This window comes from Streptomyces sp. NPDC060000 (assembly GCF_042737375.1).
Taxonomy (GTDB): domain Bacteria; phylum Actinomycetota; class Actinomycetes; order Streptomycetales; family Streptomycetaceae; genus Streptomyces.
The window spans coordinates 1-55,916 of record NZ_JBHWUU010000065.1; the positions used below are offsets into that span (position 1 = coordinate 1).

Sequence of the window (55,916 nt, forward strand, 5' to 3'; positions counted from 1 at the left end):
TCAGAAGGCCACAGAGCACCCGAAGGAGGAAGAACCCCCTGGCCACGCGGCCAGGGACTCAGCGCGGCTCAGAAGAACTCACGGGATGTCGCACAATCCCGAGCCCTGGTACAGCACCACCCTCAACCTCTGGCAGGTGGCGGGAGTCCTGGTCGCCAGCTGGACCCTCACCAAAACGTTGACCGAGGGATGGCGCCGCACCGTCGGCCGTCGGCGCTATGTCACCACCCGTCTCCGCAAGATCACCCCGGGCGTCCGGCATGACTATGTCGAGTCCCTGCTCGACAAGCCGAGGTGGCAGTCGACGCTGCACGCCACGCGACTCGCCCCGGATGAGCAGCCCGAAGGAGCCGATGACGGGGAGCGGGAAGTCGAGCTCACTGTCCGGACCTGGCTCCTGTCGAGACTCTGCTACCTGGTCACCTGGTGTGAGGACGACGTCGTGGTGATGTACGGGATCACCACGACCAGCTGGTGGTTCAGGCCCTGGATACGGGTCAACGCAACGCGGATCCGGCTGGGCAAGAGCACCTTCGCGACTCTCCCCGACGACAGCACCGTCATCCATCGGGCCTGGCTCGGCAACCGTCGCTACGGCTACTTCGAAGAGCACTACTTCGGCAACGTCGGTGGCTATCGCTCGTGGTACGTCGGCGTCAACGACTTCGGCTCCAACGCCTTCGCCGTCTCTGCCGACTGGTTCGACCTCTCGGACATCCGTCACACGGTTCTCCTGCCCGAGCCCCGCGCGGCGTACCGGGGGAGCGTGCCGATCAACACGGTCGTCGTCAGCAGCGTCGCCCTGTTCGAAGAAGTCCAGGAAGGCACCTTCTTCGGTCTTTCCCTGGGCGTCGACCAGGACTTGGTCCGGCTGGCCGATCCCGAGTATCACGTGCTCGACAGCCGCATCGGCCGAATTCATCGGCGGGTCAGGGCGTGGCGCTGGGCGCTGAAACACCGCCGCTGGGAGAGGAGACAGCAGGGGAGAGACCGTGGTGGGCGAGGGCTCTGAGGCGGCGGGGACAATAACCGCCCAATCAAGATCAAAAGGAGTTTGCCATGCCCGGTACACCAGATGAGCCCGACTTCTCCGGCCTGGAAGGCGGCGAGGAGCAAGCGGCGGAGGACGCCGTCCAGGAGGTGGTGAACTGGTACAACACGCAGATCCTCGCGGAGCGCCGCGCACCAGTGCCCGACGAGGAGCGGATCGAGGAGCTGAAGGCCGCCCGTCAGGCCGCGCTCGCCGACCAGGCGCAGCTGGTGACCGCCGACTCGGAGGAGGCCGACCGGATCGCCGCCGTCTATGCGGCGCGGCTGAGGGGGCTCAACGAGTCGTAGCCCGGGGCCCGTAGTGGGATGGGCAGGGACCAGACGGGCGGGTGCGGCCGGTCGATGCGGGAGCGCTCGGCGCAGCGCCTGGTGGAGGCGGAGGAACGCGGCGGCCTCCTGCTCGGTGTACGGGCGGAGCCGTTCCGCCGTCAGCGCCCACGAGGCCCGCCCGGCGCCGCCGGCCTCGTGGCGCACCAGGGCGTGGCCGTCCCGGCGGATCACAGTCACGGCCGCGATCTGCGGGTGTCGCTCAGCGACGGCGACGACGTCGGCGAGCGCGCGGAAGCAGGTGTCGTGCCCGGCGCGTGTGCTGAACCGGCCGGTACCGCCGCGCTGCAGCGCCCGGGCGTAGCGCAGCGCGGTGGCGAGCCGGCTGTCGGCTTCCCGTACGGCCAGGACCACGAGTTCGACCGGATAGCCGGTGGTCGCAAACGGCAGGGCGCTGTCGAGGAACTCCTCCGCGCTGCCGGGGGCGGCCTCGATCAGGACGTCGCCGCGCCGCAGGCGTACGTACTCCTCAGCCTGGGCGAACCACGCCTTGTAGTCGGATCGGATTGCTGCCCCGGCGCTGCGGGGATCGTCGCGCAGCAGCTGGTAGTAGTCGGGGTGCGAGGCCTTGAAGTCGTCGCCGACCAGGCGGGTCGTGCCGGGCCGCATGGCGCGGCGGACCATCCTGGCGGCCAGGAGTTTGCCCGCTCCGGGCTGGCCCAGGACGTACACGGCGCGCGGATCGTCGCGGGGCACAATGCGGTTCAGGTACGACGGGGCGATCAGCTCCTCGAAGATCCAGCGGTGTTCGTCGGGCGAGAGCCGGTGGTAGTCGACGCCGGGCGCGCGCCTGCGGGGCTGGGCGATTCGGCGGACCGGCTCGGACCAGGCGGCTGCGCGCTCGGTGTCCCGCTGCACGGCCAGGCGCCGGTCCTCGCTGACGAGTTCGGCGTGCGCGCGCCGGTCGGTGCGGGCCAGCTCGCGGCGAAAAGAGGCGGTCTCGGGCGCGGTCCACGGCCGTGACCGCTCCCGCCGCACCACTCGATCCGCAGCCGTCCGGCGCCGCCAACCACCTTCTGCGGTGAGCTCGTTGGCGTAGAGAACGGTGCCGTCGCGCCGTACGACGGTGACGCGGTCGGCGAGCTGCTCGGTCTCGATGACGGCCAGCGTGGACAGCATGTTCGTCGCGCAGCCGTCGTGGTTTTCCCAGGACACATACCGGCCGCCGCCGGCAGCGTCCTCGGTGAGGAAGCGGTCCGCGATGCCGAGCTGGCTCAGGGCTTCCGCGGTGGCCAGCGACACCACCTCGATCCGGTGCCCGGCGGCCCGGTAGGCGGCAGACGAGGTGTGGAAGTCGTCTGAGTCGGCGAGCGCCGACTCCACCACCGCGTCGAAGCCCATCTCGCGGACGTGGGCTTCGACGGCGGCCTGCCAGCGCGCGGTATCGGGGCGCACCACCGCTCCGGCCGCACGGACATCGGAGGCCAGGGCGTCGGCGTAGTGGCGGTGAAACGGCTTGTACAGGTCCCGGCCGACGCGTACGGAGCCGCCGCGGCGGTCCAACACAGCCTGCACGAGGTCGGCGATCTCGGCCTTCCCGGCGCCGGGCTGCCCGGCGACGACAACCACGACCGGCCCAGGCTGCCGGACGGCGCTTCGCGTCGCTGCCGGGAGGATCAGCCGGTGCAGCACCTCAGAACTCTCCTGCTCAGAGAGAACCGCCAGGCCGCTGGCTGTTCCTTGTTCCACCGTTCCTCCTGGTGACGGGTGCCGCGCCTGGCCTCTGTCGGGCACGAGATCACAGAACGAGCGTGATCATACACTCACGTGAGCTAAAAAGTTACGTTCAAGGTGACGTTCGATGTGATTTCCAATGTGAGGTTCGATAGGGTGGGTGCAGGAGGTCGCCGTATGCCCACGGAAGAAGAACTGATGGCGCGGGCCGCAGAGCTGCTGGCCCGCGGCCCATTGCTGCCGCCGCCGACCGAGCGGAAGCGGCTGCGTGAAGCGGCAGGTCTGACCCAGGAGGATGTGGCGATCGCGCTGCAGACGAAGCGGGAGACCGTCAATGGCTGGGAGACCGGCCGCACGATGCCCCGCCCACCGCGCCTCGCCGCGTACAAGCACCTGTTGGACGGATGGGCCGCGATGTACCCGGCTCCCACGGACAACGCCGACGCCCCGTCCGGTGTCACGGCCAAGGTCCCGGAGACGTTCACGAGCGTCCCCGCCCCGGCTCCGGAAGCGCGGACTCTGTCCACAGCCCCGGCCTCCGAGGCTGCGACCATGACTGTTTCTGAGAACACCCAGCCCCGCCCCACCGACAACGCCGCTGCTCCGGCTGCCGCGTCGCGTCCGGCCCGCACCGCCAGGCCGTCGTCGACGTCGCGCCGCCCGGCCGCGCGGAAGGCCGCCCCGGCGAACACCCCGGCCGGCGGAACGGACCCGCGCTTCGCCAACGGCCCGCTCGCGGTCGTCGACGTCGACGACGACGGCCAGGTCCTCGCGTACTGCACCGGCGGCCTGGTCCTGGACGTGCCCGCCAAGTCCATCCCGGCCCTGGTCGACTGGACCTTGAAGGAGGCCAAGTTCGGGCAGCCGAAGCTGTCCGGGCCGGGCAAGGACGCCGACCCGTTGCTCGTACTCACTGAGTCCGCGCTGGAGCGCTACGGCCTGCCCACCACTCTCACGGATGAGGAGCGGCTCGCCGGGCGAATCCCCGAGGGCCACAAGGTCATCAAGCAGTTGGCCCGAGCGGAGTGGAAACTGACGAAGCGCGGGTTCGGTCCGTGGGCGCGGATCTACCGTCCCGCCACCGGTTCGGAGCGGGCCTGCGTGCAGCTGTGCATCCCGTCCTGGAACGCGCTGGATACCCGGCACTGGGGCGCGGCCGGGCAGCTCCCGCCGGCGGAACTCGCCCGTGTGCTGGGCGTGTATGCGTCCCGGGTGATGACGCCGCGCGGATCGACCGCCGTGACCGGCCTGGAACTGATGACCGCCCTGCACCCGGCGACCCGGGCCTCCGAGCCGGACGCGACGGGGAAGCGGCACTCCGAGCACAACCCCGGCTCGCTGGGGAAGGACCCGGTGGACTGCGCGCCGTGCGAGGCCCCCGACGGACACCCGCTCCTCAAGGACCTGCCGCGCTTCCACGTGCGCGGCCCCGGCGAGAAGCTGTTCGAGGAGGCGTTCGACTGGGCGCGGCCGATGACGGATGCCGAGTGCACCCTGCGGCACCTGGTGGGCATCGACGTGAACATGGCCTTCGCGGCAGGCGCGAACGGCCTGGTCGTCGGCCTCGGTGCGCCGACGCACGTCAAGGCGCCGGTGTTAGACCCGAAGCTGCCCGGCTCGTGGCTGGTCGACCTGTCCCACGTTGACCTGTCGAGGGTGAAGCTCGGCAAGGACAAGTGGGCGGACCTGGACGGCAGTCTGCTGCCCAGCCCGTTCACGCCGAAGGGCGACCGCCCCGAGGGCCCGGCCTGGTACGCGACGCCCACCGTGGCGTACGCGGTGGAGCTCGGCTACGAGGTGCGCCCGCTGGAGGCGTACGTCCGGTACGAGAGCGGCCGTTACCTGGACGGCTGGTACAACCGGCTGCGCGACGCGTACCTCGCCACGATGGCCGACCTCGGAGTCGACGCCGACCTGTCGCCTGCCGACTTCCTCACCGCGATGGACGGCTACCGCGGCCGTGACCCGGAGCTGGCGATCGTCGTCTCCGCGGTCAAGGCGACGGTGAAGGGCGGCCTGGGCAAGCTGCGCGAGCGGCCCCGGGGTGAGGGCTGGCGGCCGGGCGAGCCGTGGCGGGCACTGTCCCGCCCGACCTGGCGGCCCGACATCCGCGCGGCAGTCATCTCCCGCACCCGGATCAACCTGCACCGCAAGATCGTCAAGCACGCGGCATTCACCGGCCAGTACCCGATCGCGATCCTCTCCGACTGCGTCGTCTACGCGGCAGGCGGCGAGAGCCCGCTGGACTTCCTGCCCTACCGGGACGGCAAGCCGCTGCCGGGCGGCTTCAAGCTCGGCATCAACCCCGGCCTGGTCAAGCACGAGGGCACCCAGAGCGTCCTGTGGGGCGAAGAGGTCCGCGAGCGGTTCAACGCCCCGGAACTCAACCTCGCCCGGTACATCAAGGACGGCACCGTCACCGACGTCGACAACGGAGAGTAGGAGAAGGCGACGATGAGCCTGTTCGGGGACGGCCTGGACGCCGCGGTGCAGAAGGCGTTCACCCGCCCGGCGCCCAAGAACGCGGGCCCGCAGATGCGGTACCTGGTCAAGCAGCTGGGCGGCACCAAGCCGGTCGCCCAGATGCTGCGCATCTCGCAGCGCACCGTCGAGCGGTACGTGAAAGACCAGATCAAGAAGCCCCGCCCGGACCTCGCCGCGCGCCTGGAGCGCGAGGTGAAGAAGCGGTGGCAGCCGCAGATCCGGGCCAAGGCCCGGCAGAAGGCGGCGACCACCGGCGGCATCGTCGTCGACACCCGCGCCCGCATGGGCTACACCGCGCCGATCGGGTCGACGGACCAGGACCGCATCCGGCACCTGACCGTCGCCCTGCCGCCCCGCTACGCCGCCCGTCTCTTCGATGCCCAGGAGGCCGGCGCCACCGACCAGGAGCTCCAGGAGATCGCTGCCGAAGCGCTCAAGGAGGTGTACTTCCAGGACGGCGGCCGCCGCGCCGGGAGCCTGGAGGAGGTCCGGTTCACGGACATCGAGCACCTGGAGTTCGACCTGTAGAGGCCGTTCCCCGAACCATCTGCGAGCCCGGATGTGACTGAGCGCTTCACTTGACGAGTGCGCGCGACACTCGGCGAGCTGAGCGTTCAGTCATTTCCCATCAGCCATGTGAGGTGGTCGCCGAAGCCTTCCTGGTCAGCGACCCGGGGACTGCGCCTGTACGAGCAGACGACGCACTGCCCGAAGCCGACCCGCCCCCACATGTCCAAGCCCTGGACACAGAAGGTCTCGTACCCACACACGGGGCACTCCTCGAAGTCGTAGCCATCAGGGTTGTGCCTGGGGTCGTACTCGTTGGGGTTCTCGGCCGACTCCGCACGGCGCTTGGCCTCTTCATCACCGATGAGTTCCAGTAGAGCGCGTGCCTGATCGGCCGACCGCGCATCCTCGCCCTGGGCCCGTTCGTCATCGCGGTCAGACTGGGCCTCAAGGAGCGTTCTCAGGGCCGGGTGGTGGTCGAGGGCAAGCAGGGCGTGGACGTGACGGTGCTGCAGGCGCCCCGTTCCGCTTCCATGGCGGGCCAGACCGCTGACGTTGAGCGCATCGGTCAGGAGGGCAACGTCGATCCGGGTGTCCCAGAAGCCTTCGGGCGCACGGTTTTCCTTCTCCCACCGGGAGCGGACGTCGGCGTCGCGATCGGGTATGACGCACAGGCCCGTCGCCGGGTCGGGCCGAATCTCCTTAGCGATCACCTCCAACAGGCGCCTCGCAAAGTGCACACGGCCCTCGCCGTTCGCTTCCTTTCCTGGCCACTCCGCTGCGACGATCGCGGCCAGGGCATTGGACAGCGCCTGGTCGTAGATTCCTTCGTGCCCGGGCTCGGTTTCCGCGGACAGGTCGACGCTGGTGAGCTCGGAAAACGGGTTCGCGTCACTCTCCTGTCGGAGCGCGTTGAGCATCATCACCGCGCACTGGCCGAAATACTCGGCCCGGCGATCGTTCGGAAGGTCGTTGCCCGACTGCATGCGCACATCATCCTCCGGACACTGGAACAAGGACCAGATGAGGTGCTCAACTCGCCGACTGGAGCGCTCAGTCACACCGGACCAGTGTGCCAAAACTAGATAGTTGTCACTGAGCCCGCCGATGGGACGACGGTGGGCTCAGCGGCTGAGGCGAAGTGAACACGCCTCGAGCAACGCCTTTTGGTCAGCACCCCGCTTTGCCCGGCCAGGGCCGTGCCACGGCCGGTACGGTCAATCAGCCCTGGCCCGCGAGACGCTCCGGGCCGGATCGCACGGACCCACACGAGCGCCACCCACCAGCTGACCGGGGAGCCGTCCCATGTACGAAGAAACAGTCATGGCCGTAAGCACAGGAGCCGCCAGCGGTGTCCTCTCCTACCTGCTCCAGGGCCAGGCCGACGCCTTGCGCACCCGGATCTCGGCCATCTTCCGTCGCGGCGGCAACCCAGAGGAGGAGGCCGCTGCCCTGCACGTACTGAATGAGCAGGCGGCAGCGCTGGCCCGGCGTGAGATCACTGAGCGCACCGTCACCGACACCTGGACCGACCTCTTTGCCGCCTTTCTCGACGCTCACTCCGACGCCCAAGCCGATATCGAGGAACTCAAGACGCCGGCACCGACGAAGACGGTCACCATCGGCTCCCAGCACAACCACGGTTCCGGAGCCTTCATCGGCAATGACCACTACGGCAACATCAACATCAACACCCGGGACGACCGGTGACCACCGACGCCCCAACACCTCAGGAACCGCGCACCGTCCAGAACAACTTCGGCGGCGCCTTTGTCGGCCGTGACCACCACGGCAACATCAACATCCATAACGAGATCGACCCGCAGACCAAGGCCACACTCACGAAGCTGGGGAAGTCCGCGCCCGCGCTTTCCCAGATGCTCGAAAAGGCTCTGCGAGACGGTGTTATCTCACCTGACACGGTCAGCCAGCTCTCCCTGGCCGCACGGAGTATCAACGAAGACGTCGCCGACCAGATCTCGCGCGCCTCCCACCGAATCAACGAGGACGTCGCCAGCCTTCTCACCCATGCAAGCCAGAGCATCAACGAGGACGTCGCCGGCCAGCTGACCCACGCCGCAGACCAACTGTCCAATGCCTCCGCCAAGCTCGACTTCGGCTCGCTCGACCTGCTCGTCAGGCGCCTGGAGGGGGTTCTCGGCCACGACGACGGCAGCGACCTCAACGGGCTCGCCACTCGGCTGGAGAACGGCCTCAACGATCTCAGCACGGCGACACACCAGGTCGGAAGCCTGAAGGGTGACAGCACCCAGACGGCGAGACTTGAGCAAGTGACCAGGTCGCTCACCGACATCGCGAAACGAGTCGAGGCAAGGGTGACCCCACCTCCCCCAGTGATCCTCCCCGACTGGGAGGGACGATTACGGTGGTTCGGCGTCGGCATTCTGCTCGGCATCTTGATATCGATCGTGTACGCGGCCTACTCGTAAGCACCCCGCTCCCGACACTCCGGGACGGTGTGTGGTGACTGACCGTCACTTTGTATGACCCAGCCGTGGGCGGCGCCGCAGCGAAATCCCGGCGCGTGATCCCAGCCCCGAAGGGCCGTCCGAACGCTAGAGCGAGTAGATACTGACCGACATGGCAGAAGGTTCCGATTCGCAGCAGGACGTCACCTACCGGGCGCCGGTCGGCTCCGTCGACCTCAAGGCGTTCGACGACGATGGCAACTCGTACGAGATCCATGCGTGCCACGACTGCCTGCCGTGGCACGCCGAGGTCGTGGTGGTTGAGGGGGAGGTCCTCGTCAGGGAGTGGCATGCCGTCGGATGTCCGCAGTTTCAGGACCTCATTCGAGGCTGAGACGGGAATCCGTCACTCAGGGCCGGTACACATCCCTGATGGGTGATGATGTTGCGGTGAGTCTGGACCTGAGTAACTACGAACTCCTCTGGCCCGCAGAGCTACTCGCGTCCGAAGGCGAGCGCATCCTTCGCGCCTCGGATCGCACCTCGGACTCGTCATGGGTAGACCGAGCTACCTGGCTCATCACCGAGGCCCTGGCCGGCACCACCGCGGTCGCGGACTTCGAGGAGCTGCCAGACCGTGATGCACCCACGGACGACCCCTGGTCGTCCACCACTCCAGGCTGGAGCAACCGGGCCGGGACGGGCAAACGGGAGTGGTTCACCGGACTGGTCAACCGGGCGGGCGAGCTCCGGCACGCGGCAGCCCCCCGACCCTACTGGCCGCAGCGCCGCGGCAGTGGGCTGTCGCATGACGGCAGCACTCCACGGGACACACGGCGTGACTTCGCACGGATCGTCGGTGAGTTCGAGGACAAGGGCTACCTAGTTGAGGTGTTCGGCGAGGAATGCGTCGACGATGCCAGCGAACTGCCCGACGCTTCCGAGGTGATCGACAGGCGCCTGGGCATCCCAGATCTGTGGCCTCTGACACCGGAGACGTGGGACGAAGACACCTTCTACGGGCTGATCGAGGTGTTCCACGACCTCGTGAGCCGCCCCCGCATGCGGCGCTACCACTCCTACAGCGGCTGCGGATGGCACCACTCGGAATTCCACAACGGTCCGGCACGCGTCCTGTACCGGTGGAAGATCAATCAACTCCTACGCTCGGCTGGCCTCGAGTACGAACTCGCCACGGAAGGCGAGGACCTCGGGCGCCTGGTCGCCGTCACTGACGATGCCCGCAGCCAGCTGGTGCACCGCGCCCTCAACGACAGCCCGCCCGACACCACCGCCGGCGTTCGCCACGCCATCGCGCTCTTCCGAGGACGTGACACATCGGCTGAGAGCAAGAGATCGGCGATCTTTAACCTCGCCCGCATCCTCGAGGAACGCCGTGCCCTGATCAAAGAGCACCTCCACAAGAAGGACGAAGGCGCCCTGTTCCAGATCGCCAACAGCTTCGATCTGCGACACAGCAATGCCGGTCAGCAACGCGAGTACGACGAAGCGTTCCTCGACTGGATCTTCTGGTGGTACCTGGCCACGGTAGAGCTCACCAACCGGTTGATCGCGTCGCGGACCCCCGCCTGAGCCCTGCGGATCAATCTTCAAAGCCGTGGTCGAAACCCTTGAGCATCGGGTCCAGTTCGGCCGCCGCGCCGCACAGCGCACACAACCGGGTCCCGGGATGCTCCGCGGCGTCCAGCGCCTGGTCCAGAGTCAGTAGCGGTGTCCCGGCGGGTGCTTCCTCGCAGTACGACGGCGTGGATGACGCCCCGGCCGGGACCGCGGCCGCCGTCCAGCTTCTGCAGGACCCAGCCCGAGGGCCGGCGCTCCCCGAGGATCTGCTGCTCCGCCGGGGGCGGGGGCAGCCGGGTCGTGGGGACGTCGTCGTACGAGACGCCGGGCACGGGCTTCACGTGGTCGGGGGCTTGCACCCACACCACATACCAGGCGGGCTCCACATGCCCAGAAGACTGGCGAAGAGGCGGTATTCCAACGCTGCGCTATTCCTGCCCGTGACTGCGGTACGGATGTTCCTGCTTCACGCGGTGGTCAACAAGGCTGCACCAGCGTGGGTACTTGAGCAGCTCTACGAGCTGGGGGATGACCGTGACCTGCCGGTGGAGGCACAAGGCGAGAGCGGTGGGATGCGGTACCGGCTGCGGGCCCGTCACCGGCTGCAGGAGCCGGTCGCCCCACGCCGACCAATGCCGTCACCTCCGCCAAGAAGGCGTCTTGGAGGACGAGGATCTTTGGCGGCTGCCCAGCTGGCCCGGTGACCAGCCTGGCCGCCCTCTGGATCCGAACGTCCTGGCGAGCGAACTCGGCCAGTTCAGGGTCGCGGCCGGCGCTGCGTCCCGCGCGGTCCGGCTCGCTGTCGCGGGTGCGGAGGGCCACGTTCCGGTGAATGCGACCCCGGAGGGGTATGCCGCCGACCCATTCATGAATCACACTCGGTAATCAATCGACTGCTCTGCGTTGCCATCGGGTGCGTCCTGTCTTTCGCCCCTGGCGGAGGCGGGGCACTGCCGGCGGGCCGCTGTGCCGCGGCTTCACCGACGCGGAGAGCCGCGCGGGCCGCCATCGGAGGGGGAGAGCTCATGGACGTGACGGAGGGACCTCGGTCCCGCGGGGCAAAGACAGCGCGGCGTAGGAGAGGCCGGTTCGTGGTGCGCGTGCTCGCCACCGTCGGGCCGGCGGGGGCCGGGGCAGCTGCGGCCGCCCTCACGTCGGGGAGTTCGGGCCCCGTGCGGGCGCAGGAAGCCGGTCAGGACACGAGGGCCCGGCCGACGGTGGCGGTCTCGCTGGGGGACAGCAGCATCTCCGGTGAGGCAGGCCGGTGGCAGGGCAACCTCGCGATGAAGCACTCCCCCGGCACCGATATGTGGGGGACCGACAGAGCCTGCGCTCCGCGGGCACCTCACCCAACCGTGTCTACAGGCGGGGGTCACCCATGGCGCTGACGGTCGACGAACTGGTTGCACTGTTCCCGGCGGGGGGTGCCGGTACGTTCGAGGTCGACACCGGGCGGCTCGGGCTGACCGGCGAGTCCGAATCTCTGGAGCACCTGCCGAGCGGCATTCTGACCCTCACTGAGGCGACTGCCGACAGCGCCGCTCTGACAGTGACCGGCAAAGTCACTTTGGCCGGTGAGGCGATGCCGGCCAGCGCCCGGTTCTTCGCCACCGGCACGGCGGTCGACGCGCTGCTCTTCGAAGCGAGCCCGGCGACCTGGCTGCTCCAGACCGCCGTCGCCCGCGTCGACCTGTCCGGACTGTCCGGCGGCCGGTCACTGCGGGTCCTGCTGGCCGCCGGCCAGGCCGCGGCCGCGGCCGGACGGTGCCCCGGCACCGGGCCCTGGGTGGGCTTCCAGCTCGGCGGGGCGGTCGCCGACCCGCTGGAGTTCCGCGCCGAACTGCGCAAGGAGTCCATCGGCACGGCCCAGCCCCTCGACGGACCGCCGCTGCTGATCACCCCGCTGCTCGAAGCCCTCGGCGAGTACGACGTCGAACTGCCCGGACCGCTGGTCGACTGGCTGGAGCGGGTCCAGCTGCACCAGCACCCGATGGGCAAGACGGACAACCTGATGGTCACCGCCGAGGCGCCGGTGGACCACGGCACCGGCGCGAACCCGGTGGAAGTGCTGGTGCTGCGGACCACGGTGCTCGGCCGCACCGGCCAGGACGGCAAACCCAAGGCCACCACCGTCGCCATGGTCCGGGCCCGCACGGACTGGGACGGCTCCGGGCTGCCGGTGGTCGGACCCATGATCGGCAACGGGCTGCTGTCCCTGCCCGCGCTCCAGATCATGTACGTCTCCGAGAACCTCAGCGCCGAAGACGTCATCAAGATCAACCGGGTGGTCACGGAGTACAACCTCGGCCCGCTCCAGCAGTTGCCGGTGGTGAACGAAGCGGCAGGAGTCCCGCTGGGCAAGAACGTGAGTGCGGCGGTCCACCTCGCGGTCATGGGCAATCCGACCCCGGCACTGGTGATCACCGTCCCGCCGAAGTTCGGACCGGATCCGCAGAGCCCGGACAAGCCGGGGCTCGAATACGAGTTCGTGATCGGCAAGCAGTTCGGGCCGGTTTACCTCTCCGCGATCGTGTTCCGTTACGACCTTAAAAAAGGTTTGCTGATCGAGCTCCAGGGCCAGGTCACGGTCGGTTCTCTCACCTGGCAGGTCGCCGGGCTCGGCTTCTACGTCGGCATGAGCGGCGGCTTCCCGCTGCTGCCCTTCCTGCACGGCATGAACATCGAAGCCACCGCCGCCGACGGGCTCATCGGCCTCAAGGGCGGCCTGCTCAACAAGACACCCGACGACCCCACCCTCGACTTCGAACTCGCCGGACTGATCCTGGTCCAGGCGATGGCGGTCGAACTCGGCGCCCAGGCCGTGTGGGCGCGCAGCGTCGAAGGCTGGCACTCGGTCTTCATCTACGGCGAGGTCTCCCTCCTCGGCGGCGCCTCAGTCTTCGGCCCGCCGCCCTTCACCGTCACCGGCTTCTCCGCCGGATTCGGGATCAACAGCTCCTTCAAGAAGGTGCCCACCGGCGCCGAGCTCGCCGAATTCCCGCTGGTGGCACGGCTGGACGCGGCTCAAGCGCTGCCCGGGGACCCCGCCCCGACGCCGTACACCCCCGAGGACGCGCTCAAGGCCCTCACCGGACCCACCGGCTGGATCCGCCCCACCGAGGGCCAGTACTGGATCGCCGCCGGAGTGAAGTTCACCAGCTTCGGCTTCATCGAGACCAAAGCCCTCGCCGTCATCGAACTCGGCGACTCCGTCAAGGCGATGCTGCTCGGCCGTACCTCGGTCAGCCTGCCGCGCACCCTCAAACCGAACGCCCGGGCCATCGCCAGGGTGAACATCGGCCTGAGCCTCGGCTTCAGCTCCGCCGAGCACTGCCTGTCCATGGACGTGGCCCTGCTGCCCGGCAGCTATGTGCTCGATCCGTCGATCGAACTCACCGGTGGCCTGGCCGTCTACGTCTGGACCGGTGGAAGCCGCGCCGGGGACTTCGCCATCAGCCTCGGCGGCTACCACCCCGCCTATAACGTCCCCGCGCACTACCCCCGGCCCAAGCGCCTCGGGTTCGTGTGGTCCCCGGCCAGCGACATCACGGTGCGGGCCGAGGCCTATGCCGCGATCACTCCGGCCGCGTTCATGTTCGGCGGGCGCCTGGCCGCCGTCTACGACAAGGGCATCTTCTCCGCGTGGTTCACCGCGCACCTCGACGTGCTGGTCCAGTGGAAACCCTTCTACCTCGATGTCCGGCTCGGCATCAGCATCGGCGTCGCGGCCACCATCAAGGTCTGGTTCGTCCGGGTCCGCATCTCCGTCGAGGTCGGCATCGACCTCCACCTGTGGCTGCCGCCCTTCGGGGGCCGGGCCACCGTCAAACTCTGGTTCATCTCCTTCAGCTTCGGCTTCGGCTCCTCCCGCGACAACACCCCCACCGTGGAATGGCCCGAGTTCCGCACCCAGATCCCCGCACCCGTCAGGGTCATCCCCAACGAGGGCCTGCTCGCCGACGCCGATCAGGGCGAGATCGCCCGGCGTGCGGCCGCCAAGGAACCGACCCTCGTCTCCTCGGCCGGATTCACCTTCACCACCGAAGCCGGCATCCCCGCCTCGCACCTCTACATCAACGAACGACTGATCGAGCAGTCCGACGAGGGGACCATCGACATCCGCCCCATGCGGAGGACCGGTGTCACCTCCGCCCACCGGGTCACCATCACCAAGGACGGCACGGCCTTCCACCCCACCGACCATCACTGGGTGGTCAAGCCGGTCACCGGCACGGTCGCCCCCGGCCTGTGGGGCAAGCCCCTGGCCAAACCCGGAGACGCGCTCGACGGCGACCAACTGCTCGAAAACCGCCTCACCGGACTGAGGATCACCCTCCCCGAGCCGGACTACGGCACCGACACCGGGCCCGTCACCTCAAAGGCGCTCTCGTACGAAGGACTCCCGTGCGGTCGCATGCCCCTGCGCGTGTCCGACCCCGCCGGGCCCGAGCCGCGGGCCGACGACCAGAGCGTGCGGACCATCGTCTGCACCGTCGCCGCCCCCACCGTCAAGGTCCGCCGCACCGCCGTGCTCAGCACCCTCGCCCGGCTCGGCGCGGGACCCGGCACCGGCACCGACAGTCCGCTCACCGGCTATGCCGCACTCGCCGGCCGCAGCCTGACCACCCCGCCCCTGACCACCACCGCGACGAGGTGACCGGCCGTGACCGCTGAACCGGATCTGCGCATCCACTTCCTCGACCACCTGATCCCGCGTGCCACCCCCGGCGACTACCGGGTCGTGGTCAAGAACACCCTCAGCGACGCCGACGGCGAACTGGACGCCCAGGACAAGCTGCTCCCGTCCGAGGAGACCTTCGAGATCAAGGCCGTCCGCTTCGTGCTCAGCGAAGCGTCCGTCCACGCCTACTACCCGCCGCGCGAGAGCACCGGCGCCTACACCAGGACCCTGCCGCACATCACCCTCAGCCGGTCGATCCTGCCCTGGGAACGCAACCTCGCCGGAACCCGCGCCGAGCAGCCCCCGGCCCGCCCGCCCTGGCTCGCCCTGCTCGTCTTCGGCGAGAACGAACTGCCCGACGACCCCGCCGCGTCCGGGGACACCGTGCTGCGCACCGTCGAGGAGCTCCGCAACCCTGCCGAGGCAGGGGTCAAGGGCCCGAACCTGCCGTCCGGCGGCGTCGACGAGGCCGAGGCCCGGAGCAAGTGCCGGACCATCGACGTCCCGGCGGACCTCTTCAACGCGGTAGCCCCGCGCGAGGACGAGATGTACTACCTCGCGCACGTCCGCAAGGTCGTCGACGCGAACAGGACCCGGGCCGACGGCGAAGTCCTCGAAGAAGGGGAGTACGCGGTCGTCAACGCCAACCGCTTCCCCCACAATCCCGGCAACTACGCCGTCCACCTCGTCTCCCTCGAAGGCTTCGAGGGCCGCCTGTCCGGCACCCTGCCCGGCGGCACCACGGCCGTCCGCCTGTGCTCGCTGCACAGCTGGAGCTTCACCAGCAGCGAAGGGCCCGCCGCCGACCCCGGAGCACTGCTGGAGAACCTCGTCGCCCCCAGCACCGCGGACCCCGAAGAGCTCGAAGAGCTCGCCCTGCGGCTGCCGGTGACCGCACCGGTCACCGACGACCCCGAGGACGGCTACGTCCGCGACCGCCTCGAACGCGGCTACACCGCCGTCCCTCAGTTGACCCTCTCCGGCGAACGCACCTTCGCCTGGTACCGCGGCCCGGCCACCCCGGTCACCGCTTTCGACGTGCCCACCGAGCACAGCCCCGGCCCGCACACCACCTCCGACCACGCGCTCATCTACGAGCCCGAGCACGGCATCTTCGACGTCAGCTATGCCGTCGCCTGGACTCTCGGGCGCACCATCGGCCTGGCCGACCCCGAATACACCACCGCCGTCAGCCGGGCCCGCCGCGAACTCGCCAACCGGGCGACGACACTGATGGCGCTGGCCGCCGATCCGGCGCGCGCCTCGGTCGACCCGGATGCCCCACCCGCCCTCGGCGCACTGCGCGAACTCGCCTCCGCGGGCTTCCGCGAGCGGCTCAGCACCGGGCTCAAGAGCCCCCAGCTGCCGGACGAGGCCGGACGCAGGACACCGCAGCCGAGAGTGACACGTACACAGGCAAGGTCCGTGCTCGCGGAAGAACGCTCCGTCTCCCTGCTGCGGACCACCGCGGAACGCAACGCCGGGGCCATCGCCGCCTGGCAGGCCCGCCTCGGCCTGCTCCAGGGCGTGCCGTTCCACCACCTCGTGCCCGACCCGCGCATGCTGCCCCTGGAATCCCTGCGGATGTTCCGCCTCGACCAGGGCTGGCTGGACGCGCTCGTCGCCGGAGCCGCCGACGTCGGCGTGCACACCTCCGTCGACAGCCGCCTCGCCACCGAACTCAACCGGGCTACCGCCCGGTCGGGCAGCACGAAGCGGGCCGCCGGCGGACTGCTCATCCACTCCGAACTCATCCCCGCCTGGCCGGACATCAAGGTCAACGCCTACCTCAAGGACGGCACCGTCCTCACCGAACTGCGCCGCGCCAAACCGGACAAGAGGATCCTGCTCGTCCTGTGGGACGGCGTTCCCGACAAGGTCGTCATCCGCGAACCGGGGCAGGGCATCCACTACGGCATCGATTCCGGGAACCGCCTCGGCCTGCGCAGCCTGGCCGCCGACCCGCCGATCGGCACCCCGCTGGAGACCTACTACCCGGCCACCGGCAGCCTTTTCGACCTCCACCTGCGCTCCGACCCGGACGCCGGACCCGCGGTGCTTCAGATGTTCGGCACCGGCGGCCTGGTGCCCGCCCTGGCCCGGGAGTTCGGGCTCACCGACCTGGACCCCGGACAACTGGCCCTGCAACTCGTCAACGCCCCGCTGGAACAGGAAATCCTCAGCCCCACCGGCACCGCTGCCCGGACGGAGACCGCCTGATGAGCGCCACGGACCTGATCGTCCCCGTCAAGGTGCACGCCCTTGTCGTCAACCGGCTGACCCGCGCCGAGACGTTCAACCGGTGGAAACCGAACTTCGACGCCATGATCGAGGAGGGCGCGGGCGCGGAGCCGCCCCCCGGCGTCGGCACCGAGACCATGGGCCCGGACAGCGAAGGCGTCTACGTCCACTGGCAGCTGCCCGAGGCGCTGGCCAACGGGCACTACGACCAGGCGACGGGTGAGACGACCTTCCCCTTCGTCCCCAACCGCTGGCTGGTCGTGCGCTACAGCACCACAGCGGCGGCGGCGGACCGCAAGGCCGTCGGGTGGATCGTGCAGAGCGACTACCTGGAGAGCCGCCCGGTCCAGGACGCCGACGGCAACGATGTCTACGGCACCAACAAGCACCCGAACCCCGATTCGCCGGAGGGCGCTCCGCTGGAGCTGACCTTCCTCGGCCGCCGCCACGACCTCACCCGGGCACCGTGGACCGAACCACCTGCCCAGAAGCCGCACCTGACCGCGGCCGGGCCCGGACTGCCCGGCTTCGCGGCCTACCAGCCGTACAACAAAGACGTGTTCTCGATCCACGACACCCTTGAGGACCTCAAAGGCGGCCTGGACAACTACCCGCCCGACGCGACGCTCAGCTACTTCGTCGTCGGCTGGTACAGCGACGACGCACTCGACTACCTCAACCGCGCCGCGTCCGTGCCCGGCCTGCTCCCGCCGGGCGCGGACGGGACGGCCGACCTCCTCGAAGCACTCGGCTGGGGGACCCCCGAAGGCACCGCCGCCGACGCCCTGGACCGCACCCTCTACAGCGGCTCGGCGCTGGGAGTCGACTGGCAGCGCGAAGGCGCCACCCACGCGTCCGACAAACCGAGCAACATCGAGCTCAGCAAGATCCTCACGCTGGGCAGCAGCAGCGCCGAAGCCCTCGGCCGGCTGGCCGCCCGCCAGACCCGGTCCGCGCGCACCGGGGACCTCGTACGCTCGCTCTTCCACGGCACCCTCGAAACACTCGACACCGCCGACGGCGAGGAGGATCTCGACACCCTCACCCATCACTCCTGGTTCTCCGGCTCCGACGGCGGCCATGTGTGGAAGGTGACCGCGCGCCCCGTCGAAGGCGACGACGAGCTGCCGCCCCCGCCGCCGGAACCCGGGTGGCTGACCGAACTCAACGCTGTCCAACAGCAGTACGACGACCTCACGCCCAGGCTCCGCCGCTCCCAGCAGCGCCTGTGGAACATCTGGTGGCTGCGCAACAAGCCGGTCCCCGCCTTCACCCCTGAGCACCCCGCGGGGTTCGACGCCGCAGCCGATGTCCAGCTCGACGAGAACGATCCGACGAGTCTGGCCGGGCGGACCAAGGCTTTGCTCGACGAGCAGTTCGTCCTGTTGAGGCAACTGCCCACCGGCACCACCCCGGAGGAACTCGCGGCCGACATCGAAAAGTACGCGACCGAGCGCGGACTCGGCCCGCGCTACCAGCTGGAACGCACCGCCCGCGAGTCCTACTACCGCCCCGCCGACCCGGTCGTGCTCATCAAGGACACCGGTGCCAAGGAACCCCTCACCCGGGACACCCCGCTGCCCTGCCGCCTCCCCGAAGCCCTGATCACCCGAATCACCGTCGACGGCAGGACCTACGACCGACCCACCACCGCGCCCAGCCCCCCACTGGCCGGACTCCCCGACGCCTGCACCCCGCTGCTCGCCGAGTTCGCCCTCCTCGACCAGGTGGCCCGAGTCCCCGGCGCTCTCGACGCGGCTCTCAAGGACCCCGCCGCCGTCACCGGGCCCGTCCCCGAGCACACCGCGCCATGGCGGCAGCCCTGGCTGCCCATGCACCTCGAATACGAACTGAAGTACTGCCCCACGCCCTTCCAGGCCGACGACACCACCTACTGGACCTTCAACGGCAGCCGCTACGAATGGTCCGGCCTGGGAGCCCAGCCCGGCGGCGGCGAAGCCGACCTGCGCTGGCTCACCTTCAAGAACCGGGCATTCCTCACCCCGAGCGCGCCGTTCGTCCTGCAGAAGCAGATCGACCGCTACCTCGACACCTACTCCGGCGCCCCCACCGAAGGCCTGCTCGCCCTGCGCGAGGAAGTCGGCGACCCCGGACTGCTCTCCCAGCGCCTCGACGGCTTCCACGACTGGCTCGTCCAGCAGGACGGCACCGCCAGGACCACCGTGCACGTCCCCGAGGCCACCGCCAGGCTCGTCGGCGACATCCAGAGCGTCCCGGAAGGCGGGCCGCTCGAACCGCCCGCCGACGACCCCGGAACACCGTTCCAGCCGGTCCGGGCCGGCCAGTTCACCTTTCACGACCTGCGCATCGTCGATCGCTTCGGCCGCACGTATGACATCGTCAACAGCGGCAACTACGAACAGGTCTCCCTCACCCTCGCCGAGAGCGTTGCCCCTGACAGCGTCCTCGACGAGGACCTCGTCGGCACCGCCCGTTTCGTCCAGCTCGGCCCGCGTCTCCTCCAGGGCGCCCGCGTCCGGCTGGAGACCGTACGCGCCGTGGACGGACAGCGGCTCTCACCGATGGCCCGCGCGGCCACGCCGGAAAACCCGCTGGCCGGCTGGCTGCTGCTCAACCATCTCGACCAGACCCTCGTCGTCCACGGACCCGACGGCGTCTGTCTCGGCGAACTCCGCGTCGTCAAGGACATCGACGGCGCGGACGACAGCGTGTGGCTACCGCTCCCCGGCTCGCCCCATCCCGACGTCGACGCCCAGGAGTTCGAGGACGCCATGCCGCACCTGGCCCGGTTCGTCCGCACCCTGAAGGACAAACCCGCCGCCGCGCTCACCGGTCTGCTCGACACCATCGACCAAACCCTCGACACCATCCTCGACGACGCGGCCCAGGAGGACGGCTCTCCACTGCGGCTCATCGGCCGTCCGCTCGCGCTGGTGCGCGCCGATCTGGGCGTCGAGCTCGAAGGACCGCTGCTGAGCAACCCGAGCTGGGACCAGGCCCTTGGGGAGTCGCAGGAGGAGTACGACGGCTACCGCTGGCCGGTCCGGCTCGGCAACGAAAAGCGCCTCCGCGACGGGCTCATCGGCTACTTCGCCGGGGCGACCGGGCCCGACCAGGAGACGTCGTACGACCTCTTCCACGCGGTCATGCCGCAGGGCGGCGGAGGCTACCTGACCCCGATCGACAACGGCCACGGCCTGGCCGTGCCCGCGCGCACCCCGGACCAGCCGATGAAGCACCACCTGACGCTACTGATGGATCCGTACGCGGCGGTACATGCCACCACGGACATCCTCCCGGTAACGAAGGTGCAACTGCCCGACGACCTGGTGTCCGAGGCGATGCGGCGGATCCGGGCGTCCTTCCGGCTCGGCCCCCTGCTCGCGGCCGAGCGGGTCGACAAAGCCGAGGAGGCCCGGCGGGCGCGGGCGCAGGAGGAGCCGACGGAGGCCGGAGTGGTGCTGCCGCAGCCCGCTTCCTGGCACGGGGCGTGGAGCTGGGCCGAGCCGCGCGGGTCGGACACCGAGTGGGTGGAGCTGCCGATCGTTCCGGCTGATTCCGCGGCGCACTTCGGGGACCCGCAGGCGCAGGCCCGGTACGGATACCTGCTGCTCGACGCGACCGAGACGTCCTGACACCGCTTACCGAAGGGCTGTTGCATGAGCGTCATCATGGTGAACACCACCAACCTGCTGCCGTACGAACCGTCGACCGACCCCAAGCCGTTGCGGGTGAGCTCCGCCGAGGAAACCGAATACGGCTCCGTCAACATCAATGCCGGCGGCGGGATCACCACGCCGGCTTGGTGCAACAAAATCACCGTCCGGGTACCGGTCGGCGCGGGAGCCGAGCACCTCACCACCGAGGGCGCCGACATCAGGACCGGTGCCAGCACCGGCTGGACGCCGTCCGCTCCCGCCGTCTCCGGCGGCTTCGCGGTCATCACCTTCACCCCGGCCCGCGCGGTGCAGTTCACCGGGCAGATCGTCACCCTCACCCTGTCCAACATCGCGGTCAACCGCACGGCGGGTCAGGTCTCCATCGAGATCGTCGAGAGTTCGTCAACGACGAACGGGAGTTTCACCGACAAGGACGCTGCGGTCGAGGTGGACAAGTTCCCGGCCGGGTTCGTGTTCCGGAATTTCGCGCCCGAGAAGATCATGGTGGAGAACGGTGAGGTCGCCGTGCTCCGCTGGGAGGGCTCGGACGCGAAGTACACGATGCACTGGGGCGACACCCCCGCCGGAGTCCTCCTCGACAAGGAACGTGTCTGGCCCACTCCGCGCGGCCTGACCACCGTCACCGGTTTCATGCTGCGCGCCGAAGTCACAGCCGGTGGCGTCACCCTCACCCACACCCTGACCACGGCGGTCACCGTACGCATCCCTGACCTCGTCGTCAGGAACCTCACCGTCCAGGGCCCGGCCACCTTCGCCGACAACGTCAGCCTCAGCAATACCGCGAAGGACCTGACGGTCGCCGGATCGGTGCGCGGTGCGGGCAGCAGCCCGCTGCGGGTCAGCCAGCCCGCAGGCCTGAAGGTCGACGCGGGCCTGAACGTCACCGGGGCGAGCACCTTCGACAACAACGTCACCGTCACCGACGACCTGACCGTCAAGGGCGAGCTGCACGCGCAGGGAATCACCCGGATCACCGACCTGCGCGGACCTTACGAAAAATCGCTGAAGATCAACAGTCATGTCGAAGTCCTCAACGACAACAATGTCACCGTCACCGACGACCTGACCGTCAAGGGCGAGCTGCACGCGCAGGGAATCACCCGGATCACCGACCTGCGCGGGCCTTACGGAGAACCGCTGCAGATCAACAGTGACACGGTATGGCTCAGCGGCAACGATGTGACGTTCAACGGTGGGGTCCGCGTTTCCGGTGCACAGGTCATCCGGGCAGGTGACACCATCCAGGTGACAACCGCCTACTTCGGTTCGACGCGCTACCTGAACGGAACGAGCAGAAACGAGCACGAAGATTGGGAAGGCGATAAGTGGCCTGCCGCCATGTGGGCCAACAACGACTCTGCCGCCAAATTCACGATCAAGAGGTTGTGAGGAAGCTTGCTGCCCGCCACCGCTCGCTGGTTCGAGTTGTCCGCGGACCTGTGCCTACGGCGCGCGCGCCCTGGGCAGGTATTCCTTGAGCTGTCTCGGTTCACAGCCGACTACGATGCGCGTCCAGGAGCTCACCGGACGCGCGCTCGCCCCCTGGACCGCCAGACGCCTGTCGGCGGGAGGCTGTTCGCGATGCAGACAGGGATGTGCCGTCCTCGGCCAAGCCCTCGAAGCCGCTCTTCGAAACGGTGTTTGCCCAAGCGTGCGCCCAGCAGATACAGGGCCTTCTCCAATCGACAGGCCGAATGCCGCAGACCGCGTCCCCTGTCCAGAGCTTCGTTCAGACAACCGTCAACAATGCATGTGATGCCGACACGCTGGTGATCTTTGAAGAAGAGGACGGGTCGAGCCTGGTGATCGAGGTAGGCCGTCACGTTGACTCAGCGCTACTTGAGATCCTCTCGCCTGGTGCGGCCGAGAGTGTCAGGAGAGCGCTGGAACAGGCGTAACGCTCGGCTGTTGACCCGGTGCCCCGAGGTAGACGTCTGCGGCCGACGACTCAGGGCTGGTCGGGCAGGGCGTCCTGCAAGTACCAACCGTGGGCGGCCATGCACTCCTTCGTCCACTCCATCAGCAGGTGTGAGCCCTCCCTGACGCGACTCTCGTCATGACCGCCGTCGTTGGCGAACCACTGCACGAGAAGGCCAGCCGCCGGGCGGTCCACGTCACCGGTGTCGCACACCGGGCACAGCTCCAGGTGGATCGGCCGCCCGTGTTCGTCGTTCTGCGGCGCCACCCCGCTCATGATGAGGTCGCCCCGGCAGCGTGAACACTGCGGCAGCCGGTCGGAAAGCCTGAGCAGATCCATGGCCAGCCCCCTTGCTCTGGACGTGGCCCTCCACCCAAGACCCGCTGATCTATGCCGTCAACCCCTCCCGCAACGGTGGGGCGCCCGGCCACGGAATCTGTCCACAGGGGAACGGATGTCTGCTGGAGGAATGATCGACAGCAACGACACACAGCCGCCGGCCCCGCGCCGCAACAGGGTCCTGGACGCCCTCAAGCGGGCGGAGCGCAAGGCGTTCACCCGGCCCGCGCCCAAATCCGCGAAGGCCCAGATGGAATTCCTCTACACGCGCGCCAAGCGGTCGACGAAGGCCCTGGCCGAACAGCTGGGCGTCTCGCCCCGTACCGTGCAGCGCTACCGCGCCGGACAGCAGACGAAGCCTCAGAAGAGGCTGCAGGCGGTCCTGGTGGAGGAGACCGAATCTCAGTGGCAACCGCAGGTCAGTGCGCAGGCGCGGGAGCGAGCGGCGACCTCCAGCGGCATCATGGTGGAGGTGACGGCCTACTTCGGATTCACCTGCACGGGCAGCTCGGACGACGGCCGCGAACGCACCATCACTACGCCGATCTCGCCCACCTACGCCGCGCAGATCCTCCAGCTCCAGGAGGCCGGTGCGACAGAGGAAGACCTGCATCCGATCGTCGCTGAGGCCATCACCGAGTCGTATTTCACGGATTGGCGCACCCGTGCCGACGGCCTCCGAGCGGATTTCACGCACGTGCGGTCGATAGATTTTGAGTTCTGACGATGCGGAATTCAGGGCCTGCTATAAACCTTATTCGCGGGCCGTCCAGGAGGAGCTCGCCGCCGAAGCCGCGGCCGCCACCGCCCGGGAAGCCGAGCTGCGCGAAGCCGCCCGGGTCGCGGCCCGCGCTGATGAGCTCCAGGCGCTGCGAGCAGACCGAGCCCCGTGAGGGCGACGAAGTCGTCCGGGACGAACTCATCCGCCGCGCCGGGTCGTACGTGCAGCAGGACGTCGACGCGGTGGCTCGCCCACGCTTTGGCCGCGAACCTTGGGCACTACCGCGACCTGGCCGCCCGTGAAGCAGCCGCCGGCTCCTGCCTGCTCCCCTTCTCACCCACACCGCGCTGCTCGCCGAACTCGCCCGCCTGGTCCCGGACACCGACAACCGAAATCCAGGGTCGGCCGCCGCCCCAACAGCCCTATGGTCCACTCCATGCATGCCGAACAGCTCAAGGCCTCGTCGCGGAAGTGGATGACCGCGGCACTCACGGCATTCGCGGAGGGGCCCGAGTCATACGACTTCGCGGTTCACCACGCTGGGATCGCCGCCGAACACCTCCTCAAAGCCTTCCTCGCGAGCCTCCACCCGGCGCTGATAGTCGAGGCCCGGGACTTCGATTCGCTCCTCCACGCCACCGGCCACGGCGCGCACGCCTCAGCCCCCGCGAGTCGGGCAAAGACGATCGGGCTGGTGGAAGCTCATGCCCGAGTCCACAAGATCCTCCGGAATCAGATCCCGATCAACAAGCAGGCGCTGGAGCCCGTCGCGAACGCCCGCAACGGCGTTGCTCACAGCGGCGTTCATGACGTCGCGGAGGTCCAGACGGTCTTCACCACATGCCTGCGGTTGATCGACCCGTTGCTCGCGGAGCTGAAGATCGCTCCGGACGACTACTGGGGCAGCTACGTCCCTCTGCACGACAGGCTGATCGAGGAACGCGTTCAGGCCGCCCGCATCCGGCTGGAAGGCAAGCTGGCCAAGGCACGGGCCATCTTCGAGCAGCGTTACGGACACTTGGCGTCGAAGGAACGGGAGATCGTGCTCGCCACGATCACACAACACTCGCCCCGCTACATGGAACACGACCTGGAGACGACCTGCCCTGCCTGCGGCTCACAGGGGTGGCTCATGGGCGACACCCACATCGAGGAGACGAACAGCCCCGTCGTGGTTTTCACTCCCTACGTCTTCGCCTGCTCCGCATGCGACCTCGACGTCGAGAACGAGGAGTTCTGGCAGCTGGGAGACCTCGGTGACGAAGTTGAACTCTCCGACTCGCCGGAAGACTTCTACGGGAACTGGGAGCCAGATCCCAAGTTCATCCCGGACGACCCGAACGAAGACATCTATCGGGACAGATGAGCGCTTCGGAAGGTGCCGCGCTGACGGAGCGTGAGCGTGACACCGACTGTCACGCTCCTTCGGAAAAGTGTCACGCCCCTTGAATATGTTCCTTTATGTCCGCTTCCCGGGTCCTGGGGGCCTCTCCGGGGCGGATTCGGGGGTGGAGCGTGACACTTTTGATCATGCCTCGCGCACACTCGTGATCAGCACAGAACGTAACGACGACGACGGCCAGGTCGTGGCCCGCGCCCCGGCCTGAACAGTGGAGCCGACCTGTGTCATCTGTGTCATCAACCCCCTGTTTCCCCAGGTGGGCGCACTCATCTGTGTCACTGTTCAGCTGATCTGTGTCATCGCGCGGGCGGACCCAGGTGGACCCAGCAACCGCCCCAGAACCTGGGTACCTGGGTCCCCAGACCGGTGTTTTCGCTGGTGGACACGATCCGCAGCGGCCGCTGGGTCTACCTGGACCCCTGGGTCCCGCACTCTCGTACGGCCGGGTTCGTCCGGAGTGGTCCCCAGGGCCGGGGGCGGCCGATACCGTTGAAGCAGACGCCAGTTCTGCCCTCTGGAGCCCTCGATGAGCGAACAGCCGGCCCCCGCCGACCGCGCCCGTCAGCAGCTGGAGCCCGCGGCCGCCGACGGGTTGCGCGCGTACGCGGCCAAGACCCGCGCCAACGCCGACCAGTTCGCCGCCGTCCTGGAGGACATCGCCACCAACGGCCTGCCCTCGGTGGAGGACTGCACGCCGTGGGAGGAGTTGCGCGAAGCCCACCTCGCCCGGCTCGCCGCCCAGCGCCCGGCCGTCGCCTGATGCCCTCACAGCAGGGCCCGCGCCGCGCCCGGATCGCCTTCTCCGACTCCGCCGCCAAGCAGCTGGAGAACATCACCAGCGAGGCGGCCATCCACGCCCTGGACCGCGCCCTGGTCGTCATCTCCGTCGACCCGGACGCCGGCGAGCCGATCCCCGGCGACACCGCCGGCCCCCAGCTGCGCCAGTACACCGACGAAGTCGAAGCCGTCCGCGTCCTGTACTTCGTCACCGCGCTGCGCACCGTCGTAGTCGTCGCATACATCGAGGTCTAGCCGCCGAAGGAGCCCGAGGTGCCGTCCGACATCAACCAGCTCACCGCCGGCCGACAGCTCACCGGGCTCCGCCAGGTGCTGGACTGCCCCGCCACACCGACCGTGCTCCGCCAGGGCCCCGCCGCCGCGCCGGGGGAGCCGCCGGACTGGCTCGCACTCCTGTGCCCCGTCCACTCCGAGGCTCTGCCCGGGTGGCCGGGCACCGCCGTCGACACCGACGGGCTGCGCCTGTCCTGCGGATCCGTCCTGGACTACCGGTCAGCCGAGCAGTTGCTCCAGTCGCACGCCGACCTGTGGCTGACGCCCCTGACCGGGGTGGACCCGAAGACGTACGCCGGGCTCTGGCCCGACGTCCTGGACCAGGCCGACCGCGTCATGCGCGCCCGCCTGGGCGAAGACGCCGCCGACGGAGACGAGACGCTGCACAGCCTCGCGATGATGCTCGGGATGGCCTCCCGCAACGCAGCCGAGGGCAACCTGTACCAGGCGACCGTTCCCCTGGCCTACTGCGAGACCCTCGCCCAGCGCCTGTAGCCGCGGCTCTTGCACCCAGCAGCCGGCTGCCGCATCCGGTTCGTGGCCGTGCCCGAGGTGCTGCACCGGCTGCAGGTTGCAGTCCCTTGCACCCCTGTCGGCCAGCCGGTTGCAGCGTCGTTGCTGCAACTGGCTGCTGCTCCTGGTGAAGGGTGCAAGACACCTGCCACCGCTCGGGGCCCGGACCCGCAGCATTCGCACGGCCCAGACGGCACACGGGTGCTGCACAGGCAGCAGGCTCGCCCAGCCGGAGCAGCGGCTGCTCGCTGCATGCAGCCGGCGCCCGCTGCGCCGGGGCCAGCAGCAGGGCCGCGGGCCCGTCCCCGCGGCTGCATAAGTTCGCAGATCTGCCATGTTGCGCGCGAGATCTATGCACAGCTGCTGCATGCAGCGTGCGCACCCCGAGCAGTCGTCGGTTGTTCTGCTGCTCCAGAACAAACCGGTTTACCTGGTGCTACCGCCCGCCCGCTGCCCGCCGTCCGGCATCGGCCGCGGAATCCCCGCGTCACCAATCCGTCGGGCGCTCGACTGCATCGGTGGGCCGCTGCGCCCGGGGCGGCTACGCGTTCGCGACTGCTGCCACCGGTGCGCTGTCAGGCTGGCCGCTGCCACGCGAGCGCGCCCGCAGTGCGCAGTCGAAGAACACGTCGACGTCGACGCTGGAGTCCCGGCGGGTGATCTCGTACAGCGTCTTCGTCGTTTCGAAGGTGGCCACGACGGGGAGAGTGGGCTCTTGGTGCGCCTCGGTTTCCACGTCCAGGTGGTGGGCGAAGCCGAAGTGGCGGGTCCGGTCCCGCTCCGCAGCCACCACGCGCTGGTGCGTCTTGCGGGCCGTCGACTGCTGCTCCAGGTGGAGGTTGCGGTGGCCGGGCCTCCGGAGAGCGATGACATTCCGAGGTGGTCGCCCCGGCGGCACACGAGTGGAGCGGGGTCAGGCGGTCCGGGCGAGGTAGCCGGCGGCCGCGTCGGCGAACTGGTCGTGAGCGACCTTCGCGGCCTCGCGAGCGGCGGAGAGCTCCTCGGTGGTCGCCTACGCGTCGCGCATCGCGTACGTCAGCGGATCATCTCGTCAGCCGCAGCGCGCACCGCCTGGTCCTCGATGAGCATCCGCAGCGCGACCAGCGGGCGGGTGACGGCGGACCGGGTTATATGGCTCTCACCGCGCAGGGCCTCGATCCGTTCGGTGCCGGCCTCCTTGAGGACGTCGTCGCCGCGCATTCACTCGCCCGGCGGTGGTCGCTGGCGGCGCAGGCGAGGGCGGCGTCGAAGTAATCAGCACGTCAGAGCGGCTCTGTCAGGACGGTCTCCAGGAAAAAGACCGCGGCAGGCAGCAGGTCCTTGCCAACCGGGATGATCTCCGAGGCCGGAAGGATGAAGCCACTACCGCCGGGTTGCGGATCCGCGCTGGCTGGCGTGGCAAGGACCCCGAGGAGCGCGGCGACCCCGAGGGACAAAGCGGTAAGTGCACCCTTGGTGTTGTTCATGCGCTGCCAACGATCTTGATCGGCTGTGGTTACGCCCGACCAGCGCTCTGAGCGCGCCCTGCGGGCGGTCTGACCTGTGCCTGCCGAGTCGGCCTGGACGCCCGACACAAGGTGGACCCGCCTCGCCATGACCACCACAACCCTGACGCCTTCTGGCGCGCAGCGGTAGTGCTCGAGGAGTGCGTGGTTCTGCGCCCGCTACCACCCGCAATGAGCTGTACGGGTACGGCGTGGCCATCGCGTATTTGGGAGTGCACGGTGAGCAGGTGGACACGAAGTTCGAGATCTGGCGCGAGCTGATCGCCGATATTCACGCGCTGGGTCTGGACTCGTACGGCATTGCGGAGCGAATCCGCTCTTGGCGCATCCCCTGACCGTCCTGTCGGACCCGGCTGCGAAGATCACGCCCATGGATCTCGCTGACGCCCTCGCCGGTCTCGACGCTCACCCCTGGGCCTCCGTCTCGCACGCCTACGGCCCTGCCGAGGACCTGCCCGACCTGCTGCGCGCCCTCGCCGAGGGTGGCGGGGATGCCGAGGAGGCGATCTCGGAGCTGTACTCGTGCATCCTCCACCAGGGGACGGTGTATCCCGCCAGCGTGTACGCCGTCCCCTACCTCGCCCGGATCGCCGCTGCTGCCCGGCCGGGGACGGCCGAAGTCCTCTGCCTGCTCGGCGGGTTGGCCGAGAGCGATGACGAATGGGAGATCGCGCCGGGCGCCGTCCGGGCCGCCGTTGCCACCCAAATCCCGCTGCTGATAACGCTGCTGGCACATGAAGACATGAACGTCCGACTGCTCACCGCCTGGACGCTCGGTCATACCCGGAATGCCGAGGCCGCCCCGGTTGCCCTGTGGAGCCGGTGGACGGCCGAGGCCGATCCCGGCGTCCGGGCCGAACTGCTCATCGCCCTCGGCCGGGTGGACCTCTCCGGCGCCGCCGTCGAGACCCGCGCGCTGCTCGGCGCGGACACGCCCGCGCCGCTGCGCCTGGCCGCGCTCCTCGTCGCTCTGGCCGCCGGGGAGCCGTGGACCGACGCCCACCACGACACCGCGCTCGGCTTGCTGCCCGCCCGCGAATTCACCGTCGACCGGTACAGCATGCACCACCGCGAGCCGCTGCACGCGATCGTCGACAGCCTGCTGCGCCGTGGGACCGAGGCAGACCGCGAGGCCGCCTTCGCCCTGCTGGACGCTGCGCTGCGCGACGACCGCCCCGAAGTACGGGCCGAAGCGCTCTCCGCGGCCGACCACGCCTGCTACCTCTCCCGCAGCGCCCCCCAGCGACTCGTCCCGGCCATCGCCCCACTCGCCGCCGAGTACCCGGCGTCAAACCTGCTCGGCAAGCTCGGCCCAGCCGCCGCCGAGGCCGCGCCCGTCCTCGCCGAACTCGCCGCCCAACCCAACGACGAGGCGGCTGATCAGGCATTGGCCGTGCTCGTCCGGGTCGCGCCCCGACAGGCCGCCCCGCTGCTGGCCCGAGACCTCGACCGGCGCCCCCGAGCGCTCGACGCCGCAGGCGACTTCCAGGCCCCCGCCTTCCCCTTCGACCCGGCTCTGCTCGCCGCCGTCCGCGCACGCCTGGCCACAGACGGGCTCGGCAACAACGAGACCGCCGACCTGGTCCACCTGCTGCGCCAGTGGGGCCCGCAGGCCGCCGCCGCCCTGCCCGAGCTGTATGCCGTGCTGCCCGGCTTCCAGCACGCGGCCACCGCCATCGCCGCCGTGGCAGCCGCCGGCCCGCAGGCCAAACGCGAGCAGGCCGGCGCCGTGCTACGGGCCGCTGCCGGGTCGCTGATGGTGGCGGGGGCCCACCACGACCTCACCGGCGAGACCGACGTCCTGCTCGACGCCGTCACCAAGGCGCTCGCCGCCGGCCCGCGCGAGGTCGCCGAGGCTGCCCAGGCGGCCGCCGCCCTGGGCGCGACGGCCGCCGGGCTGCTCCCCGCCCTGCGGGCGGCCGTCAGCGAGGACGACGAGCCGACCACCCCGCAACTGGACCGCGACATCGCGATCGCCACCGCCCTGTGGCAGATCGACGGCGACGCCGAGGAAGCCGTCACGATCCTGGCCTCCGTCCTCGACCGCACCACTGGCAACCAGCTCTGGTACCGGTGGACCGTCGTCCGCGCCGTCCGCGCCACCGCCCTCCTCGGCGCGGCCGCCCGGCCCCTGATCCCCCGACTTGAACAACTGCTCGACGACCCCGACAAGGCCCCCGCTACCGCCCTCGCCCTGCTCACCATCACCGACCCCGACCCCGACGTCGTCGACTTCGAGCGACTCGCCGAGGCCACCATTCACTCCGCCGAAACCGGAGCGGACATCTCCGGCGCCTGCGAGGCCCTCCAAGCCCTCGGTGCCGCTGCCCTGAGCACCCAACAGCGCCTGCGCGTCGCCGAACTCGCCGAGGGGGACCGGCGCATCGTCGGCTCAGGCGTCGCGAACAGCATCATCCGCGAGGACGAGCGACTGCGCGCCATCCTGACCACCATCTGATCCCGAGGCCCGGGCGGACGAATAATCAATCGCAGCCCCGGCCCGCCCCCGGATGCCGTGCTGCCTGAGATGTCCCGCGTTCTGAACAGACTGAGCCTGCCCCCGCGCTCGCCGATGGTCCGCTCGCACCCCTGGCGGACTGGGTCGTCGGCATGGAACGAGGTAGCAAGAGCCCGAAGTGTCAACGGCCATTGAGATGCCCAGGTGGGTGGCCGTGGGGTGTCCAGGCTGGTGGCCACCAGAAACCCAGGTGTGTGGCCAGTGGTGTTCCTGGGGGTGGGGGTCAGTTCAGGGGGACCACTCCCTTCCCGGCGAGGGCCTTGGCGAGGCGGTGCGAGTCGCCGGTGGTGGTCACGAGGTGAGCGTGGTGCATGAGGCGGTCGGTGCTCGCGCCCGCGAGAGTCTTCGGCATGATCGTGTCGAAGCCTGAGGGGTGGATGTTGCTGGTCACCGCGATGGACCGGCGTTCGTAGGCGGCGTCGATGATCCGGTAGAACGCCTCGGCGGCGTCCTCACCGACCGGCAGCAGGCCAATGTCATCGATGACGATCAGATCAGCCCGGCAGATCCGGGCGACGGTCCGTGCGGTGGACCCGTCGACCTTCGACTTCCCGATCGCGGCGCTCAGCGTCTCCAGGGTGAACCAGGACACCCGCAGGTCGTTTTCGATCGCGGCTTGGGCAAGTCCCTCGGTGAAGTGGCTTTTTCCCGTCCCCGACGGGCCGGCGATCACCAGATTCTCGGCGCGGCCGATCCATTCCAGGGTGGTCAGGGAGTTCTGGGTGGGTTCGGGGATGGTGGAGTCCTCGGCCCGCCAGGAGCCCAGGGTCTTGCCGGTGGGGAAGTTCGCCGAGTGGCGGCGAAGGCGCCGGGTGGCGGCGTCGCGGCCGGTGACCTCCTCGGCTATCAGCAGCCGCAACACCTCGGCGGGATCCCAGCGTTGGGCGCGGGCGGTGGCCAGCACGTCGGGGGCGGCTTTGCGCATATAGGGCAGGCGCATCCGGCGCATCAGCCTGTCCAACTCCTCGGGCAGGGCCGGAGCCTGGGGAAACGTCACGGTCGTATATTCCTTCGCTGGTCGAGGTAGCCGCCGATAGGCTCGGCAGGTGATAAATCTGGTCGTGCGTGGTGATCTCGGGAACGTCGTGGCTCGCGCCGAGGCCGGGTTGAAGTGGACAAATGCCTTCGCGGGTCTGGCCCCGTCGCAATTCCCGATGCTTTTCGCCCTGACCCCGTATGGGGACGCGATGTTCAACCAGCGGCAGATCCCGCTGCTGCAGGCGGAACTCAGCCGGCTTCCGGCCGCTTGTGAGGGCGAATGGGTCGCTCAGGCCCGAGAGTTGTGCCAGATCGTCGAGCGCGGGACGCACCTGTATCTGTGGTTCCTCGGCGACTGACCCAGCTCCACTGGGCTTGAACTGGATTGGGGCCGTTGCCTACTGGCCCAGGGCCTGCCAGCCGATGGTTCCGTTCTGGACGGAGTGGGCCTCGTCCGCGCGGACGACCTCGCCGGCGGGCTTGCTGTCGGCGATGTGTCCCAGGATCGAGAGCAGGTCGTCGTCGGCGAAGCGCCCGGCCGTGGCCGCAAGGCCGAGGGCCTGGTCGACTTTGTCGCTGCCCAGGACGGTGGCCAGCTCGACCGCGCGGGCCATCTTGGCGCGGATACGGACCGCGCCGGCGGGTCCAGCCTCCTTGAGCCAGCGCCCGGCTCCAGGGCCGATGCCCACGAACGCGATCTCCGCCTCCGAGCGGGGCCGCAGCCTCGGCTGGTGGACGCTGCGGCCGTCGGGATGGTCGGGGTAGTGGGCGTCGATGATCTGCGGAACACCCGGGGTGGAGAGCTGGTGGCGCCAAATTTCCGACAGATCACCGGAGTTGGTGCGGGCGGTGATGGAGAGTTCCTCGCCGACCACCCGGCACCACACCTTCGCGCCGGTGTAGCCCGGCGGGGTCGAGTAGCGCACCGCGTTGAAGCTGATCGTGCGGTCCGAGGCGACCAGCCTCTCCTCGCCCAGCGCGAGCGCGAGCGGCTCGATGGGCGCGATGTGCAGGGTGGTGCGCTCGATGTCCAGGCGGTTGGCGGGTATCTGCCCGGTCGCCCGGTGGCGGCGGGAGTTCACCTCATCGCACCAGGTCAGGCAGGCATCGGTGAGCTCGGCGAAGGAGTCGTAGGCGGGCAGAAGGTTCACGCTGGTGGCACCAGGTCGGCCTTTGCGACACGGACCGTGGCCTCCGCACCACCCTTCGATTCGGGGTCGTAGGGCACGCAACTGACCACTTGGCAGCCGTAATGCCGGCCCGCGGCGACCATCTGCGGATGACGTACCGGGATCCCGGCGATGTGCTCGACGGTGACCGTCTTGGCGTTGTCGGTCAGTACATATGTCGGCGCCCCGCCGATCCGCCGCAGTGTGGTGTCCAGGCAGGCCACCAGCGTGCCCAGCGTGCAGTCCCAGACCGGGATCACGACCCGGAACCGTGACCAGGACAGCCAGGCGCAGAACAGCCAGGTCCGACGCCCCGCGATGCGCGGGCCCTCGCCCCAGTCGAACTGCAGCCACCGGCCCGGCTCGGGAATCCACGGGCGGTACGTTCGGCGCTTGCCCGCCTTCCACGCGGTCTTAGCCGTGTTCACCGCCCGTCTCGTCGAGCGTTCGCTGCCCCGGTAGCCCATCTTCACGAGCTTTTCGTGGACGACATCGGCGCGGATCGTCGCCTTCGACTGCTCGACCCACTCCTCGACCTTTTCCAGGAACGCGTCGATCATCTTCGGCCGCGGCTCTCGCTCATAGGGATTGCGCCCGCCGTTGCGGGCCTCGACATACCGCTTGACCGTCTTCGGGTCGTGCCCCGTCAAGGTCGCCGCCGACCAGACCGTCCCGGTCAGGTCGTACGCCTCAAGGATTTCCATAATCTCCGTGTCAGACTTCGTCACAGGACCTCTCCGGCCGGTAGCTGATGCGTGCAAACACCAGCAAACGGTCGGAGGGGTCTCCTCCAGTTACGGAAGTGATCAGGAACACCACTGGTCAGACGGCCGATTCGCTGTCGGCGGGGTGGAGAACGGCTTCGGCGATTTCACGGACGCGCTCCATCGTGATGCCGGTCCGCTGTTCGACTGCGAGGGGGTGATCGGTCGGCTCCAGCTCGATCAAGGGACGCTGTCCGATGGGGCGGGTGTGGACGTGGGTCTTCAAGTTGATGGTGCTGGGCGTGTAAAGGAAGAGGTCGGTGGACAGCCACCCGAAGTACGGCTCCTCGGTTTCACGTCCCGGGGTGTCCCAAAGGTCCGCGGCTCGGGCGAAGTTGTCCCGGCTGAGGGAGACCCATGCGGCCCAGGAGAACACCTCGTCACTGCCGGTGATCGGTATCTCGATCAGACCCTTGACGAAGTAGTGCTGTGCCTGGATTACGCACTGATCCGACGAGAGCAAGCAGTCCGTAGAGTCCGCGAAACTCGGTTCCCAGACGTAGGGGGCCTCGGTCGAGTAGTTCATCGGCAGGTCGACGTGGTGGCTGCCGCAGCACGAGCAGGTGAATCCGGGGTTGCTGGTCATGATCGGAGCCTAGTAATCGGCTCCGATGCAGCTGACTTCAGTGTCCCTGCTCCGTCGGCCCGTGTGCTGCCGGTGGGTCTGCGACTGCCTCGATGGTGTGCGCGATCATGCGGAGTTGGTGGATGAACCACGGCTTGGCGGTGGTGCGGAGGGAGCTTTCGTTGGGGAAACCTGGTGGAGGGATCGGTCCGGTCATCAGGCAGACCGGCCTCTTCTCCGCCCGGCTCCGCGGCGTTCACCACCACTTCTCGGCCTCCTTGCGCGCGTCGAAGATCTCCAGCGGGTGACCTCGGCGAGTTCGCCGAGGTCATCGTCTTCCGCCGGTTCCGGCTCCGGCGTGGGCGTCGGCCGTGGCCAGGTGGGTTCGCTGGTGGCCCGGGTGCGGGCAGCGACCTTTCGGTCGCGTCGCCGGGCCGGCCGGTCCCTTCCCGCCGTCCGGCGGCCAGGCTCGTCATCGGGTCCGTCCGAGGCCCGGTCCAGCAGTTCTGCCGCCACTTGTGCGACGGCTTCCTCGTCCGGCTTGCGCTGCCCGCGTTCGGTCAGGATCTGGTGGGCCCGGTCGAAGACCAGCTCGCCTATCGGGACGGGAGACGTGCGCAGGTGGCGCCAGGTCGCGGTGATCCAGCCCGTGCCGTGGTGATTGCGTACCCAGATGCAGAGATGTCGTAGGGGTCGAAGTGGACCTCCCAGAGCTTGCCGTCCGGACCTGCCCCCGAGGGCTGACGCCGGAAGGGAGCGAGTCCGGGGGCGTATCCCGCCGCTGACACCAGCGCGGCGTACTTCTCGTTCGGGCTCAACGGCCGGTCCGGCATCAGCGGGTCGCGCAGCCCGTCGTGCGGCCTGGCCTGCCAGACGACGATCCACTCCTGGAGAAGTTCCTGGAGCTCGTGGATGGACCAGGCCGCCTGCGCGGCCGGGTCCTTGCCCCACATCTCGGCACTGCGTCCCGTGTATCCGGCCACGTACTGGGCGAACATCGTCGACACCGAGCCCAACGTCCGCTCGATGTGCGGCCTGTCGGTCGGGGTGTCCGGGTGCGCGGGCTGGAACGAGATCCCCAGATGGCGGCAGGCATTGCGGAAGTTGTCCGAGATGAACGCCTTGCCGTGATCGCTGACCACCGTCTCCGGAACGATCACCGGGACCGCGGCGGCCTTGTCCAGCCGTTCGTCCAGAGACAGCAAGGAAGGGTAGGGGAGCACGGAGCGCGACATGCGTAGAGCGTCGGACCAGCCGGGCCGCACCGGTTCCGGTGTCATGGCGCGTGCCAGCAGCAGCGCGGCATCGACCGCCTTCGTCGACGGCCGCAGCACCACGGCGGCCAGCGTCCGGGTGGCCAGGTCGATCAGTCCGGTCAGTTCGCAGCGGTCCACCGTCCCGTGATCGTGGATGACCATGACGTCCAGCGGCGTGGAGTCGATCTCCATCACCTCGCCGGGGCGGGCCGCCGTCAGCTGCCCGAACATCCGCTTCGGCTGCTTGCCCAGCGAACGGCGGGTGCGGGCCGAACCGAACAGATGCTGCCCGGCCGTGACCGCCTCCAGCAGACGGTAGAACGCCGCCCTGGACGGCATCCTGACCACTCCGGCACCGTGCTCGGCAGCCAGGAGTCGTTCGACGCGGCGCCGCAACACCTGCGCGGAGACGGTCGGCTCGTCCGTCCGGCCGCCCGGGATATTCGCGATCGCGTCGACCACCCGGGGATCGGCCCGGCTCGTGCCGGTGGCGGGCTTGCGCAGCCTGCCGTCCACCAGGCCCGCCACCCCTTCGTTCTCGAAGCGGGACCGCATCCGGCGCAGCGTGCTCAGCCCCACCTCCTCACCGCAGTCCCGAAGTTCGGCCACCTTGGCCAGCTCCCGCTGCCGCAGAGAGTGCACCGTCGGGTCGTACTCGGCCCGCACCGGGCCGCCTGCATCACCGTCCGGGCGGCCGGTGAGCAACTCGGTCAGTTGCCGCCTCCACCACTCAGCCCGCTGTGCCGCTTCCTCCGGCAGGCCCTCCAGCACCCCGGCCTCCGGCAGCGGCGGGCGGCTCAGCGAGGTGCTGAGCACGATGAAACCTGCCGACGCCAGCAGGTGTCCCAGCAGCACGACGCTGGCGGCCTGGGCGTCATCGACCAGCCGCACCGACGTGCCGTGCAGGGCGGCAACCGTGTGCTCCCGCCCGTCGTAGCGGACCCTGTCACCCAGCGACAGCAGCCGCGGACGTGCCGGCATCCCCTCCCACCTCCTCCGTGACCGCGGGCACCGGGCGAACCTGCGTGGCCGCCGACACCCAGACCGGCCTCCAGATCCACCGCCAGCTCCCGTCACCAGAGCAGATGGAAGAGCACCGGGAGCACGGCGATCGGATCACCCACCGCACCGACCCTCGCCCACAGACCCCGAGGCCGGGCGAATCCCGCCCGTAACTCCGCCGCCACCGGATTTCGCCGCACTCGCGGATGCCGGTAGCCCGACAACCAGCGCAGATTCGCCGCCAGCACCGGATCGAGCACACCCACCCGCTCGAAACCCCAGCCCACCCGTGCGCAGGCCGCTGCTGTGACCTCGAACTTCACCGCGTCCTCGGGCTCGATCCGATCGTCGGGACGCACGTCCACCACCACACCCGTGCCGTCCCGACGGCGCACGAAGTATTCCGGCGTATGGCTGACCCGCCGAGCCCGGCCACCGGACCGCCACGAGAGTCGGAACGGCTGCGACGCCATCGCGACCACACCCGGATCACAGTCCAGCCGCATCAGCCCCGAGCTCCACCCACGACTCGTAACCCACCAACTCGGCACCCGTAGAAGCCCAGTACCAGCCGGCGAAATTGCGCTGACCCCGGTACGACGGGAACGTCCGCACCTGCCCGGCCGCCTCGAAACGCGCCGACCACATCACCTCAAGCGGCCCTTCATGCAGGTCACCGCGAGCGTCGACATACTCCAGCCAGAAATCCTCAGCCCCCACCAGCCACCCCCACCCGGCGTTGTCCACGTACGACGACCGTAGACAGTCAGGCGCGGCAGCGGCTCAGAAAGAGCGAGACAGAACAGCAGATGGCCAAGGTTGACTGAGATACGCAGCCAGATAGCTCTGATAGACCGAGATTGGCCCGCCTTCAGCGAGACAGGACAGTCAAACAAGCGACATAACCGGCTCTCCTGCTGTCCAAGAGGCGGCAGGGGTAAGTAAGGTAGCGCCATGACCGCCCCATACGACCCGAGTGATCGGGAAAAGGTAGTAGCCAAACTGCCTTCTGAGCTCCGGAAAGAGCTCAAGGTCCGTGCTGCCGAGCTGGATACCGACATCCAGGACGCCGTGACTCAGGGCGTTGAAGCGTGGAGAAGGACCAAGAGCCGTCCCGCCGTTGACACGACGGGTGGCTCGTCGTTCGCGACGTACCTGCCGGCTGGGCTGTACGACAAACTCAAGAAGGACTGCAAGTCCCGCGCGATCTCCTACAACCAAGGCATCGCCCAGTCGGTCCGGTTGTGGCTGGACGAGCACCCTTCACCTCGGCCCAAGCCACAACGGGTCACTGGGGCGCGGCGCATCATCTTCGGCAACCAGAAGGGCGGCGTCGGCAAGACGTCCGTCTCTGCTGGTGTCGCTCAGGCCCTGGCAGAGTCCGGCAACCGCACCCTGCTCATCGACTTCGACCCGCAGGGGCACCTGACCAAGCAGCTCGGCCATCCGCTCATCGAGATCGACAGCCCAAGTCTTGCCAAGCACATGCTCGGTGAGGTCAAGGACGGCGCACTCGCGGACCTGCTGGTGCCCATAAAGGGTGGCGACTTCGAGGACCACCTCTGGCTGCTGCCTGCCTGCAAGGACGCCTTCCTGCTGGACGCCAAGCTGGCCACGAGCCGTGTTGTGCGGATCAAGGAGACCGCGCTGGAGAAGGCGTTGGAGCCCTTGGAGCACGACTTCGACTTCATCGTCGTGGACTGCCCTCCGAGCCTCGGCTACAGCATGGACACGGCCATCTATTACTGCCGCACCCGGGACGGCGAAGACGCCGACTCGTCAGGCATCGTCATCCCGGTGCTGGCGGAGGACTCGTCTGCTGACGCCTACGACATGCTCGAAGAGCAGATCCAGGATCTGATCGAGGACCTCGACGTCAACCTCGCCCAGCTCGGTTTCGTGGTCAACATGTACGACAGCCGCAAGGGCTACGTGGCGACTTCGTCCCTGGAGGAGTGGCAGAAGATCGGCGAGCCGTCGGTACTGGCCATCGTCCCGGAACTGAAGGACCAGCGAGAGGCGGTCAGGGTGAAGGCGCCCCTGCTGGCGCACGCCCCCTACTGCGAGCAGGCAGAAGCAATGCGGACCATCGCACGGAGGATCAGCGGATGAGCGTCGCCGACCGGCTGGGAACCGGCTCTTCTTTCACTGAACGGCGCGGCCGCAGCGCCCGCGGCCGCGCGAAGGCAGTGACCCAGGGAGACGTCCCCGTTTACGAGCTCGTCCGGCTACGGCTGGACGAAGTCTCCCCCACTCCCCTCAACCCGCGCCGCAACTTCGGCACCGACGAGGACAAGACGCGCTTCGGCGAGGAACTGCGCCATGCGCAGCTGGCCGCGTGCGTCGCCGTGACCCGGGCCGCCTATCTCGCACTCTGGCCCGACCACGAGGAGCGGATCGGCGACGCCGCTCATGTCATGGTCAACGGTGAGCGGCGCTTCCACAGCGCTGTGCACGTCGGCTTGGAGGCACTGGACTTCGTCGTCCGCGACGATCTGGCCTCCGACCGCGAGGCATTCATCAACCACCTGCTCAAGGAGAACCTCGAGCGCGAAGACTTCGACGTGATCGAGCGAGCCCGTGGTGTGGAGCAGCTCGTGGCTGTGTGTGCCGAAACGTCGGAGCGAGGGGCCCGGACTCGGGCAGCGGAGCAGCTCGGCAAGGACCGCTCGTGGGTAACCAACCAACTGGTGCTGCTTGAGCTGCCGGCGGAACTGCAGGCCATGCTGAGCGCAGGTTCTCTCCCTGAGCGTGATGGGCGATCGCTCGCCCGGCGCGCCAAGGACAGCCCTGGATTGGGGGCGGCCGCTCTGCTGGAGCATCTGCGAGCGGAAAAGGAAGCAGCGGCCCTGGCCAAGGCGGAGGAACGCCAGCAGTTGCAGACACTGCGCGCTGCGGGAGGCCCCGCTTTGTTGTCCGCGGACAACAAGGTTGGAGGTCAGGAGCTGCCCGCCCCGGACGCCCTGCCGGCTGCTTCCGTAGCGGGCACGACTGAGCGGAGTTTGTTGTCCGCGGACAACAAGAGCGAGGTGCGGCCGACGGGCTCGCAGTCCGGTGAGAGGTTGTTGTCCGCGGACAACAAACCAGCCGATACGCCTGCTCAGGACGTGGCCAAGCCCCCAGCCCAGCGACGGTCCGCGCCGGAAAGCGTCAGGCCCGCAAGTACCCAGCCCGTGAGTGCCGCAAGGACGCACTCTGACGAAACGGGGTCCACCGGAAGAGAAGGGCAGGGACAGCCCCGTCGGCTGCCGTACGACGACGCCTTCTACGTCGTCAATCACTTGCATCGGAAGATGGAGGCGACCACGTTCGCTGAGGGTGCTCGGGTGTGGCTGAGGATCCTGCGCGAGCAACAGCCTGCCGCCTACGCAGCGCTGCTGGACGACCTGGTAGGTCAGGCAGAGCACACCTCAGCCTGACCCTCCTGCCTCAAACACAAAGGGCCCCTCCGCCGGGAGGGGCCCTTTTCCAGTGCCGGGTGGTCAGGTGTGGTCGGGTGTCGGGTGCGTGTAGCGGATCGGCTTGCCGAGGTTGTGGGCGTAGGCGATCTCGCGGCGGGTGCTGTCGCCGATGTAGCCGCCGGGATTGACGATCAGGACGTCGTCGGCGAGGTCGATCTTGCGTAGGTGAAGATCGACCAGGATGCGCTTGAGCCGGTCAGCGCGAGCCGGGTCGGCCCACAGCGGGTGAGGCTCCTTGAGGTTGCAACCGGGAGCAAGGACGATCCGGCCGGCCGCCGTCTCGTACAAGGCCGCTTCGGCGAGTGCGTCCCAGAACCGGGTCGACCCGCACAGGACGACGATCGGCGGGCGCGGCGGGGTGGTGTCAGCAGTCATGGGCGGCCTTCCTGTTGGCGGAGATGGTGGCGGCAAGATGGGCAGCCAGAACACGGGAATGGGCGGATGTCGACGCAAGGTCCAGGACGCATGGTGGTCACGGGTCGAGGTCCTCCACGCCGGGGACGGGAATGTCGCCGAGGACGTCGTCTAGCGCCCGCGTGACCACAGCCCGGTCTTCGGGCCGCGTGGTGTCGAGTACGGCCCTGGTGAGGTCGACCAGGTCGAGTTCCTCGAACAGGTCAGTGAGGACGGCGATCGTCTCTGCGTCCAGGCCGCCCGTGCCACCGGCTGGCAGGGAGAGCGGCGCCGGCCACAGGACTTCGAGTGTGGTGACGTCCAGCCACATCGGCTCATCCGGGATGCCAGGCAGGCGGAGGTAGCCGGTGATGCGGATTTGGTCGCCGGGGATCAGGTCGTGCAGCACGGCGGCCGCGAGCGCGGGGGTGGTGGCCGTGCAGGGCATGACCATTCGTCCACGGATTCATCGGTGGGGGAGAGGATGAGGCGGAAGCGGGCGATGGTCTCGCGCTGGTCGCCGCGCACGGCCTCGTCGTACAGGAAGCCGTCCAGGGCTATCGCTATGCCGTCGTCCATGGTCATCCCGCCTTCCTGGCCTGCACGCCGGTCAGCAGTCGGCGTATGTTGCGCTGCTGCTCGTCAGGCGTGAGGCGACGAGGCAGGCGCGGCAAGGACCCGTTGAGGTCGCGGTCCAGGCGGATGCCACCGCCGGCTCCTTGACCTCTGCCAAGCCCTCGACGGCACCCCTGAAACCTCGGCGGTCCCGGCGCAGCGTAAGGCTCGCCGCGAGTACGAGAACCGCGTCAACAGTCTCGGGGCTCACACAGGGCGTTGAGTGGACCCACCAAGATCAAGTACTGGCGGCTTTTGGGCCTACCTCGGCGCTACCCCTACAGGGCCGACCGGTACGGCTTCGACGACCAGGAGCAGGCGGAGGTGCCGGCCGCGCTCACCCAGCTCAACGAGGCCCGGGCGGCGCCCCGACCCGCATGCCCTCCCCTCGCTCGGCACAACCGGACTGCCAGTTAGGGGCATTGGGTCCAACAGGGGCAACAGTCGCTGAACAGGTACGGAAACGGGTGTCGGCTGGAACCGTGCACAGGGCTCCGCCGCTGGGTCGAGGCAGTCAGCGTTTGACGCGGTTGCGGACGGCGAGGACGGCCAGGCCCAACAGGACGGGTTCGGTCAGGCGGGAGGTCATCTCTATGTAGGTGCCGGCGGTGGTCAGGTCCTGGCCGGAGGAGCGGAACACCACGGAGTTGAGGGTGACATTGAGGGCCTTCTCGAAGCGCTCGCCGGTGAACCGGTTGCCGGTGGGGTTCTGGGGATCGTCCTTGTCGATCTCGAAGGTGACCTTGCCCCCGCCGAGAGGGACGGTGCCGGTCGCGGTTTGCTTGGGGGTGTCCTGGGCGATGCCGAAGGCCATCAGCAGGATGATGGTGAGGATCATGGCGGCACCCAGCCAGGCCAGGGCCCGGGAGGCGCGCAGGCCGTAGCCGGACAGTGCCCAGTACACGGTCAGCAGTCGCCGTTCACCGCGGGGGATGTCGTCGGCGTTGCGGCGCATCTCCATCTCCCCGTAGTAGAAGTCCGCGGCCCCCGGCTCGTGTTTGCCGTCCTCGAAGGCCTTGCGCAGGGCCCGGTACACCGGAGCCAGCTGCAACGGCCCCGCCCGCCCGGCGCCGAGGACCGCCACGTTCCAGCCCCGCACTGTCCCCGGTTGGCTGGCGCGCCAGTGGTGTTCCTCAGCCAGGACGCGGCGCTGGCTGAACCGTACGGGCGGCCAGGGCCGCCAGTGCACGGCGGGCGGAGCCGTGTCGAATGTGCAGGCCCCCTCCAGACGGAGTTGGTCCAGGTGGACCGTGCCGGCGAACAGGCATCCCGACAGATCGAGGTCGGCGAGGACCAGATGGGCCGCGTCCACCCCTCGCAGCGACGCCACCCGTCCCCCGGGGTCGGGCGCGCTCGGAAAGGGATCTTCGGCGAGCTGTCGGCCGTCGGTGAGTACGAACGGATCCGGCTCGGCAGCGATCGTAAGGGGGTGCTCGAACACCGCATGAGCGAAGTCCACCGTGGCATAGCGCAGGCGGATTTCCGCTGTCGATGACCAGCGAGTGCGACGGCACTCCAGACGGCGCGCAGCGAACGAGAGGGTCACGGGGCCGCCGAACTTAGCGCCGGAAAGCACAACCCGTCCAGCACACACCAAGGGCCCGACCCTGTCAGCCTCCACGAAGGTCGCCGACTGGAACACGGCGTTGCCCTTGAAGGTCGCCGACCCGAACACGGCGGCGCCCTCGAAGGTCGCCAACTCGAACAGGGCGGAGTCGTCGAAGGCCGCCGCCTCGAACCAGGCGGTGTCCTTGAAGGTCGCCGACCCGAACACGGCGGCCCCCTCGAAGGTCGCCGACCCGAACGCGGCGTCACCCTCGAAGGTCGCCCCGAACCCGGCACCGCGCTTGAAGGTCGCCGCCTCGAACCCGGCGGTGTCCTTGAAGGTCGCCGCCCCGAACCAGGCACCGCCCTTGAAGGTCGCCGACCCGAACACGGCGGCGCCCTCGAAGGTCGCCAACTCGAACGCGGCGTCACCCTCGAAGGTCGCCGACCCGAACCCGGCGACGCCCTCGAAGGTCGCCAACTCGAACCAGGCGTCGCCTAAGCGGGGGTGACCGGTTGCGGGGTCACGGAGGGCGCTGAGGAAGGCGTTTAAGAGGAATTCAGTGAAGGTGGTGCACCGGTGGTCGACGCTGGCGCCGGGAGTCAGGCTAGCCAGGTAGGCGTCGCGGTCGGCGTCGGCCAGGTGGGCGAGGCACGCGGTGTGGCCGGGGACGTGGACGCCGCGGCAACCAACGGGGTTGGCAGCAGGGTCTGAACCGTGTGCGCAGTGCGGCCAGGTTGGCGGTTCGGAAGTGCTCATGGTACGGCGGCTCCGGGGGTGGACGTCGAGCAGGCACGACTAAGGACGCGATCCCGAAGGGTTCCGGTTCGAGCAGCGGTTGAGAGAAGGAGTGCCGGCGAGGCCTGCTAGACCTATTGGGCCCAACAGGACCAAACGCCGCCGACGTGGTCCACAATCACGGACAGCTCGGGCAGAACAGCAATGGCATGCACTGGCCCTACGGACTGGGGACGCCCGCGCACCATCACCTTGACCTGACCCCGACGTCGGGAAGGACCGGCCGATGGGACCAACAGGTCTAACTGCGGAGCGGGGCTGGCGCCAGTGGGGATGTCGAGCGCCTGGTGCTCGACACCGGGCCGCCGCGTCAGGCGCTGGTGCCAGGCACGTTCCGCAGCAAGGCGGCGCTCCTCGCCAGGAGGTCGCCGCCTCGGCCCGGTCGTACTTGAAGGTCCTAGTGACCGCGTCGTTGTGCATGGCACCGCACGTCTGGCTGTACAGGGCGTCCTGGATGCGCCACCACCGCTCGGTCTGGGTGCAATGGTTGGCGACCTTCTTTGCCCCCGGGGACCTCCCGGTCCACGTTCTCCCGGATCCACTCCAGCGCGCGCCTGACCTCCAGCATCGACGCCCGGACCTCGCCGCACAGCCCTTCCAGGCCCACCCGGACGTCCCGGCCGGCGCCCGGGAGGCGCTGGCGGCCGTCGACGAGATGTGGCCTGGAGGCGATTACCACCGGTTAGACCCATTGTCTCCAACAGGTCTAACCGGAGCTGGCCTGGTCTTTCTCGCCCGACTGGCGGACCGGCCTGGACAGCGCCTCAGTCCCCTGCAGGAGCCGGTCCGCGGGGCCGAAGTCCCCAGCTCGCTCGCGAGCGCGGCCCGCACGAACGCGGCGAGCGTGATGCGTGACCGTTCACCGCGGCCGACGCGGTGCGGGCGGTGGGTCTCCGCACTCCCGGGCCAGGGCCTCGGCCCTGGCCCGTACGTCTTCGGCGCGGTCTTCGGCGTCCTGAGCGAGGTAGCGGGAGGACTCGTCGCCGACGGCGTCGACAAACCGGTGCAGCAGCGCGGCCCGGCGATTCAGGTAGTCCAGACGGCTGTCGGTCGTGGAGCCGGGGGCGTTGTAGTGCTCGGCGTCACCCAGCAGCCCCACCAGTTCCGCGACCAGCAGCCGGTCCGTGCCCGGCTCGACGGTCGTCACGACAATTTTCCGGCAAGCGCGGCCAGGCGCTCCATCTCGTCCACGCCGTCGTTGCAGCACTTCCCGCACACCAGCCGCCCGCTTGGGCTGCTCGGGCAGCCGGACGTCGAACGGCACCCGGTCCTCGGCCTTGTCGCGCAGGTCGTAGTCGCACTCCGCGCAGACCAGCCGGGCGGCGCGGGCCTGCTTCTTCGACCAGGCGGGCCACTCCGCCGACAGCCGCAGGACGGTGATGGCCATGCCGTCGGCCCGATGCTGGAACACCGGGAAGTCCCAGTGCGGGGCGTCATCCGGGAGGCCGGCGATGGTCTGCTCCAGCGACGGCATCCACGACACCAGGTGGCCCAGGTTCTCGCGCAGGATGCGGACCTCCTCGCCCTCGCGCATGGCCTTGCTGTAGGAGGTGGCGAGCGGGAAACGCCAGGCGGTCACGATGGTGTGCGGGACCCGGAGCAGGTCCAGGTCCCGGCTGATGTCGGCGGCGGTGGCCTTCCACTCGCCGCAGTTGACCTCCCGTCACAGGGCCAGTCCGTCGGCATTGAGCTTCCCGGAGGCGTTGATCGTGCTGACAATCCGCCGCTGCGCGGTCCGGCGCCCGGCGGGGCCGGGTACTCGGCCGGTCCCTGCGAGGACCGGCGAGAGGAGCCGACGGTGAGCAGCGCAACGGGCAGCAAGGTCGTCGTCACGGGTGCCACCGGAAATGTCGGCACCATCGACTAGAACCGACGAGCCCCCGTTCCGGGCCTCAGCGCCGAGCCAGCGCCAGCATGCTCAGGCCGAACATCAGCACACCCAAGGGGAGATGGACCGACGGCACGTGTGCGATGCCGAGCACGACCTGGACCGAGGCGAGCACGAGGAATCCCGACGCGTACCCTACGGGCCGGGCCGGGCCGCCGCCCGGCTTCCAGGCCAGCACGGCGGCGAGCAGGTACAGCATCGACGCCCCGTACATCACACGGGCGCCGACATCGTGCAGCGTCGCTCCGTACGACGAGGTCAGCAGCAGTCCGGCGGAAACCGCCTGGATGAAGATGGTCAGAGTCTGTAGGGCGATCGCGATCCGCAGGAACGAGGAGCCGCGCCGCGCGTTCGCCGCCGTCACCTGAGTGGCCATGTCACAGTCCCCTTTTCTGCCCTTGGGCAGCTGGTCGATAAGGTCTCACCAGCCCGACGACACGGGGCTGGGAAAGGTAAGGCGGGGGCCATAGCATGGGGACTGTCGGGGGCGGCACGGACGCGATAGCCGGCGAGCGACGCCAACTGATCAATGTGGCCTACCGGTTGCTCGGTTCGGTGACCGAGGCCGAGGACGCCGTGCAGGACGCCTACGCGCGCTGGTACGGGCTGCCCCGGAGCCGGCAGGAGGAGATCCTGTCCCCCGGCGCCTGGCTGACGACGGTGACCGGCCGCATCTGTCTGGACCTGCTCGGCTCGGCGCGGGCCCGCCGTGAACGCTATGTCGGCGCATGGCTGCCCGAGCCGCTGCCCGACCGCACCGAGTGGGCACACGCGGGCGGCGGTCCCGCCGGAGCCGGTCCCACCGGCCCCGCGGACCCCGCCGACCAGATCGTCCTGGACGAATCGGTGGCCATGGCCTTCCTCGTCGTCCTGGAGTCGATGACGCCCGCCGAGCGGGTGGCGTTCGTCCTGCACGACGTCTTCCGGTACCCGTTCGCCGAGATCGCCGACGTGCTCGGCCGGACCCCCGCGGCCTGCAAGCAGCTGGCGGCCTCGGCCCGGCGGCGGGTGAGCCCCGCGGGCGCTCCGGTGCCGGCGACCGGCCGGGCAGACGTGGTGAGGCACGTCAAGGAGGCGTGGGAGAGCAAGGACATCGCGACCCTGGTCGGTCTCCTCGACCCGGCCGCCGTGATGACCGCCGACGGCGGCGGCATGGTCGGAACCGCCCTGCGCCCCGTCGAGGGCGGCGCGCGTATCGCCGAGTACATGGTCGCCATCGCCGACAAGGCTCCCGGGCTCGAACTCCTGGAACGGTCGGTCAACGGTGTGCCGGGCCTGGTGGCCCAGCGGTCCAGTGTCGTGATGACCGTGGCCGCGTTCGACGTCTCCGACGGGCGCGTCACCCGTATCTGGGTGATCCGCAACCCGGAGAAGCTGCGGCCGTGGGCGCGGGACTGCTAGGCAGTTACGACGCAGACGAACAGGGCACCGCGCGCCGCTACTGGGGCGAGGCACGCTTCGGCAGCAGCGTCGTTGACCGCTGCCTGCCGATCGTCGGCCTTGCCGACCAGTTTCGTAAGGGCATTTGACAGCCCATTCGACACAGCGATTCGCTCGGCGTCGGTGCGTGCGGCCTTGGCGTCCGCTAGCTGCCGGTCCAAGGCTGCCTTTGAACCCCGCAGCGTGATGGCACCGCCGACGACTACGCCGACGATGCCCGAGAGAGGGGAAACCCAGTCCATGAGCTCAGTGTCGTGCCTTCGGGGCCGGTTGAGGAAAGATCGTTTCCGTATCGGTCTGCTGGTGGCACCGGGCACGGCGCGCGCCCGCTGGACGCGGCAGGCGTGGTTCATCCAGTACGCCAGAAGGGCCTATGCGGATGCCAGGTGGAGGAGTTCCGGTACGCCCAGGGCGTGGGCGTAGGGCTGGAATCGGGGGAGGAGGTCGTCGATGAGGTGGACGCAGCGGGGTGCGCCGATGCGGCGGGCCAGGAGTAGTGACTGGGTTGCGGCGGCTGCGGCGGGTTCGGGTTCCTTCTGGTCGAGGTAGCTGGCGGCGCGGTAGGCGAGGAAGACGCCGCGGGTTTTGTCGCGGGTGGTGGGCAGCAGGCGTTCGCCGTCGGTGATGAGTTGGTGGGCGCGGCCGGTGTCGCCGAGGTCGAGGAGAGCCTGGCCGGTGTCGACGGCGAGGTCGGCTTCGGACACCCATGAGCACCAGGTCGGCCGGTCGTCGCCGGCGTCGCTGAGGTGCTGCTCGGCCGCGGAGAGCGCGCGCAGGACGGCCCGGGGTTCGCTTTTGTCGACTTGCGCGGCGAGGGTGCGGGCGAGGCGTAGTTGGAGCAGGCAGCGTGCGGCGGGGTTGTGGGCGCGGGTCAGGGCGTGGTTGAGGATGTGGGTTGCGGTGGTGTGGTCGCCTCGCCAGGCGGCTTGGTAGGCGAGGTCGCTCAGGAGGCCAGCGCCCATGTCGTGGTTGCCTGCGGCGTGGGCGTTGTGCAGTCCGGCGATCCAGTACTGGCTGGCGTGGGTGTGGCGGCCGTGGTCGAAGCGGTGCCAGGCGATGGTCTGGGACAGGGAGGCGGCCAGGGTGTGCAGGCGCAGTCCGACGGCGGGGGTGTAGCGGCCGTGTGCGAGGCGGTCGGTCACGGTGGACAGGCAGGCGTCCAGGAGTGCGGGGGTGTGCTGGCGTTCCTCGGTGGGCAGGTCGGCGAGGCTCTGGGCGGTGTTCTCCAGGAGTTCGACGAAGTCCTCGCCGATCGTCTTTCCGTCGTGGACTTGCGCGGTGGCGGTGGCGGGGCCTGTTGCCCAGTCGGCGGCCAGCGCGGACAGGGCGGCGCCGGAGATCGTCAGGAAGGTGCGGCGTTCCATCACTGTTCGCAGGGCCTCTCTGAGGGCGGGCACGAAGCTGTGGGGGCCGAGGGGGACGACGCCGTCGGCGCTGAGGGGCAGCCAGTTCGGCCAGTCGTCGGCACGGACGATGTCCGCGGGCCAGCCGAGGGCTTCGGCGATGTAGATCTGGGATTCCTCGTTGGGCCGGACGCCACGCTGCCATTTGCGGACCCGGGCCACGTCCGCGCCGGAACGCAGACCACGCCGGGCGGCTGCAGCGCGGATGCCGCGGACAAGGTCATCCATCGTCATACCGAGCGCGATGCGCGCCGCAGCAAGCGGGTGACGGGTGGTCTCTTCCACCCTTCAAGTCAATCACTCAGCGCACAGGGACGGTGACCGTTCGCGGAAGGCGGGACCCCTGCGGGACCCCCTCCAACTGGTCGACGGAACCGAACAGTTGAGCCCATTCTCGTTATGTAACCCCACCTGAGGAGGAATCCATGGAGCAGTCCAAGTCCGGTATCGCAACGACCCGCGCAACGGCGTCGGCGGAGGAAACGACGGAGATCACGGGGGCCGTGGTGGTCGCCGTCGACGTCGAGGACGAGGAATAGTCCCTTCCCGCTCGCGCCCGGGCGTCCCTCCCTCCTCGCCGGTTGCGCGGGGACCGGGGGAGGGGCGCCTTCCTTGACCGTGGAGGTCGCAGTGATTCATGTGTTCGTCGGACCGACGCTGGCACGGTCCGAGCCTCTCCTGGCCGCGCCGGGCGTGCGGATGTGGCCGCCGGTGGGGCACGGGGACCTGTTCGATGACGCAATCGTGGACAGCGACACAGCGGTGATCATCGATGGGGTCTATCACCAGGCTCCGGCGCTGCGTCACAAGGAGATCCTGGCCGCGATAGGCCGGGGGGTCCGGGTGATCGGGGCGGCGAGCATCGGTGCGCTACGGGCTGCCGAACTCGCGCCGTTCGGGATGCTCGGCGTCGGCAGCGTCTATGCCGCCTACGCATCGGGGAAGATCGAAGGAGACGACGAGGTGGCGGTCGGGCAGGCCCCGGACGGGCACTGGCACGCGTTGAGCTGGCCGGTGGTCAACCTCCGGCACGTCCTCCAACTCGCCGTCTCGGCCGGAGTCCTCAACAGCGGGCGGGCCGCCCGCCTGCTGGCCGGGCTGCGCACGGTCTACTATCCGCAGCGCACCACGGCCGCAGTGCGGGCGCTCTGCCGTCACCAGGGCGAGACGAAGTTCGCCGGCTGGCTGGCCGAACAGCGCGAGCAGGACCTGCACTTCGGCGATCTCAAGCGCGTCGACGCCCTCGGGGCCGTGCGCAGCGCACTGGCCGGCCGGGCGGCGCAGGCCGGCGTCCGGCCGACTCCTGCGGTGTGGGAGACGACGTACTTCCGGCGCTGGTCCAACGCCTTCGCCCGCACCCGTCTCGACGGGCTGGAACTCTCCACCGAGGACCGCCTCGTCTACCAGCAGGTCTTCGACCCGGCGTTTCACGAGACGTGGGCGGCCTACCTCGAGCACCGCTCGCTCCAGCCCGCCGACGGCGCCACGGCTCTGCCGCTGACGCAGCGGTTGGCCCAGGTCACCAGCGAAGACCTGCCCGCCCACCGCGTGTTCCACCCTGTGATCGACCTGCGGGACGAATCGACCGTGGCCCTGTTGCTGGCAGGGGAGACCGAGATGGACCGCCAGGCCGTCGCCCGGTACGCAGACGCCCTCGCGCGTGCCCGCCGCACCCGGGCGGCCTTCTCAACCGCGGCGGTGCACGACGACCTCACCCGACGGCTTCTGCTGCGCGTCTGGCAGTGCCCTGAGCAGCGGTTCGACGCGGAGGCGTCCGCGCGCGGCCTGGAGTGCGGTGCGCGGGCCGTGACGGCGGCCAAGCGGCTCGTGCCCGGGCTGCTGGAGGAGATGAACGAGGCGACGGAGCGGACGGAGACGGCCTGTGGACAGCGTTGACGAGCGAGTGGCGCTGCCGGGCACGGTGCGTACCCGGCCGCCCGAACAGACGTGGGAGGTGGTGGGGGACCGGCTGCCGGAGTTCGGTATCACCCGGGTTGCCGACCTAACCGGCCTCGACTGCGTCGGGCTGCCCGTCTGGACGGCAGTCCGGCCTGCCTCACTGACCTTGAGCACGTCCCAGGGCAAGGGCGCCACCGCGCTGCTGGCGAAGCTGTCGGCCGTGATCGAGGCGATCGAGCTGTGGCACGTGGAGCAGCCGCTGCCCGTCGCGGTCCGCGGCACGGCCGTCGAGGTCGCCCCCGACTGCCCCGTGGATGCGCTGCCGCTGACCGTCCCCTACCCGGCGCGTGTCCTGTCCCGGATGGTGTGGGAGTGGACGCCCGGCACCGGACTGCTGGGCGGCGAGACGGTGCTGCTGCCGGTCGATGTCGTCAGGCGCCGGGTACAGCGGCCGCAGTGGAGCCCCGATCTGCTGCGCGCCACCAGCACCGGCCTGGCGTGCGGGAACAGCCGGGACGAGGCGCTGCTGCACGCCCTGTTCGAGGTGGTGGAGCGGGACGTGCTGTACCGGGACGGGCAGTCCGGTGGGCGGCGGCGGACCCTCATCGCGCCCGGGACGGTCGATGACCCCCATGGCCGGGAGGTGATCGGCCGGCTGGCGGCTGCGGGCATGGCCCTGGAGGTCGCACTGGTGGACGGGCCGTACGGGGTGCCGGTGTGTGTGGCCTACCTGTGGTCGGAGGACTATCCGGTCGTCTTCGCCGGCGGCGGCTGTCACAGCGACCCGGCGATCGCGCTGACCCGGGCGCTGACCGAGGCCGCGCAGTCCCGCCTGACCGCTATCGCCGGAACCCGGGACGACCTGCCCAGCGACCCAGGCAACTTCGACACCCCGCCCTTCTCCGCAGTGCATGCCACCGAGTTCGCACCGTGGCAGCAGGTGACGGACCGCTTCAACGCACCCGACGCCGGCTTCGCCGAGCAAACCGGGGCCGTGGCCCGGCAGGTCGCACGCGTCACCGGCCACGAGCCAGCCGTCCTGGACCTGTCCGGCCCTGACTGCCCGGTCCACGCCGTGCAGGTGGTCTGCCCCGGCACCCGCTCGCGTAGCAGGAGGTCGATGCCGAGATGACGCACCCCACCAGCACAGCAGCGCCGCCGCTCGCGGCCGGCGAGCAGCGCTCCGCCCAGTACGACGCCTTCCATACCGCCCGCGCCCGCACCGATCTGGTCTCCCACCTGTACGCCGAGGCAATGGGAGAGGACTACCTGGTCGAGGTCGCCGCCTCCAGCTCCTGCGACTGGCCCCTGCTGGGGCTGATGACCGTTCGGCTGCGGATGCCCCCAGGCCGGCTCCTGGTGGATGCCGGCTGCGGCACCGGCGGCATCGGCCTGTGGCTGGCCCGCGCCCTCGCCGTCCGCCTCGCAGGCTTCGACCTCTCCCCGGTCGCCGTCGCCCAAGCCACCGGCCGCCGCGCCAACTTCCTCGGCGCCGACACTGGCCGGGCCGCCTTCCGCGTCGCCGACCTGGAAGACACCGGCCTGCCCGACTCCAGTGCCCACGGCATTGTGTGCGTGGACGCACTCGGCCGCGCGCGGGACCGGGACGCGGCCCTGCGCGAGCTCGGCCGCGTCCTGGCCCCACACGGCCGGCTGGTCCTGACCCGGGCCTCGCGGCAGGGCCCAGACCCCGCCTGGGAGGAGCAGGCCCACGCCGCCGGCCTCACCGTGGAGCACGTGGACGAGCGCCCCTCCGAACCCGCCACGTGGGACCGCCTCTACCGGCTGTGGATCGCCCACGCCGCCAAGCTGCGGCGCGAGCTGGGGGAGGTCCCGGCGCAGAACATGCTCCGCGAGGCGCACCAGGTGTTGCCCACGCTGCCGGGCCGCCGCGCTGTTCTGCTGACGCTGCGCCGCACGGTGAGCGTTCCGGCCGGGGCCGGTGGGGCCGATACGATGTGCGGGCTCGGCCGCCGCCCCGGTGACGGGCCCGCGTCCAGCGAGAGGACCCCGAGTTGAGCCAGCACCGTATCGCCCGCGCGGCGGTGTTCTCAGCCGGGTCCTGGGGGACCGCCGTCGCCAAGGTCCTGGCCGACGCCGGCACCAGCGTCATCATGCACGCCCGCCGGGACGAGATCGCCGACGGAATCAACGCCCGTCACCGCAACCCCGGCTACTTCCCGGACGTGGAGCTGCCGCCCTCCCTGACGGCCACGACCCACCCTCCCGCCGCGCTGGACGGCGCCGACTACCTGGTGCTGTCCATCCCCGCACAGTCCTTGCGGGCCAACCTCGCCGCGTGGGCACCGCACATCGGGCCCACCACCGTGATCGTGTCGCTGATGAAGGGCATCGAACTGGGCAGCGGCCTGCGGGCGAGCCAGGTCATCACCGAGGTGACCGGCATGAGCGCGGACCGGGTCGCGGTGCTGTCCGGCCCGAACCTCGCCGCTGAGATCATGGCCGGCCAGCCGGCCGCGGCCACCGTCGCCTGCCCCGACGAGAACGCCGCCCAGCGCTTCCAGCAGGCCTGCCACACCTCCTACTTCCGGCCCTACACCAGCACCGACGTCATCGGCTGCGAACTGGGCGGGGCGGTGAAGAACGTCATCGCCTTGGCGGTCGGCATCGCCTCAGGCAGGGGACTGGGTGACAACGCCGGCGCGATGCTCATCACCCGCGGCCTGGCGGAGACCACCCGGCTGGCTGTGGCCATGGGCGCCCACCCGGCCACCCTCGCGGGCCTTGCCGGCCTGGGCGACCTCGTGGCCACCTGCACCTCCCCGCTCTCCCGCAACCGCACCTTCGGCACCCACCTCGGCCACGGCCTGAGCGTCGGGCAGGCCACAGCCGCCACCCGGCAGACCACCGAAGGCGTCAAGTCCGCCGAGGCGATCCTCGCCCTCGCCCAGGCCCACGGCGTCGAGATGCCGATCACGGAAGTGATGTCCGCCCTGCTGCACGAGAAGGTCACCCTCGACCAGGCCGCGGCCGCGCTGATGCAGCGGCCTGCCAAGCCCGAGCGCTGACCCCCGGCGCCCCCATCGCGGGGCCGCCCACCCCTCACACCTTCACCCTCCCAACCGGAGGCTCCCGCCATGCACGTGTCCGTGCTGTCCGCTGTCCAGATCGCCGTCACCACCGCCCTGGCCGCGTGGATGGCCACCGGCTTCACCCGCCTGCCCGGCCGCTGGCTGCGCTGGAAGATGTTCTGCCGCGCCACCTTCACGATCATCTCGCTCACCGGCACCACCAAGGACGGGCGCACCGAGCCCGTGAACGTCTACGACTACCTCTCCCCGGGCTCCTTCATCCTCGGCCCGCCTCAACTCCAGGCGGTCATCGACCATCTCGCCCGCAGCGGTCGCTACGACCGGATCGACGGACACGGCCGCATCCTGTCCGCGCGCGGTGAGCAGCCCGTCGAGGTGAGGGACAGCCATGTGGTTCTTTGACGCCCTCGCCACCGGCTTTCAGCACCCCACCGACCCCGGACGGCTCCAGTGGTTCCGGATCGTGTTCGGAACCGTGTGCACCCTGCGGTTCGCCCTCGCCTTCGGCCAGGGCGGCTGGAACCGGTTCGCCCCCGGATCGCTCAGCTCCCATCTGGCAGAGCAGCGCTTCGGACCGGGCAGGGCCCGCTACCTGGTCACCGGCTACCGTCCCGCGCTGATCGTCCGGACCGCCGCCGCTCTCGCCCTGGGCTCCGGCACCTTTCCCCGGATGGCGCTCCTGCTGGTCCTGGCCGGCGCCGCCATGGAACTCCTCTACCTGAAGAGTCCCAACGCCGTCCGCTACACCCTGCTGACCGGCGCCTGCCTCCTGCTCGCCGAAGACCTCGGCCACGGCCTGCACATCGAACACAGCCGGAGCACGGCGAACACCTGGGCTCAGTGCCTCCTCGTGCTGATCACCACCGACATCTACTGGAACAGTGCCTGGCAGAAACTCCGCTCCTCCCAATTCCGCAGCGGCCTCTACCTCGCCCAGTGGGTGCACGTCTTCACCCAGGTCCGGGAACGGCTCCCCTACCGGCGCCAGTACGCCGTCCCGCGTCTCGTCCGCCGACACGCGGGCAACCTCACCGCCCGGGACGTCCGCCTGTGGCGCGCGGTCGCCGCCAGCGTCATTACGGCGGAGATCGTGCTGCCCCCCGCACTGCTCATACCGCAGACGATGCCGTATGCCATCGCCGCCGGCATCGCCATGCACGCAGCCTTCACCTGCCTCAAGCCCCGCCAGCTCCTCACCTTCTCCGGGCTCACGATCGGCACCTACCCCGCCTTCGGTGCCTGAGAGTCCGAGAACGCGCCCCACCCCCGACACCCTTCGCCGACGGTGCTGGCATCGTGAGAGTCATGGGAACAGCAGGAACATCATCGGAGCCGGAAACCCCACTACAGAGGGGTCTCACGACTCTTGGTGAGGTGGCATGCCGATACCAGGCAGATGAGATACGCCCGGAGGATCTTCCGATGATCGCTGCTGAGGCACTCGCGGCTGGGCTGGACACTCCGACGCTGTGTGAACTCGCCGGTTGGCCTCGCAACGCGGATGCCCGCGATATCCGCGACGCATTCGAGCAAGCACTCCTCGAGTCCGGGATCGAATTGCCCGAGCCAGGGCTGGCACGTCGCCACGCGCTGCGCCGGCTGGCGGCGAGACTCGTCGCTGGAGAAGTCGCCCCCGCCGACCTGGCGACGGACGACTGGTGGGAGACCGAGGTCGAAACCGCGCAGGAGCGATCATTCGTGTCTCTGATCCCACAGTGCGGGTGCTGCATGGAATACACGTTGGGGCTTGATCAACGGAGGTGGGCGGCCGAGCTGCGGTTCGCTGCGCTCGCCTTGACGTCGTCTGCGCAGATCGGCCCCGGCTGCTGACTCTGCCGGGCTGCCTCATCACGTTGCTCAAGCCACTCGAGGTACCAGTTGGTCATTCGAGCAGTTGCAAGAGCTGTGCACCACCGCCCTCAATCGCGTGAGCGAGGCATACCGGATCCAGCGATGGGCGAGCCCAAGTTCCTTGCTGACGGTAAGGAGCCACCCGTCGTGTCCAAGACAGAGCGTATCGGACCGAGGCCTTGCACACGTTCCAGGAGTAGGTGCTCCTGCGCGATCGGTGCTGGGCAACTCGGTGTGGCCGCGCGGGCAGCCCGTGATCCTGACGCGTCAGCGCTTGAGACCCTCCCTGGAGGAGGTGCCGGGCGCTGACGCGTTCAGTGCAGCGCTTCGATGGCCTTGAGGATCAGGGTGCGCGCCGCGGCGCCGTACACCGCCATGCTCTGCAACTCCTCAAAGGCTCTGAAGTACAGGGCGATCTCGGACGGCTCAGTGATCCTGACGCGTGCGGTCAGCAGCTCGATGGAGACGAGCGTGTCGTCGTACACGTGGAAGAGCTCCTGCGGCCACAGCAGCCGCTCCCGTGCACTGTTGGGGATGATGCCCAGGGATACCGCCGGCAGGGCGCCAGCGGTGAGGAGGTATCCGAGCTGGGCTGCCATGGCGGCCGCGTCGCCCAGTTGGTAGGTGAGCACGCCCTCTTCGATCAGCATGACGAAGCGGCGGCCGGGCTCGTGGATGATCTTTGACCGATCGAGCCGGGCAGCGGCAGCCTTGCCGGAGTCGTCGGGGATGTCCAACAGCCGAGCGTTGGCGTGCAGGAGTGCGCGGGTGTACCCCTCTGTCTGGAGCAGGCCAGGCACCAGGGTGGGGGAGTAGATGCGGAAGTGGTTCGTCGCACGGTAGAGGTCGACGTAGCTGTCCTGGAGCTGCTTGAGGCCGGCTCGGACTCGGCGGCGCCATTCGACGTACTGGGATTCGGCGTTGCGGGATTGTGCGATGAGGTCTTCGGCCTGGTCCTCCGCGCGGCATGCTCGGGTCCAGGCGCGGATGTCCTGGGGAGAGGGCGGGGTGCGGGCGTTCTCGATGCGGCTGGTCTTGGGGTGAGTCCAACCGCAGCGGATGGCCAGCTCTGACCCGGTGAGTCCCGCGTCGGCGCGAAGCTCGCGGAGGCGCTGTGCGACGCGCTCACGCGCGGCCTGGGCCGAGGACGAGGGGGAGGCGGGCATGAGCTGACCTGCTGCCTTTCGTACTAGCGGATGTCGTACTGAGCAT

At 69.3% G+C, this 55,916-nt stretch carries 50 protein-coding genes and 2 pseudogenes (1 of these 52 running past the window's edge); 29 read left to right on the plus strand and 23 right to left on the minus strand.

Annotated elements, in window-relative coordinates; all coding sequences use genetic code 11:
* Window positions 1-85 precede the first annotated feature (85 nt).
* On the plus strand, window positions 86-1,012 hold the full coding sequence (locus ACFWBB_RS29610; protein ID WP_385278409.1) for an ETEC_3214 domain-containing protein: 927 nt from the start codon (window positions 86-88) through the stop codon (window positions 1,010-1,012).
* On the opposite strand, the gene ACFWBB_RS29615 is transcribed toward ACFWBB_RS29610, so the two are convergent.
* Window positions 919-3,066, minus strand: a complete 2,148-nt coding sequence (locus ACFWBB_RS29615; protein ID WP_385278411.1) for a zeta toxin family protein — start codon at window positions 3,064-3,066, stop codon at window positions 919-921. The genes ACFWBB_RS29610 and ACFWBB_RS29615 overlap by 94 nt on opposite strands.
* A gap of 162 nt (window positions 3,067-3,228) precedes the next feature.
* Here ACFWBB_RS29615 and tap point away from each other — a divergent pair, with 162 nt between their 5' ends.
* Window positions 3,229-5,493, plus strand: a complete 2,265-nt coding sequence (gene tap / locus ACFWBB_RS29620) for a telomere-associated protein Tap (RefSeq protein WP_385278413.1) — start codon at window positions 3,229-3,231, stop codon at window positions 5,491-5,493.
* A gap of 12 nt (window positions 5,494-5,505) precedes the next feature.
* Window positions 5,506-6,063, plus strand: coding sequence for a telomere-protecting terminal protein Tpg (gene tpg / locus ACFWBB_RS29625; protein WP_385278415.1), 558 nt, complete (start codon window positions 5,506-5,508; stop codon window positions 6,061-6,063).
* An 86-nt stretch (window positions 6,064-6,149) separates the two neighbouring features.
* Here tpg (ACFWBB_RS29625) and ACFWBB_RS29630 read toward each other — a convergent pair whose 3' ends face one another.
* Window positions 6,150-7,028: a hypothetical protein gene (locus ACFWBB_RS29630; RefSeq protein ID WP_385278417.1), complete on the minus strand. Its 879-nt coding sequence runs from the start codon at window positions 7,026-7,028 to the stop codon at window positions 6,150-6,152.
* A gap of 319 nt (window positions 7,029-7,347) precedes the next feature.
* Here ACFWBB_RS29630 and ACFWBB_RS29635 point away from each other — a divergent pair, with 319 nt between their 5' ends.
* The 4 genes from ACFWBB_RS29635 (at window position 7,348) to ACFWBB_RS29650 (ending at window position 10,064) form a co-directional block, all read left to right on the plus strand.
* On the plus strand, window positions 7,348-7,752 hold the full coding sequence (locus ACFWBB_RS29635; RefSeq protein WP_385278419.1) for a hypothetical protein: 405 nt from the start codon (window positions 7,348-7,350) through the stop codon (window positions 7,750-7,752).
* On the plus strand, window positions 7,749-8,492 hold the full coding sequence (locus ACFWBB_RS29640) for a hypothetical protein (protein ID WP_385278421.1): 744 nt from the start codon (window positions 7,749-7,751) through the stop codon (window positions 8,490-8,492). The genes ACFWBB_RS29635 and ACFWBB_RS29640 overlap by 4 nt, the downstream gene beginning before the upstream one ends.
* Window positions 8,493-8,643: 151 nt before the next feature.
* Window positions 8,644-8,865, plus strand: coding sequence for a hypothetical protein (locus ACFWBB_RS29645; protein ID WP_095850056.1), 222 nt, complete (start codon window positions 8,644-8,646; stop codon window positions 8,863-8,865).
* A gap of 56 nt (window positions 8,866-8,921) precedes the next feature.
* The gene (locus ACFWBB_RS29650; protein ID WP_385278423.1) at window positions 8,922-10,064 is read left to right on the plus strand and encodes a hypothetical protein; all 1,143 of its coding nucleotides are present in this window, start codon (window positions 8,922-8,924) and stop codon (window positions 10,062-10,064) included.
* Between the two features lie 10 nt (window positions 10,065-10,074).
* On the opposite strand, the pseudogene ACFWBB_RS29655 reads toward ACFWBB_RS29650, so the two are convergent.
* Window positions 10,075-10,474 (minus strand): annotated as a pseudogene (locus ACFWBB_RS29655) (DUF6233 domain-containing protein); the annotation flags it as partial.
* Between the two features lie 956 nt (window positions 10,475-11,430).
* Here ACFWBB_RS29655 and ACFWBB_RS29660 point away from each other — a divergent pair.
* From ACFWBB_RS29660 to ACFWBB_RS29675, 4 genes are read left to right on the plus strand one after another with little or no spacing between them, the layout of a single operon-like run.
* Window positions 11,431-14,709 carry a DUF6603 domain-containing protein gene (locus tag ACFWBB_RS29660; RefSeq protein ID WP_385278425.1) on the plus strand — a complete coding sequence of 1,093 codons (3,279 nt, stop codon included), beginning with the start codon at window positions 11,431-11,433 and terminating at the stop codon, window positions 14,707-14,709.
* 6 nt (window positions 14,710-14,715) lie between these two features.
* Window positions 14,716-16,953, plus strand: coding sequence for a hypothetical protein (locus ACFWBB_RS29665; protein WP_385278427.1), 2,238 nt, complete (start codon window positions 14,716-14,718; stop codon window positions 16,951-16,953).
* Window positions 16,953-20,591 (plus strand): hypothetical protein, encoded by a 3,639-nt coding sequence (locus ACFWBB_RS29670; protein WP_385278429.1) that lies wholly within the window; start codon window positions 16,953-16,955, stop codon window positions 20,589-20,591. The genes ACFWBB_RS29665 and ACFWBB_RS29670 overlap by 1 nt, the downstream gene beginning before the upstream one ends.
* A gap of 24 nt (window positions 20,592-20,615) precedes the next feature.
* Window positions 20,616-22,025: a hypothetical protein gene (locus ACFWBB_RS29675; protein WP_385278431.1), complete on the plus strand. Its 1,410-nt coding sequence runs from the start codon at window positions 20,616-20,618 to the stop codon at window positions 22,023-22,025.
* 559 nt (window positions 22,026-22,584) lie between these two features.
* On the opposite strand, the gene ACFWBB_RS29680 is transcribed toward ACFWBB_RS29675, so the two are convergent.
* Window positions 22,585-22,893 (minus strand): DUF6300 family protein, encoded by a 309-nt coding sequence (locus ACFWBB_RS29680; RefSeq protein WP_385278433.1) that lies wholly within the window; start codon window positions 22,891-22,893, stop codon window positions 22,585-22,587.
* A 130-nt stretch (window positions 22,894-23,023) separates the two neighbouring features.
* Between ACFWBB_RS29680 and tpg (ACFWBB_RS29685) the strand changes: the two genes are divergently transcribed.
* The 5 genes from tpg (ACFWBB_RS29685) (at window position 23,024) to ACFWBB_RS29705 (ending at window position 26,582) form a co-directional block, all read left to right on the plus strand.
* Window positions 23,024-23,617, plus strand: a complete 594-nt coding sequence (tpg, locus tag ACFWBB_RS29685; RefSeq protein WP_385278435.1) for a telomere-protecting terminal protein Tpg — start codon at window positions 23,024-23,026, stop codon at window positions 23,615-23,617.
* Between the two features lie 433 nt (window positions 23,618-24,050).
* Window positions 24,051-24,980 (plus strand): hypothetical protein, encoded by a 930-nt coding sequence (locus ACFWBB_RS29690; RefSeq protein ID WP_385278437.1) that lies wholly within the window; start codon window positions 24,051-24,053, stop codon window positions 24,978-24,980.
* Between the two features lie 562 nt (window positions 24,981-25,542).
* Complete coding sequence (locus tag ACFWBB_RS29695) at window positions 25,543-25,776, plus strand: hypothetical protein (protein WP_385278439.1); 234 nt, start codon at window positions 25,543-25,545, stop codon at window positions 25,774-25,776.
* Window positions 25,776-26,048, plus strand: coding sequence for a hypothetical protein (locus ACFWBB_RS29700; RefSeq protein WP_385278441.1), 273 nt, complete (start codon window positions 25,776-25,778; stop codon window positions 26,046-26,048). The genes ACFWBB_RS29695 and ACFWBB_RS29700 overlap by 1 nt, the downstream gene beginning before the upstream one ends.
* A gap of 18 nt (window positions 26,049-26,066) precedes the next feature.
* Entirely contained in the window at window positions 26,067-26,582 is a 516-nt protein-coding gene (locus tag ACFWBB_RS29705) for a hypothetical protein (protein WP_385278443.1), read from the plus strand.
* Between the two features lie 559 nt (window positions 26,583-27,141).
* On the opposite strand, the gene ACFWBB_RS29710 is transcribed toward ACFWBB_RS29705, so the two are convergent.
* The 3 genes from ACFWBB_RS29710 to ACFWBB_RS29720 form a co-directional block, all read right to left on the minus strand.
* On the minus strand, window positions 27,142-27,393 hold the full coding sequence (locus ACFWBB_RS29710) for a hypothetical protein (protein WP_385278445.1): 252 nt from the start codon (window positions 27,391-27,393) through the stop codon (window positions 27,142-27,144).
* A gap of 242 nt (window positions 27,394-27,635) precedes the next feature.
* Window positions 27,636-27,800 (minus strand): hypothetical protein, encoded by a 165-nt coding sequence (locus ACFWBB_RS29715; protein WP_385278447.1) that lies wholly within the window; start codon window positions 27,798-27,800, stop codon window positions 27,636-27,638.
* Window positions 27,801-27,862: 62 nt separating this feature from the next.
* Entirely contained in the window at window positions 27,863-28,066 is a 204-nt protein-coding gene (locus ACFWBB_RS29720) for a hypothetical protein (RefSeq protein WP_385278449.1), read from the minus strand.
* 230 nt (window positions 28,067-28,296) lie between these two features.
* Between ACFWBB_RS29720 and ACFWBB_RS29725 the strand changes: the two genes are divergently transcribed.
* Complete coding sequence (locus ACFWBB_RS29725) at window positions 28,297-28,440, plus strand: hypothetical protein (protein WP_385278451.1); 144 nt, start codon at window positions 28,297-28,299, stop codon at window positions 28,438-28,440.
* Window positions 28,441-28,475: 35 nt separating this feature from the next.
* Complete coding sequence (locus tag ACFWBB_RS29730; RefSeq protein ID WP_385278453.1) at window positions 28,476-30,563, plus strand: hypothetical protein; 2,088 nt, start codon at window positions 28,476-28,478, stop codon at window positions 30,561-30,563.
* A 283-nt stretch (window positions 30,564-30,846) separates the two neighbouring features.
* On the opposite strand, the gene istB is transcribed toward ACFWBB_RS29730, so the two are convergent.
* Window positions 30,847-31,572 carry an IS21-like element helper ATPase IstB gene (gene istB, locus ACFWBB_RS29735; protein ID WP_385278511.1) on the minus strand — a complete coding sequence of 242 codons (726 nt, stop codon included), beginning with the start codon at window positions 31,570-31,572 and terminating at the stop codon, window positions 30,847-30,849.
* Between the two features lie 97 nt (window positions 31,573-31,669).
* Here istB and ACFWBB_RS29740 point away from each other — a divergent pair, with 97 nt between their 5' ends.
* Window positions 31,670-31,960, plus strand: a complete 291-nt coding sequence (locus ACFWBB_RS29740) for a hypothetical protein (RefSeq protein WP_385278455.1) — start codon at window positions 31,670-31,672, stop codon at window positions 31,958-31,960.
* A gap of 39 nt (window positions 31,961-31,999) precedes the next feature.
* Here the strand turns inward: ACFWBB_RS29740 and istA are convergent.
* The 5 genes and pseudogenes from istA to ACFWBB_RS29765 all read right to left on the minus strand — a co-directional run bounded on the left by istA (window position 32,000) and on the right by ACFWBB_RS29765 (window position 37,104).
* A pseudogene (gene istA, locus ACFWBB_RS29745) lies at window positions 32,000-33,474 on the minus strand (IS21 family transposase).
* Between the two features lie 118 nt (window positions 33,475-33,592).
* Window positions 33,593-34,060, minus strand: coding sequence for a DUF2199 domain-containing protein (locus ACFWBB_RS29750; protein WP_385278513.1), 468 nt, complete (start codon window positions 34,058-34,060; stop codon window positions 33,593-33,595).
* Between the two features lie 635 nt (window positions 34,061-34,695).
* Entirely contained in the window at window positions 34,696-36,336 is a 1,641-nt protein-coding gene (locus tag ACFWBB_RS29755) for an integrase (protein ID WP_385278457.1), read from the minus strand.
* 92 nt (window positions 36,337-36,428) lie between these two features.
* Window positions 36,429-36,830 (minus strand): TnsA-like heteromeric transposase endonuclease subunit, encoded by a 402-nt coding sequence (locus ACFWBB_RS29760; RefSeq protein WP_385278515.1) that lies wholly within the window; start codon window positions 36,828-36,830, stop codon window positions 36,429-36,431.
* Between the two features lie 16 nt (window positions 36,831-36,846).
* Complete coding sequence (locus ACFWBB_RS29765) at window positions 36,847-37,104, minus strand: hypothetical protein (protein ID WP_385278459.1); 258 nt, start codon at window positions 37,102-37,104, stop codon at window positions 36,847-36,849.
* A 207-nt stretch (window positions 37,105-37,311) separates the two neighbouring features.
* Between ACFWBB_RS29765 and ACFWBB_RS29770 the strand changes: the two genes are divergently transcribed.
* Complete coding sequence (locus ACFWBB_RS29770; RefSeq protein ID WP_385278461.1) at window positions 37,312-38,469, plus strand: ParA family protein; 1,158 nt, start codon at window positions 37,312-37,314, stop codon at window positions 38,467-38,469.
* A complete protein-coding gene (locus ACFWBB_RS29775; RefSeq protein WP_385278463.1) occupies window positions 38,466-39,776 on the plus strand; it encodes a ParB/RepB/Spo0J family partition protein in 1,311 nt (436 codons plus the stop codon). Before ACFWBB_RS29770 ends, ACFWBB_RS29775 begins: the two co-directional genes overlap by 4 nt.
* A 63-nt stretch (window positions 39,777-39,839) precedes the next feature.
* On the opposite strand, the gene ACFWBB_RS29780 is transcribed toward ACFWBB_RS29775, so the two are convergent.
* From ACFWBB_RS29780 to ACFWBB_RS29805, 6 genes are all read right to left on the minus strand, one after another.
* Window positions 39,840-40,193, minus strand: coding sequence for a hypothetical protein (locus ACFWBB_RS29780; RefSeq protein ID WP_385278465.1), 354 nt, complete (start codon window positions 40,191-40,193; stop codon window positions 39,840-39,842).
* A gap of 97 nt (window positions 40,194-40,290) precedes the next feature.
* Entirely contained in the window at window positions 40,291-40,659 is a 369-nt protein-coding gene (locus ACFWBB_RS29785; RefSeq protein ID WP_385278467.1) for a hypothetical protein, read from the minus strand.
* Entirely contained in the window at window positions 40,605-40,796 is a 192-nt protein-coding gene (locus ACFWBB_RS29790) for a hypothetical protein (RefSeq protein ID WP_385278469.1), read from the minus strand. Before ACFWBB_RS29790 ends, ACFWBB_RS29785 begins: the two co-directional genes overlap by 55 nt.
* Window positions 40,797-41,340: 544 nt before the next feature.
* Window positions 41,341-43,131 carry a pentapeptide repeat-containing protein gene (locus tag ACFWBB_RS29795; RefSeq protein WP_385278471.1) on the minus strand — a complete coding sequence of 597 codons (1,791 nt, stop codon included), beginning with the start codon at window positions 43,129-43,131 and terminating at the stop codon, window positions 41,341-41,343.
* Window positions 43,132-44,029: 898 nt separating this feature from the next.
* Complete coding sequence (locus ACFWBB_RS29800; RefSeq protein ID WP_385278473.1) at window positions 44,030-44,749, minus strand: hypothetical protein; 720 nt, start codon at window positions 44,747-44,749, stop codon at window positions 44,030-44,032.
* Window positions 44,750-45,062: 313 nt separating this feature from the next.
* Entirely contained in the window at window positions 45,063-45,434 is a 372-nt protein-coding gene (locus ACFWBB_RS29805; protein ID WP_385278475.1) for a hypothetical protein, read from the minus strand.
* A 95-nt stretch (window positions 45,435-45,529) separates the two neighbouring features.
* On the opposite strand from ACFWBB_RS29805, the gene sigJ reads away from it, so the two are divergent.
* Complete coding sequence (sigJ, locus tag ACFWBB_RS29810; protein WP_385278477.1) at window positions 45,530-46,459, plus strand: RNA polymerase sigma factor SigJ; 930 nt, start codon at window positions 45,530-45,532, stop codon at window positions 46,457-46,459.
* Here sigJ and ACFWBB_RS29815 read toward each other — a convergent pair.
* Window positions 46,456-46,740, minus strand: a complete 285-nt coding sequence (locus tag ACFWBB_RS29815) for a hypothetical protein (protein WP_385278479.1) — start codon at window positions 46,738-46,740, stop codon at window positions 46,456-46,458. The two genes, sigJ and ACFWBB_RS29815, sit on opposite strands and share 4 nt — an antisense overlap.
* 129 nt (window positions 46,741-46,869) lie before the next feature.
* A complete protein-coding gene (locus tag ACFWBB_RS29820) occupies window positions 46,870-48,129 on the minus strand; it encodes an XRE family transcriptional regulator (RefSeq protein WP_385278481.1) in 1,260 nt (419 codons plus the stop codon).
* 516 nt (window positions 48,130-48,645) lie between these two features.
* On the opposite strand from ACFWBB_RS29820, the gene ACFWBB_RS29825 reads away from it, so the two are divergent.
* The 7 genes from ACFWBB_RS29825 to ACFWBB_RS29855 all read left to right on the plus strand — a co-directional run bounded on the left by ACFWBB_RS29825 (window position 48,646) and on the right by ACFWBB_RS29855 (window position 54,683).
* Complete coding sequence (locus ACFWBB_RS29825; protein WP_385278483.1) at window positions 48,646-49,797, plus strand: TfuA domain-containing protein; 1,152 nt, start codon at window positions 48,646-48,648, stop codon at window positions 49,795-49,797.
* A complete protein-coding gene (locus ACFWBB_RS29830; protein ID WP_385278485.1) occupies window positions 49,784-50,932 on the plus strand; it encodes a YcaO-like family protein in 1,149 nt (382 codons plus the stop codon). Before ACFWBB_RS29825 ends, ACFWBB_RS29830 begins: the two co-directional genes overlap by 14 nt.
* Window positions 50,929-51,819, plus strand: a complete 891-nt coding sequence (locus ACFWBB_RS29835; protein WP_385278487.1) for a class I SAM-dependent methyltransferase — start codon at window positions 50,929-50,931, stop codon at window positions 51,817-51,819. Before ACFWBB_RS29830 ends, ACFWBB_RS29835 begins: the two co-directional genes overlap by 4 nt.
* On the plus strand, window positions 51,816-52,829 hold the full coding sequence (locus ACFWBB_RS29840) for an NAD(P)H-dependent glycerol-3-phosphate dehydrogenase (protein ID WP_385278489.1): 1,014 nt from the start codon (window positions 51,816-51,818) through the stop codon (window positions 52,827-52,829). Before ACFWBB_RS29835 ends, ACFWBB_RS29840 begins: the two co-directional genes overlap by 4 nt.
* 69 nt (window positions 52,830-52,898) lie before the next feature.
* The gene (locus ACFWBB_RS29845) at window positions 52,899-53,255 is read left to right on the plus strand and encodes a hypothetical protein (RefSeq protein WP_385278491.1); all 357 of its coding nucleotides are present in this window, start codon (window positions 52,899-52,901) and stop codon (window positions 53,253-53,255) included.
* Window positions 53,242-54,096: a hypothetical protein gene (locus ACFWBB_RS29850; RefSeq protein ID WP_385278493.1), complete on the plus strand. Its 855-nt coding sequence runs from the start codon at window positions 53,242-53,244 to the stop codon at window positions 54,094-54,096. The genes ACFWBB_RS29845 and ACFWBB_RS29850 overlap by 14 nt, the downstream gene beginning before the upstream one ends.
* Window positions 54,097-54,275: 179 nt before the next feature.
* Window positions 54,276-54,683 carry a hypothetical protein gene (locus ACFWBB_RS29855; RefSeq protein ID WP_385278495.1) on the plus strand — a complete coding sequence of 136 codons (408 nt, stop codon included), beginning with the start codon at window positions 54,276-54,278 and terminating at the stop codon, window positions 54,681-54,683.
* Window positions 54,684-55,018: 335 nt separating this feature from the next.
* Here the strand turns inward: ACFWBB_RS29855 and ACFWBB_RS29860 are convergent, their stop codons facing one another.
* Together ACFWBB_RS29860 and ACFWBB_RS29865 are read right to left on the minus strand one after the other, a co-directional pair.
* The gene (locus ACFWBB_RS29860) at window positions 55,019-55,870 is read right to left on the minus strand and encodes a helix-turn-helix domain-containing protein (protein ID WP_385278497.1); all 852 of its coding nucleotides are present in this window, start codon (window positions 55,868-55,870) and stop codon (window positions 55,019-55,021) included.
* 23 nt (window positions 55,871-55,893) lie between these two features.
* On the minus strand, window positions 55,894-55,916 hold the 3' portion of the coding sequence (locus tag ACFWBB_RS29865) for a DUF6879 family protein (RefSeq protein WP_385278499.1). 505 nt of this gene lie beyond the right edge of the window; only the last 23 of its 528 coding nucleotides appear in the window; the start codon falls outside the window, past its right edge; the stop codon is at window positions 55,894-55,896.

What these genes read in the sequence shown, in the direction of transcription:
- ACFWBB_RS29820 (WP_385278481.1), bottom strand. Translation starts at nt 48,129, where the DNA reads ATGGATGACCTTGTCCGCGGCATCCGCGCTGCAGCCGCCCGGCGTGGT.
- ACFWBB_RS29695 (WP_385278439.1), top strand. Translation starts at nt 25,543, where the DNA reads ATGAGCGAACAGCCGGCCCCCGCCGACCGCGCCCGTCAGCAGCTGGAG.
- ACFWBB_RS29835 (WP_385278487.1), top strand. Translation starts at nt 50,929, where the DNA reads ATGACGCACCCCACCAGCACAGCAGCGCCGCCGCTCGCGGCCGGCGAG.
- tpg (WP_385278415.1), top strand. Translation starts at nt 5,506, where the DNA reads ATGAGCCTGTTCGGGGACGGCCTGGACGCCGCGGTGCAGAAGGCGTTC.
- ACFWBB_RS29750 (WP_385278513.1), bottom strand. Translation starts at nt 34,060, where the DNA reads ATGAACTACTCGACCGAGGCCCCCTACGTCTGGGAACCGAGTTTCGCG.
- ACFWBB_RS29690 (WP_385278437.1), top strand. Translation starts at nt 24,051, where the DNA reads ATGCATGCCGAACAGCTCAAGGCCTCGTCGCGGAAGTGGATGACCGCG.
- ACFWBB_RS29785 (WP_385278467.1), bottom strand. Translation starts at nt 40,659, where the DNA reads ATGCCCTGCACGGCCACCACCCCCGCGCTCGCGGCCGCCGTGCTGCAC.
- ACFWBB_RS29675 (WP_385278431.1), top strand. Translation starts at nt 20,616, where the DNA reads ATGAGCGTCATCATGGTGAACACCACCAACCTGCTGCCGTACGAACCG.
- ACFWBB_RS29645 (WP_095850056.1), top strand. Translation starts at nt 8,644, where the DNA reads ATGGCAGAAGGTTCCGATTCGCAGCAGGACGTCACCTACCGGGCGCCG.
- ACFWBB_RS29755 (WP_385278457.1), bottom strand. Translation starts at nt 36,336, where the DNA reads ATGCCGGCACGTCCGCGGCTGCTGTCGCTGGGTGACAGGGTCCGCTAC.
- ACFWBB_RS29760 (WP_385278515.1), bottom strand. Translation starts at nt 36,830, where the DNA reads ATGGCGTCGCAGCCGTTCCGACTCTCGTGGCGGTCCGGTGGCCGGGCT.
- ACFWBB_RS29845 (WP_385278491.1), top strand. Translation starts at nt 52,899, where the DNA reads ATGCACGTGTCCGTGCTGTCCGCTGTCCAGATCGCCGTCACCACCGCC.
- ACFWBB_RS29855 (WP_385278495.1), top strand. Translation starts at nt 54,276, where the DNA reads ATGATCGCTGCTGAGGCACTCGCGGCTGGGCTGGACACTCCGACGCTG.
- ACFWBB_RS29780 (WP_385278465.1), bottom strand. Translation starts at nt 40,193, where the DNA reads ATGACTGCTGACACCACCCCGCCGCGCCCGCCGATCGTCGTCCTGTGC.
- ACFWBB_RS29730 (WP_385278453.1), top strand. Translation starts at nt 28,476, where the DNA reads ATGGATCTCGCTGACGCCCTCGCCGGTCTCGACGCTCACCCCTGGGCC.
- tpg (WP_385278435.1), top strand. Translation starts at nt 23,024, where the DNA reads ATGATCGACAGCAACGACACACAGCCGCCGGCCCCGCGCCGCAACAGG.
- ACFWBB_RS29700 (WP_385278441.1), top strand. Translation starts at nt 25,776, where the DNA reads ATGCCCTCACAGCAGGGCCCGCGCCGCGCCCGGATCGCCTTCTCCGAC.
- ACFWBB_RS29670 (WP_385278429.1), top strand. Translation starts at nt 16,953, where the DNA reads ATGAGCGCCACGGACCTGATCGTCCCCGTCAAGGTGCACGCCCTTGTC.
- ACFWBB_RS29610 (WP_385278409.1), top strand. Translation starts at nt 86, where the DNA reads ATGTCGCACAATCCCGAGCCCTGGTACAGCACCACCCTCAACCTCTGG.
- ACFWBB_RS29770 (WP_385278461.1), top strand. Translation starts at nt 37,312, where the DNA reads ATGACCGCCCCATACGACCCGAGTGATCGGGAAAAGGTAGTAGCCAAA.
- ACFWBB_RS29715 (WP_385278447.1), bottom strand. Translation starts at nt 27,800, where the DNA reads ATGCGCGGCGACGACGTCCTCAAGGAGGCCGGCACCGAACGGATCGAG.
- ACFWBB_RS29795 (WP_385278471.1), bottom strand. Translation starts at nt 43,131, where the DNA reads ATGAGCACTTCCGAACCGCCAACCTGGCCGCACTGCGCACACGGTTCA.
- ACFWBB_RS29850 (WP_385278493.1), top strand. Translation starts at nt 53,242, where the DNA reads ATGTGGTTCTTTGACGCCCTCGCCACCGGCTTTCAGCACCCCACCGAC.
- istB (WP_385278511.1), bottom strand. Translation starts at nt 31,572, where the DNA reads ATGCGCCGGATGCGCCTGCCCTATATGCGCAAAGCCGCCCCCGACGTG.
- sigJ (WP_385278477.1), top strand. Translation starts at nt 45,530, where the DNA reads ATGGGGACTGTCGGGGGCGGCACGGACGCGATAGCCGGCGAGCGACGC.
- ACFWBB_RS29790 (WP_385278469.1), bottom strand. Translation starts at nt 40,796, where the DNA reads ATGACCATGGACGACGGCATAGCGATAGCCCTGGACGGCTTCCTGTAC.
- ACFWBB_RS29775 (WP_385278463.1), top strand. Translation starts at nt 38,466, where the DNA reads ATGAGCGTCGCCGACCGGCTGGGAACCGGCTCTTCTTTCACTGAACGG.
- ACFWBB_RS29805 (WP_385278475.1), bottom strand. Translation starts at nt 45,434, where the DNA reads ATGGCCACTCAGGTGACGGCGGCGAACGCGCGGCGCGGCTCCTCGTTC.
- ACFWBB_RS29860 (WP_385278497.1), bottom strand. Translation starts at nt 55,870, where the DNA reads ATGCCCGCCTCCCCCTCGTCCTCGGCCCAGGCCGCGCGTGAGCGCGTC.
- ACFWBB_RS29660 (WP_385278425.1), top strand. Translation starts at nt 11,431, where the DNA reads ATGGCGCTGACGGTCGACGAACTGGTTGCACTGTTCCCGGCGGGGGGT.
- tap (WP_385278413.1), top strand. Translation starts at nt 3,229, where the DNA reads ATGCCCACGGAAGAAGAACTGATGGCGCGGGCCGCAGAGCTGCTGGCC.
- ACFWBB_RS29720 (WP_385278449.1), bottom strand. Translation starts at nt 28,066, where the DNA reads ATGAACAACACCAAGGGTGCACTTACCGCTTTGTCCCTCGGGGTCGCC.
- ACFWBB_RS29815 (WP_385278479.1), bottom strand. Translation starts at nt 46,740, where the DNA reads ATGGACTGGGTTTCCCCTCTCTCGGGCATCGTCGGCGTAGTCGTCGGC.
- ACFWBB_RS29680 (WP_385278433.1), bottom strand. Translation starts at nt 22,893, where the DNA reads ATGGATCTGCTCAGGCTTTCCGACCGGCTGCCGCAGTGTTCACGCTGC.
- ACFWBB_RS29630 (WP_385278417.1), bottom strand. Translation starts at nt 7,028, where the DNA reads ATGCAGTCGGGCAACGACCTTCCGAACGATCGCCGGGCCGAGTATTTC.
- ACFWBB_RS29635 (WP_385278419.1), top strand. Translation starts at nt 7,348, where the DNA reads ATGTACGAAGAAACAGTCATGGCCGTAAGCACAGGAGCCGCCAGCGGT.